Genomic DNA, 56,626 nt, shown 5'->3' with positions numbered 1-56,626 from the left:
TGGACCTCTTGACGATTGGTCCAGACCTTCCTAATCTCACCGAGCACACTGCGGTGAGCCCGCCATGACAAGGCGAGCTCAGGGCGGCGCAGGGTTTGCAGTCCACGGACCACCCCGTTTGTCCGGACCTCACCCGAGGAGCACCGTTGAGCACTGACACCCCCCGCCGGACCCGATTCAGATTCGGGGCCGGAAAAGCCACCAGATCCAGAGCCGTCGCGGGCCTCACCGCACTGCTCCTTCCGCTCGCCGCCATGGTCGGCATGGCCTCCCCGGCCGAGGCCGCGACCTCGGCCACCGCCACCTACCTCAAGAAGTCCGACTGGGGCAGCGGCTTCGAGGGCCAGTGGACGGTGAAGAACACCGGCACCACCGCCCTCAGCTCCTGGACCATCGAGTGGGACTTCCCGGCCGGCACCGCCGCCGGTTCCGCCTGGGACGCCACCGTCACCAGCTCGGGCACCCACTGGACCGCCAAGAACCTCGGCTGGAACGGCTCGGTCGCACCGGGCGCCAGCGTCTCCTTCGGCTTCAACGGCACCGGCTCCGGCTCCCCCAGCGGCTGCAAGCTGAACGGCGCCTCCTGCGACGGCGGCAGCGTCCCCGGCGACAACGCCCCCTCGGCGCCGGGCACCCCCACCGCGAGCGCCATCACGGACACCTCGGCGAAGCTGAGCTGGAGCGCGGCCACCGACGACAAGGGCGTCAAGAACTACGACGTCCTGCGGGACGGCGCCGTCGTCGCCACGGTCACCGGAACCACGTACACGAACACCGGCCTCACCGCGGGTACCGACTACTCGTACACCGTGCAGGCCCGGGACACCGCCGACCAGACCGGCCCGGCCAGCGGCGCGGTCAAGGTGCACACCACCGGCGGCGGGGGTACCGACCCCGGCACCGGCTCCAAGGTCAACCTCGGCTACTTCGCCGAGTGGGGCGTCTACGGCCGGAACTACCACGTCAAGAACCTGGACACCTCCGGTTCCGCGGCGAAGATCACGCACATCAACTACGCCTTCGGCAACGTTCAGGGCGGCAAGTGCACGATCGGTGACTCCTACGCCGACTACGACAAGGCGTACACCGCCGACCAGTCCGTCGACGGCGTCGCCGACACCTGGGACCAGCCGCTCCGCGGCAGCTTCAACCAGCTGCGCAAGCTCAAGGCGAAGTACCCGCACATCAAGGTCCTGTGGTCCTTCGGCGGCTGGACCTGGTCCGGCGGCTTCGGCCAGGCCGCACAGAACCCGGCCGCGTTCGCCCAGTCCTGCTACGACCTGGTCGAGGACCCGCGCTGGGCCGATGTCTTCGACGGCATCGACATCGACTGGGAGTACCCCAACGCCTGTGGCCTGACCTGTGACACCAGCGGCCCGGCCTCGCTGAAGGCGCTCACCTCGGCGCTGCGCACCAAGTTCGGCAGCAGCAACCTGGTGACCGCGGCCATCACGGCCGACGGTTCCGCCGGCGGCAAGATCGACCTCGCCGACTACGCGGGCGCCGCTCAGTCGCTGAACTGGTACAACGTGATGACGTACGACTTCTTCGGCGCCTGGGACGCGAAGGGCCCGACCGCCCCGCACTCCCCGCTCACCTCGTACAGCGGCATCCCTAAGGCCGGCTTCACCGCCACCGAGGCCATCGCCAAGCTGAAGGCCCAGGGCGTCCCCGCCTCGAAGCTGCTGCTCGGCATCGGCTTCTACGGCCGCGGCTGGACCGGCGTCACCCAGGACGCACCCGGCGGCACCGCCACCGGCGCGGCCCCCGGCACCTACGAGGCGGGCATCGAGGACTACAAGGTCCTCAAGAACAGCTGCCCCTCCACCGGCACCATCGCCGGTACGGCCTACGCGCACTGCGGCACCAACTGGTGGAGCTACGACACCCCGGCCACCATCGCGTCCAAGATGACCTGGGCGAAGAACCAGGGCCTGGGAGGCGCGTTCTTCTGGGAGTTCAGCGGGGACACCAGCAACGGTGAGCTCGTGAGCGCGATGAACAGCGGTCTCAAGTAGTCCCCACCGCACGGCTCATCGTGTAACCCCCGAAAAGCGCCGGGGAGACAGGTCCGCCCCCTGTCTCCCCGGTTTTCGTGTCTGCCGTACGCGGCCTCAGGCCACGTTCACCCTCCCCGGACTTCGTCCGGGAGGTGCCCCCTTCCAACGAGGCCCCTGGTCAAGCCACATTGACTCGCTGGCCGGGCGGTGCCGCCTCCAGCCAGGCGAGGAATCCGGTCAGGGCGTCCTCGCTCATCGCCAGCTCCAGGCGGGTCTCCCGGTGGAGACAGCCGAGCACGACGGCGTCGGAGAGCAGCGCGAGCTCCTCCTCGCCCTCGGGCAGCCGACGGGCGACCACCTCGATCGAGGAGCGCTCCAGCACCCGGCGCGGACGCGGGGAGTAGCTGAAGACGCGGAACCAGTCGACCTTGTCGCCGTGGTAGCGCGCGACTCCGTACACCCAGCCCTTGCCCGAGAGATCGGGCTCCGCCGGCACGTTCCATCGCAGGCTGCAGTCGAAGGTCCCGCCGGAGCGCTGAATCAGCCGCCGGCGCAGACCGAAGACGAAGAGCCCCATCAGGACCAGTGCGACGACGAGTCCGCCCACCCACAGCGCGAGGACCATCTCCACCGACCTCCTCGCGTCATCGAGTAAACGGATACCGCCCGAACTTCACCTGCACCTGCATCGCCTCAGCCGCGACACGGTCTGGAGGGGTCTCCAGCTCGGGCCGCGGCTGAGGGTAAAGCCGTTTCGCGGGGTGACTAGTGCACCGCCACCGCACGCAGTCGCACATCGGCGCGGCGCTCGGCGGCGCTGTCCGTGTCCGACTTCGCACGCTCGAACGCACGCTCGGCGCGCTCGACGTCGATCTCGTCGGCCAGCTCGGCAATCTCCGCCAGCAGCGAGAGCTTGTCGTCGGCGAACGAGATGAATCCACCGTGCACAGCGGCGACGACGGTGCCGCCTTCGCTCGTACGGATCGTCACCGGGCCCGATTCCAGCACACCCAGGAGCGGCTGGTGACCGGGCATGACGCCGATGTCGCCGGACGTGGTACGTGCGACAACGAGGGTGGCCTCGCCGGACCAGACACTGCGGTCCGCGGCGACCAGCTCGACATGCAGCTCAGCAGCCAAGGGTGGCTCCTCGGGTCACCACCCGGCGGTCATGCCGGGTGTTGGGTCAATTCTACGGGGCGTGGTGAGGGGGGCGGGACACACCCACCCCCCTCGGTGAGCCGGAGGCTCAGGAGACGCCGAGCTCCTTGGCGTTGGCCTTCAGGTCCTCGATGCCACCGCACATGAAGAACGCCTGCTCGGGGAAGTGGTCGTACTCCCCGTCACAGATCGCGTTGAACGCGGCGATCGACTCGTCGAGCGGAACGTCCGAACCGTCCAGGCCGGTGAACTGCTTGGCGGCGTGGGTGTTCTGCGACAGGAAGCGCTCGACGCGACGGGCACGGTGGACAACGAGCTTGTCCTCCTCGCCCAGCTCGTCGATACCGAGGATCGCGATGATGTCCTGGAGGTCCTTGTACTTCTGCAGGATCCCCTTGACGCGGCTGGCCGTGTCGTAGTGGTCCTGCGCGATGTAGCGCGGGTCCAGGATGCGGGACGTGGAGTCCAGCGGGTCCACGGCCGGGTAGATGCCCTTCTCGGAGATCGGACGGGAGAGAACCGTCGTCGCGTCGAGGTGGGCGAACGTGGTGGCCGGGGCCGGGTCGGTCAGGTCGTCCGCGGGGACGTAGATCGCCTGCATCGAGGTGATCGAGTGACCACGCGTCGAGGTGATGCGCTCCTGGAGCACACCCATCTCGTCGGCCAGGGTCGGCTGGTAACCCACTGCGGACGGCATGCGGCCGAGCAGCGTGGAGACCTCGGAACCGGCCTGCGTGAAGCGGAAGATGTTGTCGATGAAGAGCAGCACGTCCTGCTTCTGCACATCGCGGAAGTACTCCGCCATGGTCAGGGCGGACAGGGCCACGCGAAGACGCGTGCCCGGCGGCTCGTCCATCTGGCCGAAGACCAGCGCGGTCTTCTCCAGAACGCCCGAGTCCGTCATCTCGTCGATGAGGTCGTTGCCCTCGCGGGTGCGCTCACCGACGCCGGCGAACACCGACACACCGTCGTGCAGCTTCGCCACACGCATGATCATTTCCTGGATGAGGACCGTCTTGCCGACGCCCGCACCACCGAACAGACCGATCTTGCCGCCCTTGACGTACGGGGTCAGCAGGTCGACGACCTTCAGGCCGGTCTCGAACATCTCGGTCTTGGACTCGAGCTGGTCGAAGGCCGGGGCCTTGCGGTGGATCGGCCAGCGCTCGGTGATCTGAGCTTCGGCCTCCGGCTCGTTCAGGATCTGACCGAGGGTGTTGAACACCTTGCCCTTGGTGATGTCACCGACGGGGACGGTGATGCCCGCGCCCGTGTCGGTCACCGGGGCCTGGCGGACCAGACCGTCGGTGGGCTGCATCGAGATCGCGCGGACCACGCCGTCACCCAGGTGCTGGGCGACTTCGAGGGTCAGCGTCTTACGAGCGCCGGCCTCGGCCGGGTCGTCGACCTCGACGTGCAGGGCGTTGTAGATCTCCGGCATCGCGTCGACGGGGAACTCCACGTCGACGACCGGGCCGATGACCCGGGCGACGCGGCCCGTGGCAGCGGCCGTCTCAACTGTCGTCGTCATTACTTGTCACTCCCCGCGGACGCGTCGGCCAGCGCACCTGCACCGCCGACGATCTCGCTGATTTCCTGGGTGATTTCGGCCTGGCGGGCCGCGTTGGCAAGCCGGGAGAGGCTCTTGATCAGATCCCCGGCATTGTCGGTCGCCGACTTCATCGCGCGGCGGCGGGCGGCGTGCTCGGAAGCGGCAGCCTGCAGCAGTGCGTTGTAGATGCGGCTCTCGACGTAGCGCGGCAGAAGGGCGTCCAGGACGTCCTCCGCCGACGGCTCGAAGTCGAACAGGGGAAGGATCTCGTCCTTCTCCGTGCTCTCCTTCGCGACCTCGTCGATCGAGAGCGGCAGCATCCGGCCGTCGACCGCGTTCTGCGTCATCATCGACACGAACTCGGTGAAGACGATGTGCAGTTCGTCGACGCCGCCCTCGGCCGTGTCCTTCGTGATGGACTCGATCAGGGGCGCGGCGATCTTCTTGGCGTCCGCGTACTCCGGGCTGTCGGTGAAGCCGGTCCACGACTCCACAACCTTGCGCTCGCGGAACCCGTAGTAGGCGACACCCTTACGGCCGACGATGTACGTGTCGACCTCCTTGCCCTCGGCCGCCAGCCGCTCCCGCAGCTTCTCCGCCGCCTTGATGGCGTTGGAGGAGTAGCCGCCGGCCAGACCGCGGTCGCTCGTGAGGAGCAGGACCGCGGCCCGCACCGGGGCGTCGGCCTCGGTGGTGAGCGGGTGCTTGGTGTTGGAGCCGGTCGCCACCGCGGTCACCGCACGGGTGAGCTCGGTCGCGTACGGCATCGACGCCGTCACCTTGCGCTGCGCCTTGACGATGCGCGAGGCGGCGATCATCTCCATCGCCTTGGTGATCTTCTTGGTCGCGGTGACGGCTTGGATGCGGCGCTTGTAAACGCGAAGCTGAGCGCCCATCGATCAGCCCTCGCCCAGGAGCTTGCCGTCCGAGGTCTCGAACTGCTGCTTGAAGGCGGCGATCGCGTCGGCGACCGACTGCAGCGTGTCGTCGGACATCTTGCCGCCCTCGGCGATGCTGGTCAGGAGGTCCTTGCGCTCACGGCGCAGGTACTCCAGCAGCTCGCTCTCGAAGCGGCGGATGTCCTCGACCGGGACGTCGTCCATCTTGCCCGTGGTGCCGGCCCAGACGGAGACGACCTGCTCCTCCATCGGGAACGGGGCGTACTGCGGCTGCTTCAGCAGCTCGACCATGCGCTTACCGCGCTCCAGCGACGCCTTGGAGGCCGCGTCCAGGTCGGAACCGAAGGCGGCGAACGCCTCCAGCTCACGGAACTGGGCGAGGTCCACGCGCAGTCGGCCGGAGACCTGCTTCATGGCCTTGTGCTGGGCGGAGCCACCGACTCGGGAGACCGAGATACCGACGTTGAGCGCCGGACGCTGACCCGCGTTGAACAGGTCGGACTCCAGGAAGCACTGGCCGTCGGTGATGGAGATGACGTTGGTCGGGATGAACGCCGACACGTCGTTCGCCTTGGTCTCGACGATCGGGAGGCCCGTCATCGAACCGGCGCCCATGTCGTCGGAGAGCTTGGCGCAGCGCTCCAGCAGACGCGAGTGCAGGTAGAAGACGTCGCCCGGGTAGGCCTCGCGGCCCGGCGGACGGCGCAGCAGAAGCGACACGGCGCGGTAGGCGTCGGCCTGCTTCGAGAGGTCGTCGAAGATGATCAGAACGTGCTTGCCGTCGTACATCCAGTGCTGGCCGATGGCCGAACCGGTGTACGGCGCCAGGTACTTGAAGCCGGCCGGGTCGGACGCCGGGGCGGCGACGATGGTCGTGTACTCGAGCGCGCCGGCCTCTTCCAGGGCACCTCGCACGGAGGCGATGGTGGAGCCCTTCTGACCGATGGCGACGTAGATGCAGCGCACCTGCTTGTTCACGTCGCCCGAGCGCCAGTTGTCGCGCTGGTTGATGATCGTGTCGACGGCCAGCGCGGTCTTACCCGTCTGACGGTCGCCGATGATCAGCTGACGCTGGCCGCGGCCGATCGGCACCATGGCGTCGACGGCCTTGTAGCCGGTCTGCATCGGCTCGTGCACCGACTTGCGGACCATGACGCCAGGGGCCTGCAGCTCGAGGGCGCGGCGGCCTTCGGTCGCGATCTCGCCGAGACCGTCGATCGGGTTGCCGAGCGGGTCGACGACGCGGCCGAGGTAACCCTCGCCGACGCCGACGGAGAGCACCTCACCGGTGCGCTGCACCGGCTGGCCCTCCTCGATTCCGCTGAACTCGCCGAGGACGATCGCACCGATCTCGCGCTCTTCGAGGTTGAGGGCGAGACCGAGGGTTCCGTCCTCGAACTTCAGCAGTTCGTTCGCCATGGCGGAGGGCAGGCCCTCCACCTTCGCGATGCCGTCGCCGGCAACGCTGACCGTTCCGACCTCCTCGCGCGAGGCCGCGTCCGGCTGGTACGACTGGACAAAGTTCTCCAGTGCGTCCCGGATCTCCTCCGGCCGGATCGTGAGCTCCGCCATCTGGGTTCCCTGCTCTCCTTGTTGGGCCCGAAGTTTCTTAAGGGGGTCTGGGGGCCGACCCCCAGGAATCTTCTGCAATTTCTGCACGGCCCAACCGGGCCGCTGGTCTTGCTCTGTTCTGTTTGGTACGCCGCGCGAGGTCAGCCGGCCATGCGACGGGTCGCCTCGTCGAGGCGCTCCGCGATGCTGCCGTTGATGACCTCGTCGCCGACCCGCACCACGATCCCGCCGAGGACCTCGGGGTCCACGTCGAGGCTCAGGTGCATCTGCCGGCCGTAGATCTTCGCCAGGGCGGCGCCGAGACGCTGCTTCTGCCGGTCACTGAGCGGCACGGCCGAGGTGACGACCGCAACCACGCGGTCCCGGCGGTCCGCGGCGAGCTTGGAGAGGGATTCGAGTCCCGCTTCCAGGCTACGTCCCCGGGGCTGGGTGACAAGCCGCACCACGATGCGCTCGGTGGTGGGCCGCGCCTTGCCGCCGAGCAGGCTGCGCAGCAGCTCGCCCTTGGCGGCGGGGGTCGCGGTCCGGCTGGTGAGCGCGGAGCGCAGCTCGGCGTCCGAGGCCACGATCCGGCCGAACCGGAACAGCTCGTCCTCGACGTCGTCGAGGTCTCCGCTGCGCTGGGCGGCGGTGAGGTCGGCGGTGTTCGCCAGCTCCTCGACCGAGTCGACCAGGTCACGCGACTGCGACCAGCGCGAGCGGACCATGCCGGAGACCAGGTCGACGGCTTCGCCGCCCACCTGACCGCCCAGCAGGCGTCCCGCCAGCTCGGCCCTGGCCTCGCCGGCCTGCGCCGGGTCGGTCAGGACCCGGCGCAGCGACACCTCGCGGTGCAGCAGCGACGTGACGCCGGCCAGGTCCTCGGCGAGCTTCGCCGCGTCGACCGACGTGTTGTCGGTCAGCGCGTCGAGACGCTCGCGTGCGGCGGCCAGTGCCTCGCGGCTCGCGCTGTTCATCGGACTGCCTCGGCCTTCGCCTCGAGCTCGTCGAGGAACCGGTCGACGGTGCCGCTCTGCCGGGCGTGGTCCTCGAGGGACTCGCCGACGAGCTTGCCGGCCAGGTCGGTGGCGAGCTTGCCCACGTCCTGACGCAGCGCCGAAGCGGCGGCCTTGCGGTCGGCCTCGATCTGGGCGTGACCGGCAGCGACGATCTCCTCGCGCTGCCGCTGGCCTTCCGCCCTCATTTCCTGCAGGATCACGGCGCCCTGCTCCTGCGCGTCCTGGCGCAGACGAGCGGCTTCGTGGCGGGCCTCGGCGAGCTGAGCCTTGTACTGCTCAAGAACGCTCTGGGCCTCGGTCTGGGCCGCATCGGCCTTTTCGATACCGCCTTCGATGGCCTCGCGACGCTCTTCCAGAACCTTGTTGATGTTCGGGAGGAGCTTCTTGGCGAGGAAGCCGAAGACGATGACGAAAGCGATGAGGCCAATGACGAGCTCGGGAATCGGCGGGATGAGCGGGTTTTCCGCTTCCTCCGCGGCGAGCTGAACCAGGGGGTTCACGTCAGTGCCTTCCGTCGAATGGGCTGTTCGCGACCGGTCAGGAGGTCGGGTAGACGAACGGCATGACCAGACCGATCAGGGCGAGCGCCTCACAGAAGGCGAAGCCGAGAATCTGGTTGGCGCGGATGAGACCGGCAGCCTCGGGCTGACGGGCGAGCGCCTGGGTGCCGTTACCGAAGATGATGCCGATGCCGACGCCGGGGCCGATCGCGGCGAGGCCGTAACCGATCGAGCCGAGGTTGCCCTTGATTTCGACGCCGGCGGCGAGGGTCTGGAGAGCGGACATGCCGGTTCTTCCTTCTCTTTCAATGTCCGGTGGGGGTTGGCCACCGGGTGCTTCAGGAGGTGGGTGCTCAGTGGCCCTTGGCGAGAGCGCCCTGGACGTAGCTGCAGGCCAGCAGCACGAACACATAGGCCTGGACAGCCTGGATGAAGAGCTCGAAGGCGGTCATCACGATGACCATCACGAACGACACGCCTGCGTAGGCGAAGCCGATGCCGTTGAGCAGGTACCAGCTGGCGATCGTGAAGAGCAGCAGGAGCGTGTGTCCCGCGAACATGTTCGCGAACAGTCGGACCGCGTGCGTGAACGGCCGGACCAGCAGGTTCGAGAAGAACTCGATGGTCATCGAGAGCGGCAGAACCCCGCCGAGGCTCTTGTCGTAGCCCGTGAAGTTCTTGAAGGCTCCGACGAAGCCGTGCTTCTTGAAGGTCAGGACGACCCACAGGATGTAGACGATCCCGGCGAGAGCCGCCGGATACGAGATGATCGCCGTCACGGGGAACTGGGCAACCGGGATGATGGACCAGAGGTTCATCATCCAGATGACGAAGAACAGCGAGACCATCAGCGGGACGTACTTCTCGCCGTCCTTCTTGCCGATCGTCTCGTAGACGATGCCGCGGCGGACGAAGTCGTATCCGGCCTCGGCCACCATCTGAAGCTTGCCGGGCACCAACTTCGGCTTACGGAAGGCGGCCCAGAAGAAGCCAACGATGATGACCGAGCCGAGCAGGGCCAGCAGCATCGTCTTGTTGAAGTACAAGTTGCTGTCCGCATCGCCCCAGAGGGGCTCGAACAGGAACGAGTGCAGGCCGGGTGCCGGGAAACCACAACCGTCGAAGATGTGGCAATCGGTCTCGAAGGCGAGCACCTGTGTCGGGTCAGCACTCACCGCGGGCTCCTTCAGCGTGGCGCATAGGTACGGCAACCTCGTTGTGTCGGCGCGGCGCGCAGCCGCGGTTCGGCACTGGACTGGTGTTTCGGATGTGTGAGCGGCAGTCAGGCATGTGAGCCTCGCGATCGTGCAGGCGTCAGCTCACATGCCCGCGCCCGCAGTGCCGCAGTTGGAACCGGACGATAGCAGGGTCTCGAACCTGCACTTATTCCGCCCCTACCCTTCACGCTGCGGATCCCGGCTTCTTGGGCTTTTCGTCCTTGTCGGACTCGGGTTCCACGTAAAGGATCTTGGCCTTCATGTGCGCACGCGCCTGTGCGCCGATCCACACGAGTGTCGTCACGACCAGGGTGATCGCGAAGGCCTTCGGGTTGAACAGCGAGGTGTTCTTGAATACGGCGACGAAGATGAACAGCAGCAGGAGTTGCGCCGTGTACAGCGCGAGCCCCATCGCCTGGAAGAGGTGGGGCATGGACCTGGCGGTCCGTTGCAGGACCACCAGTCCGATTCCCATGAAGAGGATGACCACGATCGTCGCAACGATCGCGCCCAGGGCTCCCTTGCCACCGGCGACGCCAGCGCTGATCGCGGCGGCGACAGCGCCGGCGACAGCGGTGGGGACGGCGGTCTGGAGGAGAGTCCGGACGTCGTTGGACGGCATGGCGGCAGCTCCGCTTACTGGGGGTGGGCAGTGTGTCGTCATGGACGAGCGTAGGCCCGGTCCGAGTCGATGCCTCGGGGCCAAGGGACCGTGCTACTCAGGTCCTTCGGCTCTGTCACCGGGTTCGTGAACGGTATCACAAACTATTTGATGAGGTCTTTACCTGGAAAGTGTGCTTGCTGTCACACGTAAGGACTAATTGACGCATGTGGTCAAGGCAACTCAACGAGTTGTCTGGTATTGCCCCTTGGTGCCCGAATTACCGGCGCGTCGAATCGGCCTTGCGCCGATCCGCGAAACGAGAACGGGGGCCGATCGCGGTCGCCCCGTTGACGCCGGACACCCCGGCGGCGATCGGGGCCTGCGGCACGGACTCGTGCCCGTCCTGCCCCATCTGGTCACCCAGGGGCCCCTGTTGGTCCTCCAGCGCCTGCGAAGGCTCCGTACCGGCGTCCTCCCCGGCCCGCCGCTTGCGACGGCGGTAGCGCGGCGGCACGACGCGTTCCGCCCAGCGGGGGGCGCGCGGCGTGAACCGGGGCATCAGCAGCAGGATCAGCCCGAGCGCGCTCAGCCCCACGATCAGGAGCACGATCCACATCGACGTCGAGTGCACCGAGTAGCCGACCGCGCCGAAGGCGATCAGGGCCGACCAGAAGTACATGATCAGCACCGACCGGCTGTGCGAATGCCCGATCTCCAGCAGCCGGTGGTGCAGGTGTCCGCGGTCCGCGGCGAACGGCGACTGTCCGTTCCACGTACGCCGCACGATCGCCAGCACCAGGTCCGCGGCCGGGATCGCGATGATCGTCAGCGGCAGGAGCAGCGGGATGAAGACCGGCAGCATCGCGTGGGTCGCCTGCCGTTCGCTTCCCGCGAAGAGCTTCATCGCGTCCGGGTCGACCTGCCCGGTGACCGAGATCGCGCCGGCGGCGAGGACCAGGCCGATCAGCATCGACCCGGAGTCCCCCATGAAGATCCGCGCGGGATGCATGTTGTGCGGCAGGAAGCCGAGGCACATGCCCATCAGGATCGCAGTGAAGAGCGTCGCGGGGGCGGCCGCCTCGATCCCGTACCCGTACCAGAGCCGGTAGGTGTAGAGGAAGAGCGCGGCCGAGGCGATGCACACCATGCCGGCCGCCAGGCCGTCCAGGCCGTCGACGAAGTTGACCGCGTTGATGGTGATGACGACGAGCGCGACGGTCAGCAGCGTGCCCTGCCACTGGGTGAGCGGGACCGTGCCGACGCCCGGGATCGGCAGCCACAGGATCGTGAGGCCCTGGAGCACCATGACCGCCGCGGCGATCATCTGTCCGCCCAGCTTGATCAGGGCGTCGATCTCGAACTTGTCGTCCAGGACGCCGATCAGCCAGATCAGGGCCGCCCCGGAGAGCAGGGCCCGCGGTTCGTTGGAGAGCTCGAAGACGCCGTCGAGGTTGGACAGGTGATCGGCGACGATCAGCCCGGCGCAGAGCCCGCCGAACATGGCGATGCCACCGAGCCTCGGTGTCGGTTCGCGGTGGACGTCACGCGCACGGATCGCGGGCATCGCCCCGACCGCGATGGCGAACTTACGCACCGGGCCGGTGAGCAGATACGTCACCGCGGCCGTGACACAGAGCGTCAGCAAGTAATCACGCACGGGCTGCCCCATAAATGTCGCCGGCCATCTCAGCCCACACCTTAGCCCGACCGGCACATGGGGGTGGAAGCAGCGGCGGGGCCGGGTGGGCGCAGCCGCGGGGCGGGGCGTCGTGGCGACGCGGAGCGTTGCCTGCCGACGACATCGTCGAGGGGGTGCGTGCCCGGCCCCACGACGCCGCCCCCCTGTACCGGTCGGGCTCTACGAGGTCGGCCTCATGGTGGAGGACGCGGCGCTTCCCGGGTCGGTTGCACGGGCCGCCACCGTCGCGGGCACCGGGGCCCCGCTCAGCCCGGGTACGGCGGGTGCTGCGCCGCCATCTCCCGTACCTCCGTGAGGAGATCGCCGCCCTCCCCGCGCACCGCGGACCCGAACAGCACCGCCAGGCGGGCCATGTCGGGCTCGTCCATGCCCTGGGTGGTGACGGCCGCGGTGCCGAGCCTGATGCCCCGGGCGTCGCCGTACGGAAGCGCGCAGGTGTCCAGCACCAGGCCGGCGGCGGCCAGCCGCGCGCGTGCGGTGGGCCCGTCGACGCCCAGCGGGGCCGGGTCCGCGACGATCAGGTGGGTGTCCGTGCCGCCGGTGGTGACGTCGAAGCCCTCCGCCTCCAGGCCGGCGGCCAGCACCCGGGCGTGCGCCACCACCTGGTGGGCGTACGCGGCGAAGGCCGGCGCGGCCGCCTCGCCGAACGCGACGGCCTTCGCCGCCACCGTGTGCATCTGGGCGCCGCCCTGGGTGAAGGGGAACACCGCCCGGTCGATCCGCTCCGCCAGTTCCGCGCCGCACAGGATCATGCCGCCGCGCGGCCCCCGCAGCACCTTGTGCGTGGTGGCGCAGACCACGTCCGCGTACGGCACGGGACTCGGCGCCGCTCCCCCGGCGATCAGTCCCATCGGGTGCGCGGAGTCGGCGATGAGGTACGCGCCCACCTCGTCGCAGATCTCCCGGAACAGCTCGTGGTCGGGGTGGCGGGGGTAGGAGATCGAACCGCTGACGATCGCCTTGGGCCGGTGCGTGCGGGCCAGGGTGCGGACCTGGTCGTAGTCGATCAGCCCGCTCTCGGAGTCCACCCCGTAGCCGATGAACTCGAACCAGCGGCCGGAGAAGTTGGCGGGCGAACCGTGCGTGAGGTGGCCGCCGTACGGGAGTCCCATCGCGAGCACGGTGTCACCGGGGCGCAGCAGCGCCGCGTACGCCGCGAGGACCGCCGAGGAGCCGGAGTGCGGCTGCACATTGGCGTGTTCGGCGCCGAAGAGCGAGGTGGCGCGGCGGATGGCGATGCGTTCGGCGGCGTCCGCCTGCTCGCAGCCGCCGTGGTGGCGGGCGCCGGGGTATCCCTCGGCGTACTTGTTGGCGAGCGGGGAGCCGAGGGCGGCCAGGACCGCGGGCGAGGTGAAGTTCTCCGCCGCGGTCAGCTGGAGCGTCCCGGACTGCCGGTGGAGCTCCCCCACCAGCACATCGGCGATCTCCGGGTCCTCCCGGAGCAGCGCGTCGAAGTCATGCGGCAGGGCGGCGACGGCGGAGGGTGCGGCAGCGGTGGTGACCGGCATCGGGGGCTCCGGGCCTGGGGAGGGGTGGCGTCAGCTCCAATGTAGGCCCGTGGCGGGTCCGCGGCGCGCTGTCGTGGGCCGTGACGCACCCGTCCGGGCGTGGTCCTCCCCGTACGGCCGTCGGCGCGGCACGGACGGCCCTCGGGCGTCAGCCGTTCAGTGCGGCGCCGATACGCCCGTCAGCGCGGTGACGACCGGGTCCAGGGCCTGGTTGATCTCGTCGCCGATGGACCGGAAGAACGTGATGGGGGCGCCGTACGGGTCGTAGACCTCGTCGGCTTCGACGGTCGGGGCCAGCAGCCAGCCGCGCAGCGCGGCGGCGGCCCGGACCAGCGCGCGGGCGCGCTCGACGACGCCCTCGTCGCTCGCGTCGGGCAGCGTGGCGGGGTCTATCGCCCGGACCAGCCGGGTGAACTCCTTGAGCGTGAAGGTGCGCAGTCCGGCCGAGTGGCCCATCGAGATCACCTGGGCCCGGTGGTCGCGGGTGGCGGTGAGCACCAGGTCGGCGCGGATCACGTGCTCGTCGAGCAGCTCGCGGCCCACGAATCCGGTGGCGTCGGCACCGAAGTCGGCGAGCACCACCTCCGCGTTGGCCTCCATCGGGGCGCCTTCGTGTCCCCAGGTGCCCGCGCTCTCCACGATCAGCCCGCCCAGGAGCGGGTCGCCCAGGCGGTCCACGAGGGCATGGCGCGTCAGCCGCTCGGTGATCGGTGAGCGGCAGACGTTGCCGGTGCTGACGTGGAGGATGCGGAAGGTGTCGGTCTGCCCCGCTATGCCACGCCCCTCAGGGGCGGTCAATTGGCCACCTCGAGGTCGGGTACCACCTTGCGCAGCTCCTCCGCGGAGAGCGCGCCGGCGCGCAGCAGGACCGGCACCTTGCCGGTGACGTCGACGATCGAGGACGGGACGATGCCCGGGGTGGGGCCGCCGTCGAGGTACACGGACACGGAGTCGCCGAGCATCTCCTGGGCGGCGTCGCAGTCCTCGGGCGAGGGGTGTCCGGTGAGGTTGGCGCTGGACACGGCCATCGGGCCGACCTCGGTGAGCAGTTCGATGGCCACCGGGTGCAGCGGCATCCGGATGGCGACGGTGCCGCGGGTGTCGCCGAGGTCCCACTGGAGCGACGGCTGGTGCTTGGCGACGAGCGTGAGCGCGCCCGGCCAGAAGGCGTCCACCAGCTCCCACGCCTGCTCCGAGAAGTCCGTCACCAGGCCGTGCAGGGTGTTCGGCGAGCCGATGAGGACGGGCGTCGGCATGTTGCGGCCGCGGCCCTTGGCCTCCAGGAGGTCGACGACGCCCTCGGAACTGAAGGCGTCCGCACCGATCCCGTACACGGTGTCGGTGGGCAGCACGACCAGTTCGCCGCGGCGGACGGCGGACGCGGCCTCGCGCAGACCCGTCGTACGGTCCGTGGCGTCGTTGCAGTCGTATCGCCGTGCCATCAGCCGGCCTCCTCAAGCATGTACGGGTAGGGGTGGATTCCGCCGGTCACGGCATGGCCTTGCGGGCCGTGGCGAACCGGGGACGCCTGTTGAGGTCGGGGTGGTCGGCCGCGTCGGCCCAGCCCCGCTCCTCGGTGAAGATCCACGGCACCTGGCCGCCCTGGGTGTCCGCGTGCTCGATGACGACGAGGCCGCCGGGGCGCAGCAGACGGTGGGCGGTGCGCTCGATGCCGCGGATGGTGTCGAGGCCGTCCTCGCCCGAGAAGAGAGCCATCTCGGGGTCGTGGTCGCGGGCCTCGGGAGCCACGTACTCCCACTCGGTGAGCGGGATGTACGGCGGGTTGGAGATGACCAGGTCGACCTGGCCGTCGAGCTCGGGAAGGGCCGTCAGGGCGTCGCCGCGGTGCACGGTGACCCTGGACCCCTCGGCGTTCTTCCTGGTCCATTTGAGGGCGTCCTCGGACAGCTCCACGGCGTGCACGCGCGAGCGCGGCACCTCCTGGGCCATGGCGAGGGCGATGGCGCCCGATCCCGTGCAGAGGTCGACGATCAGCGGCTCGACGACGTCCATCGCGCGGACCGCGTCTATCGCCCAGCCGACGACCGATTCGGTCTCCGGCCGGGGCACGAAGACGCCGGGTCCGACCTGGAGCTCCAGGTAGCGGAAGAAGGCGCGGCCGGTGATGTGCTGGAGCGGTTCGCGGGCCTCGCGCCGGGCGATCGTCTCCCAGTAGCGGGCGTCGAAATCGGTGTCCGGCACGTTGTGCAGCTCGCCCCGCTTGACGCCGTGCACGAACGCGGCGAGTTCCTCCGCGTCGAATCGCGGTGAAGGGACACCGGCGTCGGCCAGCCGCTGGGTGGCCTGGGCCACCTCGGCGAGCAGCAGGTTCATCGCGGTTCTCCGTACGGGTTCACGAGCGGGGCGGGGCGGCGGGGCGGGACTTACGCGGCGGCGAGCTTGGCTGCGGAGTCGGCGTCGACACAGGCCTGGATCACAGCGTCCAGATCCCCGTCGAGCACCTGGTCCAAGTTGTACGCCTTGAAGCCGACGCGGTGGTCCGAGATCCGGTTTTCCGGGAAGTTGTACGTACGGATCTTCTCGGACCGGTCGACCGTTCGCACCTGGCTGCGGCGTACGTCGGACGCTTCCTGCTCGGCGGCTTCCTGGGCCGCGGCGAGAAGCCTCGACCGCAGGATACGCATGGCCTGCTCCTTGTTCTGGAGCTGGCTCTTCTCGTTCTGGCAGGAGGCGACGACGCCGGTGGGCAGGTGCGTGATGCGGACCGCGGAGTCGGTGGTGTTGACGGACTGGCCGCCGGGGCCGGAGGAGCGGTAGACGTCGATCCGGAGGTCGTTGGCGTGGATCTCCACGTCGACCTCCTCGGCCTCGGGCGTGACGAGCACACCGGCGGCGGAGGTGTGGATGCGGCCCTGGGACTCGGTGGAGGGCACGCGCTGCACGCGGTGCACGCCGCCCTCGTACTTCATCCGGGCCCAGACGCCCTGGCCGGGCTCGGTGGCACCGTTGCCGCCCTTGGTCTTCACGGCGACCTGGACGTCCTTGTAACCGCCGAGCTCGGACTCGGTGGAGTCGATGATCTCGGTCTTCCAGCCGACGCGCTCGGCGTAGCGCAGGTACATGCGCAGCAGATCGCCGGCGAACAGAGCCGACTCGTCGCCACCCGCACCCGCCTTGATCTCCAGGAGCACGTCCTTGTCGTCGCTGGGGTCCCGGGGCACGAGCAGGAGGCGGAGCCGCTCGGTGAGCTCCTCGCGCTGCTTTTCCAGGTCCTTGACCTCGGCGGCGAAGTCGGGGTCGTCGGCGGCGAACTCGCGGGCGGTCTCGATGTCGTCGCCGGTCTGCTTCCAGGAGCGGTACGTGGCGACGATCGGGGTCAGCTCGGCGTAGCGCTTGTTGAGCTTGCGCGCGTTGGCCTGGTCGGCGTGGACCGACGGGTCCGCGAGCTTCTTCTCGAGATCGGACTGTTCGCCGATCAGTTCCTCGACCGCCTCGAACATCTTCGGGCTCCTGGTTCCTACGCTCATCATGCCTGCCGGCCGGCGGATGCCTGCCGGGCGGGATACGGGCCTGCCGTCGTCCCGGCCGGAAAAAAACGCCGGTCCCGGCGCCCCCGGGAAGAGGGCGCCAAGGACCGGCGCAGTGGCTCGCTACTTGCTGGCGGAGCCGGCGGCCTTGCCGAAGCGGGCCTCGAAGCGGGCCACGCGGCCACCGGTGTCGAGGATCTTCTGCTTGCCCGTGTAGAACGGGTGGCACTCGGAGCAGACGTCGGCACGGATGGCGCCGTTGTCCAGGGTCGACCGGGTGGTGAACGACGCGCCACAGGTGCAGCTGACCTGCGTCTCGACGTACTGGGGGTGAATGTCGCGCTTCAAGGGTTTCTCCTAGGTTCGGGAGGGCGCCGGGTCGTACGCGCGGATTGCGCGTCCGTGAACCGGGGCCGACGTACCAGTCTGCCAGGACTGGCCGTATCTCCCAAAACGGGGGTCGGGCGCCCACTATTCCCGGGCGCCCCGGGTCACGGCCTGCGGGGAGGCCGTTACTGCACGATCTGCCCGGCGTCGCCCTTGTCGCCCGCCGACTTCTCGGTGGCGGAGGCGGGGATCGGCCGGTCGTGGAGCAGGGCCGTCCACACCTGCTTGCCGGCCTTCTCCTGCGGAACCACGCGGTTCGGGTCGGCGGGGTCGTACTCGACGGGCAGGGTCACCATGTGGACGTCGTCCGAACCGAGCCCCTTGAGGCCGCTCGCGAAGGACGCGAGCTCCTTGACCGAGCCGAGGTCGGAGTCCGTGGTGATGGCCTTGGTCGCGGTGTCCGCGATGCCGTACAGCTTGGTGCCGTTGAGGATGCCCACGCTCTTGGCCTGTTCCATCAGCGCCTTGATGAAGGCCTGCTGGAGCTGGATGCGGCCGAGGTCGCTCCCGTCACCGACGCTCTTGCGGGTGCGGACGAGGCCGAGGGACTGCTCCCCGTCGAGGGTGTGGGTGCCCGGTTCGAGGTTCAGATGGCTCTTGGGGTCGTTGATCGCCTGCTTGGTGGTGATCTCCACCCCGCCGAGCTTGTCGACCAGCTTCTTGAATCCGGTGAAGTCGACCTCGATGTAGTGGTCCATGCGGATCCCGGACATCGACTCGACGGTCTTGACCGCGCAGGCCGGTCCGCCGACCTCGTACGCCGTGTTGAACATCGCGCGCTGCTGTCCCGCGACGGGCTGTCCGCTCTCGTCACCGGTGCATTCGGGCCGGGTGATGAGGGTGTCGCGCGGGATGGAGACGACGCTGGCGGTCTTGTGGCCCTTGTTGACGTGCACGACCATCGCCGTGTCCGAGCGGGCACCGCCCTGGTCCTCGCCGTACTCCGCGTTCGCGCCGGAGCGGGAGTCGGAACCGAGCACGAGGATGTCCTCGGAGCCGTTGTCGACGTTCTCGGGGCGGTTCTTGCCGAGGGCGTTGTTGATGTCGACGGCCTTGAGATTGCCGTTGAGGTGGAAGTACGCGTAGCCGAGCCCGGATCCGCCGACGACGACGAGGCCGGCCAGACTCCACGCGGCTATGACGGTCGCCCTGCGGCGGCGGGACGGCTTCCTCCGGCGTTTGCCGGTGGCCCGTATTCGGCTGCTGCTCCCGCTCTGGTCGCTCATCCGTCTCCTCGTTCCTCGACTGCTCCCGACTACCCCCTGCAGTGGTGTGCGGGTCCGTATGCCGCTTTGTCGCCCGGACGCCAGGCGTGGTGTCGCTCTTGGTTACGACGCGGCGGCGACAAGAAGGGTTGCACAGGGACCCGTGGCCTCCGGGTAAACCCGGAGCCGGTCCGCCCATCGCGGGAACAACCGGTGACCTGCCGCTCACCTGCGGTTTCTTGCCTGATACAGGCAATGCGGCGGCGCTGTCCGTCGCCACCGCCGTGTGGCGAAGGTCTCGGGGGCGCCGGGGGCACAGCGGCCGGGCTACGGCACAGGGCCGCCCCCGGCACCGAAGTGACGGGGGCGGCCCTGTGTACTGCCGACGGGCTACGACTAGTCGTTGTTGCCCGGAGCCGGCGTCGTCTTCTGGATCTGGAGCAGGAACTCCGCGTTGGACTGGGTCTTCTTCATCCGGTCCAGGAGGAGCTCGATCGCCTGCTGCTGGTCCAGGGCGTGGAGCACCCGTCGCAGCTTCCAGGTGATCGCCAACTCGTCGCTGCCGAGCAGGATTTCTTCCTTACGGGTGCTGGACGCGTCGACGTCCACCGCGGGGAAGATGCGCTTGTCGGAGAGCTTGCGGTCGAGCTTGAGCTCCATGTTGCCGGTGCCCTTGAACTCCTCGAAGATCACCTCGTCCATGCGCGAGCCGGTCTCGACGAGCGCGGTGGCGAGGATCGTCAGCGAGCCGCCGTCCTCGATGTTGCGCGCCGCACCGAAGAACCGCTTCGGCGGGTAGAGCGCGGTCGAGTCGACACCACCGGACAGGATGCGTCCGGAGGCCGGGGCCGCGAGGTTGTACGCGCGTCCCAGACGGGTGATCGAGTCCAGCAGGACGACCACGTCGTGACCCAGCTCGACGAGACGCTTGGCGCGCTCGATGGCCAGCTCGGCGACGGTGGTGTGGTCCTCGGCGGGACGGTCGAAGGTCGAGGAGATGACCTCGCCCTTCACCGACCGCTGCATGTCGGTGACCTCTTCCGGACGCTCGTCGACCAGGACGACCATCAGGTGGCACTCGGGGCTGTTGACCGTGATCGCGTTGGCGATCGCCTGGAGGATCATGGTCTTACCGGTCTTCGGCGGGGCCACGATCAGGCCTCGCTGGCCCTTGCCGATGGGGGCGACCAGGTCGATGATCCGCGTCGTCAGGACGTTGGAGTCGGTCTCCAGACGGAGCCGGTCCTGCGGGTAGAGCGGCGTCAGCTTCTGGAACTCCGGGCGGCCGCGGCCGGTTTCGGGCGCCATGCCGTTGACCGAGTCGAGGCGCACCAGCGCGTTGAACTTCTCGCGGCGCTCGCCGTCCTTGGGCTGGCGCACGGCGCCGGTGACGTGGTCACCCTTGCGCAGGCCGTTCTTGCGGACCTGGGCGAGCGAGACGTACACGTCGTTCGGACCCGGCAGGTAGCCGGAGGTCCGGATGAACGCGTAGTTGTCGAGGATGTCCAGGATGCCCGCGACGGGGATCAGGACGTCGTCGTCGGTGACCGGCGGCGCGTCGCTCGCGAAGTCGTCACGGCCACGACGGCCGCGGCGGTCGCGGTAGCGGCCCCGGCGGCCACGACGGCCGCCCTCGTCGTCGAAGTCGTCCTGCGGTCCGCCGCCGCCCTGCTGGCCCTGGCTCTGCCCCTGGCCGCCCTGGCCGCCGCCCTGACCGCCCTGGCCGCCCTGACGCTGGCGCTGGCCGCCCTGGCCGCCGCCCTGCTCATCGCCCTTGCCGCGACGGTCGCGCTGACGCTCACGGCGCTCGCCGCGTTCGCCCCGCTCACCGCGCTGGCCGCGGTCCTGGCGGTCGCCGCGACGGCCCTCGGCGTTGTCCGCCGCCGCTTCGGCCTTGGACTCGGAACGGTCCTCGGCGGGAGCCTCGCGCTTCGGCTCGTCCTGCGTGCGGTCCTTGGCCTGCGCCTTGGTGTCCGGCTTGCTGTCCGGGCTGCCCGCCTGCGCGGTCGCACGGCGACGACGACGCTCGCCCGTGGGCTGGTCGTCGCTGGCCGGCTGGCCGGGAATGTCGATCTGCTGCTGTGCCGCGGCCTTCTCGGCGGGTGCGGCGGCCGGGGTGTCGTCCCCGGCGCCGGTGCGCGCCTTGGAGGTGGCCCGGCGCTTCGGCTTGGCCTCCGCCTCTTCGGCGGGGGCCGAGGCGGCCTTGGCCTTGGGCGCGGAGCCGCCGGCCTGGGTCTCCTTGATGACCTCGATCAGCTGGCTCTTGCGCATCCGCGCAGTGCCCTTGATACCGAGGCCGGACGCGACCTGCTGCAGCTCGGCCAGGACCATGCCGTCAAGGCCGGTGCCGGAGCGGCGGCGCCGTGCGGTGGTGCCAGTGGCAGCACCTTCGGCGGGCGCGGCGCTGTCGACGCTCTTGTCGGCAGTCACGCCCATCAGATCGGTGGTGTCGCTCACGAAGGGTCCTTCCCTGGAGCGGACGTCGGCCTTCTGGCTCGGCGACCGGTTGTGCTGTCCGACTGCGGTCTTCGGTGCGGACCGTGCCGGGGCGGTGGTCCGCCGGATAGGTACGGCGGAGAGATGAAGGTGTGCTGGGGCCCGGCGCGAGCATCCCCCTGCTCGGCCCACTCCTGGACAAGCGAGGGGTGTCGTGCCGGTTCCGGAGCGTGCTCGAAACTGCTCAGGCAGGCTGCTCAGGCAGTTGGGGAGGCTCCCGGAAGAAAAGGTGGTCCCGGAAAGGGACACGAAGCAACGCGCCACATAGACGTCGATTGCAGACTTGAGGTTAACACTACCGGCTCCAACAAACATTCCCCCTCTCACTCACCGGCAATCACTTCTCGGCTACGGAGCGAGCGGCAGCACGCTCGCACCCTGGGCGTCGAGAGCGAGCCGGTTGGCCGCCCATCCCTCGCCCGCCAGCCGCGCGACCTTGTCGGCCGCACCGTCCTCGGCCAGCGCCAGCACGGTCGGCCCGGCTCCGGAGATCACCGCGGGCACGCCGTCGGCGCGCAGCCGGTTGACGAGTTCCACGCTCTGCGGCATCGCCGGTGCGCGGTACTCCTGGTGGAGCCGGTCCTCGGTGGCCGTGAGCAGCAGCTCGGGGCGCCTGGTCAGGGCCTCGACGAGGAGCGCGGCACGGCCGGCGTTGAAGGCGGCGTCGACGTGCGGGACGGTCCGGGGCAGCAGTCCGCGGGCGGTCTCGGTGAGCACCGGCTTGCCGGGAACGAAAACCACCGGAACGATGGAATCTGCGGGATCCATCCTGATGGCGCGCGCCGATCCCCCGTCCATCCACGCGAGCGTGAAGCCTCCGAGCAGGCAGGCGGCGACGTTGTCCGGATGGCCCTCGATCTCGGTGGCGAGCTCCAGCAGGGCCGCGTCGTCGAGGCGGGCGTCACCGCCGGTCGTCACGGCTCGGGCGGCGACGATCCCGGCGCAGATGGCGGCGGAGGAGGAACCGAGGCCGCGGCCGTGCGGAATGCGGTTGGCGCAGACGATCTCCAGCCCGCGGGGCTGACCGCCGAGCAGGTCGAAGGCCGTGCGCAGGGACCGTACGAGCAGGTGCTTCTCGTCGCGGGGCAGCGTGTCCGCGCCCTCGCCGGCGATGTCGATGTGCAGCCCGGAGTCGGCGACCCGGACGACCACGTCGTCGTACAGGCCCAGCGACAGGCCGAGGGCGTCGAAACCCGGGCCCAGGTTGGCGCTGGTTGCGGGGACGCGCACCCGTACGGCGGCGGCTCGGAAGGCGGGACCGGCCATCGCTCTGACGACTCTCCTTGTGAGGCGGCGGGGAATTCGAGGAGCTGCGGGGTATTTCGGGACCGTTCGCGGCTCTTCGGGTTCTGCTCTGTGCGGCTCTTCGGGTTCTGCTGGGGCTCGGGGATATTCGGGGTCTGCGGTTCTGTGGGGATTCTTCGGGGCGAATGCGGCGGCGGGTGTGGCCTGACCCCGGAAATCAACCGACGGCCGCAACGGCCCGAGCACCCCGGCTTATGCGGCGGGGGCGGGTTGGGTACAGCTTATCGAAGGAAGGTTCTGTCGCGACATAGGGCGCACAGGAGGCGCACGATGCGTGTCGCACACCCCCGATGCGCTCGCCGCCCCGAAAAGGGGCGTTTGAGGCGCCTTTCCGACGAACCGTTACGCCCGGCCGCCGGTCGGACCGTTGCCACGGCCGCACCCGGGATCCGTCGTCCGGACCGGGGGTGCGGCCGCGCTGCGGCGGGTGGTGTTACGCGAGGCCCAGCTTCTCGGCGGCGGCGACCGCGTCGACCGGGACGGTGACCGGCTGGGGGGCGCCGGCGACGGCCCAGTCCGGGTCCTTGAGCCCGTTGCCGGTGACCGTGCAGACGATCTTCTGGCCGGGGTCGACCTTGCCCTCTTCGGCGGCCTTGAGCAGACCGGCGACGGACGCGGCCGAGGCGGGCTCCACGAAGACGCCCTCCTGGGAGGCCAACAGGCGGTAGGCCGACAGGATCTGGCGGTCCGTCACCTCGTCGATGAAGCCGCCCGACTCGTCCCGCGCGGCCAGGGCGTACTGCCAGGAGGCCGGATTGCCGATCCGGATCGCGGTGGCGATGGTCGACGGGTCCTTGACGATCTCGCCGCGCACGATGGGCGCGGAACCGGAGGCCTGGAAACCCCACATCCGCGGCTTGTGCGTGGACAGGCCGTCGCCGGCGTACTCCGTGTACCCCTTCCAGTACGCGGTGATGTTGCCCGCGTTGCCGACCGGGAGGACATGGATGTCCGGGGCGTCGCCGAGCGCGTCGACGATCTCGAAGGCGGCGGTCTTCTGGCCCTCGATACGGACCGGGTTGACCGAATTGACCAGCGCCACCGGGTAGTTGTCCGAGAGCTGGCGGGCCAGCGTCAGGCAGTCGTCGAAGTTGCCGTCGACCTGGAGGATCTTGGCGCCGTGGACGAGCGCCTGGCCCATCTTGCCGAGCGCGATCTTGCCCTGCGGTACGAGGACGGCGCAGACCATTCCGGCCCGCACCGCGTACGCGGCGGCGGAGGCGGAGGTGTTGCCGGTGGAGGCGCAGATGACGGCCTGCGCACCCTCCTCCTTGGCCCGGGTGATGGCCATGGTCATGCCGCGGTCCTTGAAGGACCCGGTGGGGTTGGCGCCCTCGACCTTGAGGTGCACCTCGCAGCCCGTGCGCTCGGAGAGGACCTGAGCGGGAACGAGCGGCGTACCGCCCTCACGGAGCGTGACGACGGGCGTCGTGCTCGTGACCGGGAGACGGTCCCGGTACTCCTCGATGATGCCGCGCCACTGGTGGGTGCCCTTGGTGGTCATGGGTCCTTACTCCCCTTCAACACGCATGATGCTGGCGACACCGCGCACGGTGTCGAGCTTGCGCAGCGCCTCGACGGTCCCGGAAAGGGCGGCGTCGGGCGCGCGGTGGGTGACGACGACGAGGGATGCCTCGCCCCCGCCGTCCTGTCGGCTCTGCTGGCGGACCGTATCGATCGATACGCCCTGTTCGGCGAAGACCGTCGCGACCTGGGCGAGTACGCCAGGCTTGTCGGCCACGTCGAGGCTGATGTGGTACCGCGTGACGACATCGCCCATGGGGCTCACCGGCAGACGCGTGTACGCGGACTCGCCGGGGCCGGGGGCCTCGTTGAGTTTGTTGCGGCAGACCGCGACGAGGTCGCCGAGGACCGCCGAGGCGGTCGGTGCGCCACCGGCGCCGGGACCGTAGAACATCAGCTGCCCGGCCGCCTCGGCCTCGACGAACACCGCGTTGTACGCCTCGCGGACGGAGGCCAGCGGGTGGCTGAGCGGGATCATCGCGGGGTGCACGCGGGCCGTGACGGACTGCCCGTCGGCGGCCCGCTCGCAGATGGCGAGGAGCTTGACGGTGCAGCCCATGCGGCGGGCGGAGGCGATGTCCGCGGCGGTGACCTCGGTGATGCCCTCTCGGTGCACGTCGCCGATCTTCACCCGGGTGTGGAAGGCGATTCCGGCGAGGATCGCGGCCTTCGCGGCGGCGTCGAAGCCCTCGACGTCGGCGGTCGGGTCGGCCTCCGCGTATCCGAGGGCGGTGGCCTCGTCGAGCGCCTCGGAGTAGCCGGCGCCACTGGTGTCCATCTTGTCGAGGATGAAGTTCGTGGTGCCGTTGACGATGCCCAGGACCCGGTTGACCTTGTCACCGGCGAGGGACTCGCGCAGCGGCCGGACGAGCGGGATGGCACCGGCCACGGCGGCCTCGTAGTAGAGGTCCCGGCCGTGCTGCTCGGCGGTGGCGTGCAGGGCCGCGCCGTCCTCGGCGAGCAGCGCCTTGTTGGCGGAGACGACGCTCGCGCCGTGCTCGAAAGCGGTGGTGATGAGCGTGCGGGCGGGCTCGATGCCCCCGATGACCTCGATGACGACGTCGATGTCGCCCCGTTTGACCAGGGCGGTCGCATCGGTGGTGATCAGTGCGGGGTCGATGCCCTCGCGCACCTTGGAGGGCCGGCGCACGGCGACACCGGCGAGCTCCACCGGTGCGCCGATGCGCGCGGCGAGGTCGTCGGCGTGCGTCGTCATGATGCGGGCCACCTCTGAGCCGACGACTCCACAGCCCAGCAGCGCCACCTTCAGCGGACGCGTACGCATCATCCGACCTCGTTTCCTTTACATCTGATGTGTGAACCAGTCTCACTCACCGGACGGGGGTTTCCGCCACCCGTCCGGATCCTGAGATGTTTAGCGGGTTCCCGGGGGGTGCCCCGGGAAATACGGCATCAGCCGACGTCCAGACGCAGAAGATCTTCCTCCGTTTCGCGCCGGACGATGACCCGGGCCTGTCCGTCGCGCACCGCGACGACGGGCGGACGCAGGGCGTGGTTGTAGTTGCTCGCCATGGAGCGGCAGTACGCACCGGTGGCGGGCACGGCGATCAGGTCGCCGGGGGCCAGGTCGGACGGCAGGAACGCGTCCTTGACCACGATGTCGCCGCTCTCGCAGTGCTTGCCGACGACGCGGACGAGCATCGGTTCGGCGTCCGAGCTGCGCGAGACGAGGGCGACGCTGTACTCGGCGTCGTACAGCGCGGTGCGGATGTTGTCCGACATGCCGCCGTCGACGCTGACGTACGTACGCAGCCCCTCCAGGGGCTTGATGGTGCCGACCTCGTACAGCGTGAAGGCCGTGGGTCCGACGATGGCGCGGCCGGGCTCGACGGAGATGCGGGGGGTGGCGAGCCCGTTGGCCTCGCACTCGCGGGTCACGATGTCGCCGAGCGCCTTGGCGATCTCGTGCGGTTCGCGCGGGTCGTCCTCGGAGGTGTACGCGATGCCGAGGCCGCCTCCGAGGTCGATCTCGGGGAGTTCGACGCCGTGCTCGTCGCGCACCTCGGCCAGCAGCTGCACCACGCGCCGGGCGGAGACCTCGAAGCCGGCCATGTCGAAGATCTGCGAGCCGATGTGGGAGTGGATGCCGATGAGTTCGAGCCCGTCGAGGGTGAGCGCCCGGCGGACGGCCTCGGCGGCCTGCCCGTCGGCCAGGGCGATGCCGAACTTCTGGTCCTCGTGCGCGGTGGCGATGAACTCGTGGGTGTGCGCCTCGACGCCGACGGTCACCCGGATCTGGACGCGCTGGCGCTTGCCGAGCCGCTGCGCGGTGTGGGCGACGCGGACGATCTCCTGGAACGAGTCGAGCACGATCCGGCCGACCCCGGCCGTGATGGCCCGCTCGATCTCGTCGACGGTCTTGTTGTTGCCGTGGAAGGCGATGCGCTCGGCGGGCATTCCGGCGTCGAGTGCGGTGGTCAGCTCGCCGCCGGAGCAGACGTCGAGGTTCAGCCCCTCCTCCTGGAGCCAGCGCACGACCGCGCGGGAGAGGAAGGCCTTGCCGGCGTAGAAGACGTCGGCGCCGGGTCCGAACGCGTCGGACCAGGCGCGGCAGCGGGCCCGGAAGTCGGACTCGTCGAGGAAGTAGGCCGGAGTGCCGAACTCCTCGGCCAGCCGGGCGACTTCGATCCCGCCGACGGTCAGGGCGCCGTGCTCGTCCCGGGTGACCGTGCGGGCCCAGACCTTCTCGTCGAGGACGTTGAGGTCCTCGGCGGGGGCGGTGTAGTGGCCCTCCGACATGACGTCGGCGTGACGGGGACCGGCGGGGTGTGCGGATCGGCTCATCGTGTTGCTCTGCTCTCTCGGGTCTCTCAGAGGTATGTGGGTGCGCTGATACCGAGCAGGGACAGGCCGCCGGCCAGCACCGTCCCGGCGGCCTCGGCGAGGGCCAGCCGGGAGCGGTGGGCGGCCGAGGGTTTCTCGTCCCCGACGGGAAGCGGTGAGGCGGCGTCGTGGAAGTCGAGGAAGGCGTGCGCGACCGCTTCGAGGTGCCGGGCGAGCCGGTCGGGGGCGCCGTGACGCGCGGCGGCGGCGAGCACGGCGGGGTGGTCGGCGAGGAGGTCGAGGAGCGCGTGTGCGGGCGCACCGGGCGTGTCGCGGAGGGTCCCCGCGGTGTCGCCGGCGGCCTCGTCGCGGGCGCCGGTGCATCCGAGAAGCGCCGCGCCGCGGGTCAGCGCGTGGACGCGGGCGTGGGCGTAGCGGACCAGGAAGAGCGCGTTGCCCTCGGCCTGGAGGAGGAGTTCGTCGCCGAGGGGGGCGCGGTCGTGGCCGGCGGGCCGCAGGAGCCCCCATCGGGTGGCGTCGGGTCCGAGCCGGTCGAGCAGCTCGCCGGCCGGGGCGCCGGCGGGGACGGGCCGTATCCGCGTCGGGGCCGAGGCCGGGGAGGGCGGTCCTTCGGTGTCGGCGGCGATCCCCAGCCGCACCCAGTCCGGGTCGGGCTCCTCGTCGCAGCTGATGCGCACGAGCGCGCCCTGCGCCCGTACGAGCCTGCCCACCGCGTCCGCGGTGACGGCGGCCCGGACCTCGCGGGGGTGGCTGAAATGCGACGATGTCCCGGCGAGGGCGTCCCCGTACCCGTACCGCGGCCCCTGCTCCCGCACCCGGTCCACGAGCGAGCGGTGCGCGTCGGCCGTGGCGTCGAGCGTGAAGTTCAGGAATCCGGGCCCGGTGATCTCCACCCGTCCGATCCCGGGCGCCCCGGCCACCCGCTCCCGAAGGATCTCGGCCACTTCCCGCGCGGTCAGCGCGGCGGGCCCCGCCAGTTGGAGGGCGACGGCGCTGGCGTAGTCGCCGCGTCCGCCGGGTCGTGTCCTCTCCACTCGCACGCGCGCGGGCACGGGCGCGCGCAGGACGTGCTCGTCCACGGCGCTGCGCACGGCGTGCAGCACGGTCGCGGAGAGATCGGCGGGGGTCACGGGACAAGCGTAGGGGAGGAAGGGGGGCCCTTCGCGACCGCGTTTCGCCATCCGGTCAGCCGGTGGCTCTCTCCGCCCGCCCGGCCCCCTGCCTGCCGTCGAGCGCCGGCGGCCGCCCGCGCTCCATCAACTGCCGTACGACTCGCACCAGCTCGCTGGGCTCGAAGGGCTTGGCGAGGAACGCGTCGACGCCTGCCGCGACACCGTTGTCCACCTCGTACGGCGTGCAGGCGCTGATGATCGCCACGGGCAGATGCCGGGTACGTGGATCGGAGCGCAGTCTGGTGGCCGTCTGCAGCCCGTCCAGCCGGGGCATCACGACGTCGAGCGTGATCACGTCGGGGCTGACCCGATGCACCAGATCCAGACACTCGACACCATCGGCCGCGGTCACGACCTCGAAGCCCTCCAGCTCGAGATTGACCCTGATCAACTGCCGGATGACCTTGTTGTCGTCGACAACAAGCACGCGGCCGCACGCCCCTGACACCCTTCGAGAGTAGGTGGGCCGGAGTGGCTGCGTCCGGGTTTTGCCCACTTCCGCCCCCGGACGGGTGCAGCGAGGGGTGGCCGGAAGTGCGTGCGAGCGGCCGGGGCGGGGTCCGCGCCGTCCCGGCGACGGCGCGGAAATACCTGTTCACGGGCACCCGGCGGAAGCTGGTAGTGTTTCACCCGTCGCAGAGCAACACGGCGATTCGCCCCCGTAGCTCAGGGGATAGAGCATCGGCCTCCGGAGCCGGGTGCGCAGGTTCGAATCCTGCCGGGGGCACTTCGCAGGAAGTGCCGAAAAGACCTTCTGATCAGTGGCAACACTGAACAGGGGGTCTTTTTCATGCGCGCCGAGGGCTGCGCGGGCGGGCAGCCGGCACGTCTCGCCCCGGAGCGGCGCCCTTTCGTTCCCGGGCGGCGCTTCTCGATCCGGAGCGGTACGAGCCGTCCGCGCGCCGGAGCGCACCCTGGTCCGCCGGGCCGTCGGGCCGTCGGGCCGTCGGGCCGGATGCCGGATCGGGGTCTCCCTTCAGCCGGCTCCCCGCCGGCTTCGCCCGGTGCGTGCCCGCATCTCCACCGGTCCGGCTGCGGCGTCGCCGTCGCCGCACGGAGACCTTTGCGCCGCAACCGCGCGGTCGCGGTCACCGGGGCACATCCGCAACTGACAGCACGTCTCCATACGCGGGCCGCAGCGTCCTCCTTCGGCAGGGGAATTCCGGACATCCCGAGCCCCGATCCTCCACCCCACTTGTACGGGCGCCCCTGTTCCGGAGTGAGATATTCCCACCCTGGCTCCGATCCGCCACCCAGGGAATGTCTGGAGCAATAGCGTCACTTCACCTGAACCTCTTCATTTCCGACCTGCCGGATCATGGTGTCGACGACGGTGCGATTACATCGTTCCACGCACACACATGGACGAAGGGCCCTTCGCCGGCCGGTGGTCGCGCACACGGGCGTCGCCCCCGAGCCACCTCACCAGGCTCCCCGGATACTCCGCCCAAGAGTTTCCCGGGCCGCATCGTGCCCGATCCGGATATCCGGAATGATTTATTCCCGCCCGTGCCGCGCCCGGCATCCAGGTCACCCTTGACGCAATAACGTCACTTCGCCGACAGCTCTTTACTTCCGGTCGGCCGGATGATTGAGTCCCCGATGGCGTGAGTGCATCCATCAGCACACGCACATTGCGCGAATTCGGAAAATATTCTCTTTTCCCTGTGTTCCTTCACGGCATCCAATTGCGAAGCTGTCTGGCTGCCCGAAAAATACTGGCGGCGGGGAGCAGGAAAACGGCTGCGCCCGCCCGCCTCAGGTCCGAGAGGCTCGACATGTTCAAGAACGCGTTCACTCGCACGCTCCTGGCGGGAGCCGGCGCGGCCACGCTGGTACTGGGTCTGTCCGGTACCGCCAGCGCCGCGGACGCCACCCTCTTCTGGAGCATCCCGAACGACGCCGCTCGCGGATACATGCAGCACATAGACAACGGCGACACCTTCAAGGTCTGTGACACCCTCCCCGACGGCTACGGCATGACCGGCATCCTTGAGGAGTACACGGGCGGCAAGTGGGTCGAGAGGGGCAAGGAGGACGACGGCGGCGACAGCGGCTGCGACAGCTTCGGTTACAACGTGCTGACCGGTCACAAGTACCAGATGATCCTCTGGTGGAACGGCGACCCCTACGGTGTGGTGAAGTCGATCTCCGAGTAGGACCCGACAGAGCCGGAGGTCCCCGTTCCGGTCGAGTGACGCCCACGCACCCGGGCGCCGCTCGGCCCCGCGCCTCCGGAAAGCCAGGGCCCGTGCGGTCCCGCACGACGTGCAGGTCAGACCGACATGACCTGCACGTCGTACTGCGGGATCCAGCGGTTCCGGGTGACCAGCGCCAGCCTCTCGGCCTGCGCCTGCGCGATCAGGATCCGGTCGAAGGGATCGGTGTGCACCATCGGCAGGCGTCCCGCCCGCACACCGTGCGCGGCCGTGATGGGAAGTTCCCTGAACCGGAGATCCCGTACCTGTTCGGCCAGGTCTCCCGGGCCTTCGAAGCCGCCGAGGAACTGCTTGACGGTGATCTCCCAGGGAGACACCGCGCTGACGTACACAGCCGGTTCGGTCTCCAGGAGTTCCTTGACCGAGGCGGACAGCCGAGGCGAGTCGGCGATCCACCACATCACCACGGGTGTGTCGAGCAGAAGCCGCATCAGCGCATCCCCAGGGCGTCGGTCACACAGGCGTGCGCGTAGTCGAAGTCGGCCGGGATGCGCATACGGCCCCGGAGCGAGCCCCGGCCCGGACGCCGCACGTGCGGCCGTGGCGGCAGCACCCTCTCCACCGGCCGGCCCGCCTTACCGATCACGACCAGTTGCCCGCCGACCACCTGCATCAACGTGCCCGCGAATCGCGGCTCGGGGTCATGCGTCCGGCGCCGGAGCAACCTCTCCCACAGCGCCCTCACGATGCACCCGCCCGACCGGTCGGGCCCGTCGTTCGCACGGTCAGCGACTCGGCGGCGTGCAGGCGTAACGCAGGGCCTCCGTCATCCAGGACGATGACGACCGCCAGCCCTCCCGACGCGTACCGTTCGCTCCGGACCGCGCGGACCGTGCGCCAACCGCCCCATACGCGTACGCACTGGCCGGGCTGGACGGATACCGCCGCGATCTGCGCCTCGGCGGGCCCGGTGGCGGCCCCGGGGGCCAGCAGTTCCGCCCAGACCGTCTTGCCGATCCCGGCCCGGCGTTCGTCCACGCCCCAGCGATGGGCCAGGGCCTCGACGAGCAGAAGCCCGCGCCCATCCCTGTCCAGCTCGCCGGGCCGCCGCACCTCCGGCCGACCCGCACCCGCATCGCTGACCTCCAGCCGCAGGAGTTCGCCCCTCCCCCGGCACTCGATGCGTACGCCCACCATCCGGTCCCCGGGGACGGGCACCCTCACCGCGTTGGTCACGAGCTCGGAGAGCACCAACTCCCCGTCGCCGGATACCGATTGATCGGCCCGCCACTCTCCCAGCTTGGCGCGGAGCGCGGCTCTCGCACTGGGGACGCTACTGCGGCAGCGGGAGAGCCTGAAGTCGACTTCGCGGATGACGAGATGCTCTGCCATGGAATTCCCTGAAGGTCGTCGTTTCCGAAGCAAGTGCCAGCCGTTCGCTCGGCGTTGGACTGCTCAACGCGTTCAGAGTGCCCGTACACTTCGTACTCGCGCAACGTTGAATGGTTCGCAGATGCCCAATTCACCCGTTCGGGCATCCTGAACGCGAAAACCTCGCGCGACTGGTAGGGAGTGACGTATGCCATCCGTGAAACCATCGACTGTCCTGGGCCGCCAACTCGGCGACGAACTACGCCGCTTCCGTGAGGGGGCCGGGCTCTCCACGGCCGAGGCAGCAGAAGTTCTCGACTGCACCAAGGGCAAGATCAGCCGCATCGAGAACGGACATGTCCCTGTCCGCACACCCGATCTGGTCGCCCTGATTCACGCGTACGACGTGTCGGATCCGGAGGCTCGCGACCGCCTCGCATCACTGGCCCGCACTGCTAACCGTCGCCGCCGTGAGGGCTGGTGGCACCAGTACGGCTCGGTGCTCGGCGACACATATCGCGACTACATCGAGATGGAGACGATCTGCGACGGCATCAGGACGTTTCAGGTCCAGCTGATCCCGGGGCTGCTTCAGACACCGGAGTACGGAAGGGCGGTAACCGTCGCTTCCCGCGCCTGGCAGACCGCAGAGGAGATCGATCAGTTCGTGCAGGTGCGACTGGCCCGGCAGGAACGGCTGGCCGGTGACGATCCTCTGGACTTCTGGGCCGTGCTCGCGGAGGGCGTTCTGCACCAGCAGGTCGGAGGACGGGCCGTCATGCACGATCAACTGGAGCACTTGGCCAACCTGGCCGAGCAACCCAACATCACTGTGCAAGTGCTGCCGTTCTCCCGCGGAGCACACCCAGGTATGTTCGGTCCGTACCTGCTGCTGAGCTTTCCGCGGGTGTCAGCGCTCGATCTCGTACTGACGGAGACCCCAACCGGCAACATCTGGATGGAACGGGAGTCCGACGTCGCTCGCTATCGCGACCTCTTCGACGACGCTCGAACCTCGGCGTTGCCACCGACGGAATCGCTCAGCGTGATCCGACGCATCGCCAAGGAGCACAGACCATGACTCAAGACCGCCTCCCTCAGCCCGAACTTGCGGGAACGGCTTGGCGCGTCAGCAGCTACAGCGGAGGCCAGGGCGAGTGCGTCGAGGTGGGGCACCACGTACCCCACCTCGTCCCCGTCCGCGACAGCAAGCGTCCCGCCGGCCCCGTGATCGCCTTCGGCGCCGACGCCTGGCGCGCGTTCGTCGCCGACCTGGGCTGAGCAGACCCCGTCAGCTCACGCCACCGGCAGCCCCGGTGCCGGGTAGCCGTCCATGAGGGCCTTCACCTCGCCGCGGACCGCCGTGACGGTGGACTCGTCGCCGGTGCGGGCCGCGCCGACCACCCGGTCGATCCAGCCCGCGACGGTGGCCATCTCCGAGGCGGGGACTCCGCGTGAGGTCAGGGCCGGGGTGCCGATCCTGATGCCCGACGGGTCGAAGGGCTTCCGGGTGTCGTACGGGACGGTGTTGTAGTTGACGACGATGCCGGCGCGGTCCAGGGCCTTGGCCGCGGTCTTGCCGGGGACGTCCTTGCCCGTGAGGTCGATCAGCAGCAGGTGGTTGTCGGTGCCGCCGGAGACGAGATCGAAGCCGCGGGCCGCCAGTTCCTCGCCCAGGGCGCGGGCGTTGGCCACGACGTCGTGGGCGTAGGTGCGGAAGTCCGGCGTGGCGGCTTCGCGCAGGGCCACGCCGATGGCCGCCGTGGTCTGGTTGTGCGGGCCGCCCTGGAGGCCGGGGAAGACGGCGCGGTCGAGGGCGCGGGCGTGTTCGGCCCGGCTCAGCAGCATCGCGCCGCGCGGTCCGCGCAGGGTCTTGTGGGTGGTGGTGGAGACGACGTCCACGTGCGGCGCGGGTGAGGGGTGCGCGCCGCCGGCGATCAGGCCCGCGATGTGGGCGATGTCCGCGACCAGGACCGCGCCGACCTCTCGGGCGATCTCGGCGAAGCCGGCGAAGTCGATTTCGCGCGGGACGGCCGTGCCGCCGCAGAAGATCAGCTTGGGGCGTTCGGCGAGGGCCAGGTCGCGGACCTCGTCCAGGTCGACGCGGCCGGTGTCGCGCCGCACCCCGTACTGCACGCCGTTGAACCAGGTGCCGGTGGCGGAGACGCCCCAGCCGTGGGTGAGGTGGCCGCCCATCGGGAGCGACATGCCGAGGACGGTGTCGCCGGGCTTGAGGAAGGCCAGGTAGACGGCGAGGTTGGCCGGTGAGCCGGAGTACGGCTGGACGTTGGCGTGGTCCATGCCGAAGAGCGCCTTGGCCCGTTCGACGGTGAGGGTCTCGACCTGGTCGATGATCTGCTGGCCCTCGTAGTACCGCTTGCCGGGGTAGCCCTCGGAGTACTTGTTCTGGAGCACGGTGCCGGATGCTTCGAGCACGGCCGCGGAGACGTAGTTCTCGCTGGGGATCAGGCGGACGGTGTCGGCCTGGAGCTGTTCCTCGGCGGCCACCAGCGCGGCGAGTTCCGGGTCGGCTGTCGCCAGCGCGGAGTGGCGGGGGTGCGAGGGTACGGATGCGGTCACGGGATCCTCCCGGGTCGGCCGCGGTGCTGCGGCGTGGACCCGGATGCCCAGGCGGACGGCTCTCCGGAGATGACGCCCCGGGCGGGCCCGGGGTGTGCCGCTCCCTCGTGGTCGATTCCACTGAGCACCCCTGCTGAGGGGCGCGCGCCAGTTGCAGCGTCTCGTACTTTACTGCGCCGCGCCTGCCGTGGCCCGGTATTCCGTCCGGAACGGGAAGCGGCGCCGCGGAAGGCGGCGTTCCGAGCCGCGCGGATCTATCGGGAGCCATCGGACGATAGCGACCCGACTCCCGCCAATGTGCTGCGAACCCCCCTCCGCAGAAGACCCCTTGGCCGATTCTTGGTCATTGCATGCCCCCTACATGAGGTGTTCCTCGCCAGAGTGGCGCATTACATGTGCACTTCATTCGGCGCATGCTCCACACGCGAGACCCACATCGCAGGGGGTTACTTTGAGAATCAGCCGCGCCCGACGACGCGCCGGGCTGAGCATGGCAGCGACACTGCCGCTGCTCGCCGGTGCGCTCGCCCTCGGGATACCCAACGCCAGCGCGGATTCCGCGCCGGGCGGCCGGGACGCGCTGCAGGGCACCAAACCGGCCTGGGCCACCGCCACGGCCGACCGGGGAGCGACGGCCGACAGCGGAAAGGTCGCCGTCCGGGTCCACCTCGCCGGGCGGGACGCGAAGGGGCTGGCCGCCTACGCGGCCGCCGTCTCCGACCCGCAGTCGCCGTCGTACGGGAAGTACCTGAGCGCCGCACAGGCGCAGGCGCGGTTCGGGGCCACCCAGGACCAGATCGACCGGGTGAGCAGGTGGCTGGAGGCCGGCGGGCTGACCGTGACCGGCGCCAACCAGCACTACGTCTCGGCCACCGGTGACGTCACCCGGGCCGAGAAGGCGTTCAGCACGCAGCTGCACAACTACCGCAAGGGCAGCCGCACCTACCGCGCCCCCGCCTCCACCGCCTCCGTGCCGGCCGCGCTGAGCGATGCCGTGCTCGCCGTCTCGGGTCTGGACAACGCGCCGCACAGGTCGAGCCACGACGAGGTACTGCCGCCGCCGGACGCGGTGTTCCGCAACTCGGGGCCGTTCTCCTCGTACTTCGGGTCGAAGACCGCCTCCACCCTGCCGAGCGCGTACGGGGCGAAGGTGCCGTACGCGGTCAAGGGATACACCGGCAAGCAGCTGCGCGCCGCGTACGGGGCCGGCGGCTACACCGGCGAGGGAGTGACCGTCGCGATCACCGACGCGTACGCCTCTCCCACCATCGCGCAGGACGCCGCCGAGTACGCGAAGCGCAACGGCGACGCGCCCTACCGGCGCGGTCAGCTGAGCCAGGTGCTGCCGGACGACTACACGAAGACCGAGGAGTGCGGGGCCTCCGGCTGGTACGGCGAGGAGACCCTCGACGTCGAGGCCGTGCACGCGGTCGCGCCGGACGCCGGCATCGTCTACGTGGGCGGCGCGTCCTGCTACGACAACGACCTGCTGGACTCGTTGAACAAGGTCGTCGACTCCCGGCTCGCGGACATCGTCTCCAACTCGTGGGGCGACGTCGAGGCCAACCAGACCCCCGACCTGGCGCTCGCCTACGACCAGGTGTTCAAGATGGGCGCGGTCGAGGGCATCGGCTTCTACTTCTCCTCCGGCGACGACGGCGACAACGTCGCCTCCACCGGCACCAAGCAGATCGACGTCCCCTCCAACTCCGCCTGGGTGACCTCGGTCGGCGGTACGTCACTGGCCGTCGGCAAGCAGGACACGTACCAGTGGGAGACCGGCTGGGGCACGACGAACGCGCCCCTGGCGGCGGACGGCAAGAGCTGGACGGGCTTCCCCGGTGCCTACACCTCGGGCGCGGGCGGCGGCACCAGCTCCACCGTGAAGCAGCCGTTCTACCAGCGCGGCATCGTGCCGGACTCGCTGGCGAAGGCGAACGGGAAGACCCGGATGCGTACGGCTCCGGACATCGCGGCCGTCGCGGACCCGAACACCGGCTTCCTGGTGGGCCAGACCCAGACGCTGCCGGACGGATCGCTGGGCTACGACGAGTACCGCATCGGCGGTACGTCGCTGGCGGCGCCGGTCATCGCCGGTGTCCAGGCCCTCGCGCAGCAGGCGCAGCGCGGGCGCCCGATCGGGTTCGCCAACCCGGCGATCTACGCCCGCTACCACACGAAGGCGTACCACGACGTGACGGACCACCCGCTGGGTGCCGGTCATGGACTCGCGGTCGCCCGGGTGGACTTCGTCAACGGCTACGACGCGGCGGACGGCCTGCGGACCTCGGTGCGCAGCCTGGGCAAGGACGCCTCGCTGTCTGCGGTGCGGGGGTACGACGACGTGACGGGTGTCGGCACGCCGGCCCCCGGCTATGTGAGCTCGTTCCGCAGGCACTGAGTCCGCGGAACGGATCGGGGGGCGGGCCGGCCGTCACGGGGCATACAGCCTCGTGACGGCCGGCCCGTTCACGTGCGGGGGCCGTCACGGCCGACTCGTTCACGTTCGCAGGGGGGCTGTGACGACCTTGCCGACTGCTATAGGCGGAGGGCCGTGACGGCCACGCCGACTGCTTCAGGCCGAGGCCCGCGACGGCTGGCTCGTCGGCGTGGGAGCCCGTGACAGGCGGCTGTTCCACGCGTGAGCCTCGACGGCCGGCTCGTTCACTCAGGCGGCCCCGACTGCCTCACGCGGAGGCCCGTTTGCGCGGGGCGGTCTTCGTGCCGCTCCTCTTCTTGGCCGTCGTCTTCTTCGACGCCGTGGTCTTGGAGGCACCCGCCCCGGCCGTGGTCTTCTTCGCGCCGGACCGGCTGCCGGACGCACTCTTCTTCGCCGCGGGCTTGCCCGTACTCGCCGTGGACTTCTTCGCTCCGGAGGACTTGGGCGAGGAGGCGGACTTCCGCGTCCCGCCGGAGCCCGATCCGGACGAGGTGCGCGACACCGACTTGCCGGTGGGGGTCTTGCGGGTGGTGGAGCCCGACGGCTTGCGGCCGGAGATCGAGGTGACCTTCGCGACCTCCTCCTCGCCTTCCTCGTCCGCCGCTTCGTCCGACCCGCCCTCACCGCGGGCCTCCTTCGCGGCCCGGACGCTGTTCTCCAGGGCCGCGAGCAGGTCGATCACCTTCCCGCCGCCGGAACCGCCGGCCTCGGGGGCCTCCAGGACCTCCCCGGAGGCCTTGGCCGCGATGAGCTCCTCGACCGCCTCGCGGTAGTCGTCGTGCAGCGAGTCCATGTCGACCTCGCCGAGCGTGTCCATCAAGGCGTCCGCCAGGTCGAGTTCGGCGTCCCGGACCGAGACGTCGCTCTCCGGGGCGACGCCTTCGGGAGCCCTGATCTCGTCCGGCCAGAGCAGCCCGTGCATCGCGATCACGTCGTCGACCACGCGCAGCATCCCCAGGCGCTCCCGCCCGCGCAGCGCGTACTTGGCGAGGGCGACCTTCCGGCTCCGCTTCAGGGCCTCGCGCAGCAGGGTGTAGGGCTTGGCCGCCGGCACCCCGTTCGCGGAGAGGTAGTACGCGGCGTCCATCTGGAGCGGGTCGATGGAGTCGGCCGGCACGAAGGCGACGATCTCGATCGTCTTGGCGGTCGGCAGCGGCAGCGAGCCGAGGTCCTCGTCGGTGATCGGGATCAGCGAGCCGTCGGCGTCCTCGTACGCCTTGCCGATGTCGGCGGCGGTCAGTTCCTCGCCGTCCAGTTCGCACACCTTGCGGTAGCGGATGCGGCCGCCGTCGGTGACGTGGACCTGCCGGAAGGAGATCGAGTGGTTCTCGGTGGCGTTGACCAGCTTGATCGGGATGCTGACCAGCCCGAAGGAGATGGCGCCGTTCCATATGGACCTCACCGGTCACCCCTTACATCCGTTACGCCCGTGTTCATCCGTGTTTCGTGTGATTCTTATCGTATGACGCCGATCACAGTGGTGGAGGGGCGGCGGGTATCGCTCAGCAACCTGGACAAGGTGCTGTATCCGGCCACCGGCACCACCAAGGGCGAGGTGCTGCACTATTACGCGGCCACGGCGGCCGAGGCCCTGCTGGCGCATCTGCGGGACCGGCCTCTTTCCTTCCTGCGCTATCCGGACGGTCCGGGCGGGCAGCTGTTCTTCACCAAGAACCCGCCGCCCGGTACGCCGTCCTGGGTACACACCGCTCCCGTGCCGCACCACGAGAAGGAGCAGGCCAGGCAGGTCGTCGTCCAGGACCTGGCCTCGCTGATGTGGGCGGCCAACCTGGTGGTGGAGTTCCACACCCCGCAGTGGCGGGCCGACGCTCCGGGGCTGGCCGACCGCATGGTGTTCGATCTGGATCCCGGAGCACCCGCGACGGTCGTGGAGTGCTGCGCGGTCGCCCTCTGGCTGCGGGAGCGGCTGGCCGCGGACGGACTGGAGGCGTACGGGAAGACGTCCGGTTCCAAGGGGCTGCATCTGCTCGTCCCTCTGGAGCCCACCGCCTCCGAGCGGGTGTCGGCGTACGCGAAGGCGCTGGCCGTCCAGGCGGAGCGGGAGCTTCCTGATCTGGTGGTGCACCGGATGCGGCGGGCGCTGCGGCCGGGCAAGGTGTTCGTCGACTTCAGCCAGAACGCGGCGGCGAAGACGACCGCCACCCCCTACACCCTGCGCGCACGGGCCGAGCCGTCCGTGTCCGCGCCGGTCACCTGGACGGAGATCGAGGAATGCCGCAGGCCGGGGGATCTGGTCTTCCTGGCCGGCGACATGGCACAGCGGCTGGCGCGGTACGGCGATCTGCTCGCACCGCTCACCGAGCCGGACCGGGGACGGCCGATTCCGGACACCGCATAGGGCCGCTGTGGCCTGGACATACCGCAACCCCGCAGGCGTTGTCATGTTCAAGGGCAAAAGGCGGGATGGGGCGGGCGGATTGTCCGAGCGGTGGTGCACACTCTGCGCAGACACTGCTTCGTGGGAAACCGTGGGGAGGCGATGGCGTGTTCGCGGGGATCGACGAGGTCGACTGGGCCTCGATGGAGCATGCCTACGGGCCTGCCGATGATGTGCCGGGACTGCTCCAGGGCCTGGCGTCCGCCGATCCGTCGCAGCGCGAGGCCGCGCTGGACGGCATGTACGGGGCCGTGCACCACCAGGGTGATGTCTACGCCTGCACGCTCGCCTGCATCCCTTTCCTCTTCGAGCTGGTCGTCGATCCTGCGGTCCCGGACCGCGGGGGCATCGTCGAGCTGCTGACCAGCATCGGCGGCATCGACATCGACGAGGAGGACATCTGCGGGGCCGAGGACGAGGCCGAGGGCGCGGCGAACTACGCGATGGCGGCCGCCGCCGTCAGTGCGGGCGCCGGGGTCTTCTTCGCGCTGATGGCCGACGAGGACCCGGGGGTGCGGGTCTCCGCCCCGCTCGCGCTGGCCACCCTGCACGGCAGTCCGGCCCGTGTCCTGGCGCTGTTGCGCGAGCGTCTGGCGGTGGAACCGGATGACGAGGTGCGGCTCGCCCTGGTCGAGGCCGCGGGGCGGGTGGCGCTGCGCCACAGCCCGCTGACCGGGCGGATCGCCGACTGGCTGAGCCGGCTGGCCGCCGAGGCGAATCCTCCGGGGCTGCGGCTGGCGGCCCTCGCCCAGCTGGCCCGGTGCGCGCCCGAGGCACTGCCGGGCGACGTGGTGCGGGTGGTGGCGGGCCTGTTGCGGCAGCTGCGCTCGGCCCCCGGGACCCCCGAGACTCCCGAGATCCCCGAGGCTCCTGACCTCCCCGAGGTCCCCGAGACCCTCAAGGTCCCCGGGTGTCTGGGGGCCGCGCCAGGCACGGAAGCCCCGGAGATCCCCGGGACCCCGGGCGCCCCGGAGGCCCCCGATCCGGCGTGCCGGACGATCGGGGTGCACGGCGATCTCGATCCCGCCGCCGTGGAGGGCGCGCCCGTGACCCTGGTGGGGCAGGTGCGGGCCCTGCCGGCCGAGGGGCGGACCGGGCGCACCGCGCCCTGGACGGCCGATCTGCTGCGCACCCTGCACGTGGGCCTCGACGACCGGGTCGCCGACCGGACGGCGCTGCTGACGGATCAGCTGTGCAGCCCCGATCCGGGGCAGCGCATCGACGCCGTCCGGATGAGCAGCGGGCTGATCCGGGCCTGGCGCGGTTCCTACGAGGAGCTCGTGCGGCTCGTGGGTGAGCAGCTCGCCTCGCAGGAGCCGAAGCTGGCCGAGGCCGCCTCGCACGTCCTGGAGGAGCTCTTCGGTCTGGCCGCACCGGCCGCGGACGCGCTGGCGGCCCGGGTCGCGGCGGATCCGGGCGCCTGGGTGAAGGAATGGGCGAGCGGGCCGCCGGGACTCGGCAGCGCGGTGAAGGCCCTGGCCCGGCTGGGTGACGCACGCGTGGTGCCCGCGCTGGCGGCGGCGCTGGAGCGGCCCGAGGTGCCGCACGACGTGGGATTCGCCATCGGGTATCTGGGACCCGCCGCCGCTCCGCTGGCCGGTGTGCTGCGCCGCCGGCTGAGCGAGGTCGGGCTGGACGAGGAGGCGTACGACCGGGCGAGTCCGCTGCTCGCCGGGCTGACCGCGCTCCGGGACGGCGAGGCGGCGCCTGACGTGCTGCGGATTCTGCGCGGGGCGCCGGAGTACCGGGGCGAGTGGCTGCGTACGGCGGCGCTGCGGGCGCTCGGCTCGTTCGGGCCCGCGGCGCACTGCGCGGTCCCGGAGCTGCGGGCGCTGATACGCCGCCCCGGGACGGCGGGGGCCACGGAGGCGGCCGAGGCCCTCTGGGCGGTCGACGGGGACGCCGGGGCGGTGCTGCCGGTCCTGATCGAGGGGCTCCAGGCGGAGCACGCGCGCGAACGGCGGGCGGCGGCGAGCGCGCTGGGCAGGCTCGGCGCCCACGCGGCGGTGACGGCGCCGCGGCTGCGGGCGCTGCTCCAGCACGAGGAGATCTGGCTGCGGGTGGACGCGGCGATCGCTCTGTGGGAGGTTTCCGGACGGGCCGAGGAGTCCGTTCCGGTACTCCTCGCGGCCTGGGAGAAGAACCGCCATGTCAGGGTTCGGGTGGCCGAATGCCTGGCGCGGACGGGGGCTGCTGGTGCAGGGTCGGACGCGGCGCACGTGCTGCGCGCCGAGCTCGCCTCCGTTCGCCGTCACAACGCGATGGACGGCGGATACGGCAGCCACGACACATACGAGGACGAAAAGCTGCTGGCGCTCTGCCGCCGGGCGCTCCTGGGGAATACGGGGAAGGGACCCACGACATGATCATTTTCGGTACGCGAGGCTATCTCTACCAACTGGCGGTCCTGACTCTGGTCTGCGGCTGGTGCGGGAATCCGGCCGCGCACACCCTCCGCAAGCGGGTGACGAAGTTCACGCTGTTCTTCGTGCCGCTGTTCCCCTTCTCCACGAAGTACGCCACCCAGTGCACCTTCTGCGGCGGTGAGCAGAAGATCCCCAAGGAGCAGGCCGACCAGCTGCTCGCCCAGCACGTGGCCGCACAGGGCGAGAACCCCTTCGGCCCGTCCTCGCAGCAGCCGGGATACGCTCCGGGCGCGCAGGGCCAGGGGCAGGGCCAGAACCCGTATCAGCAGTAAATACGCATAAGGGACTTCCTTCCGAATAAGGTCTACGGAGCCGGGGCCGTGCGCACGCACGTGCGGTCCGGCCCGGCCGGCTGTCGGAATGGGAGGAAGACATGCGTCCGCAGTACCGGACGGGACGCCGCACGGCTGCCGCCGTCGCGGCCCTCACCGGCGCCGCGCTGCTGGCCGGCTGCGGCACCGGCGGCGAGCTGAAGAGCGCCGGACAGGCCCCTGCCGCCATCGGACCCGCCCGTCTGTGGCCCGAGCTGCCGCGCGCCTCCGCCGCCCCGTACGACTACGGCGAGGGCGAGACCGCCCGTATCCCCGGGATCACCGTCCCGGGCGGCGACGTGCACCGGCTGGACCCGGTGGAAGTGGTGCGGGCGGGGCTGAAAGCCCGTCCGGACCGGTCCAGCGGCACGGACACGCTCCCGGCCGCGACCGTACGGCGGATCAACGCCTGCCGGACCGCGCCCGCGTCCTGCCCGGTGCTGAAGCCGTACTTCCGCGACCTGACGGGCGACGGCCGGGACGAGATGGTCCTCGGTATCCAGCTGGCCGACCGCCAGCTCTCCGTACGCGTCTACATGCCGGACCCCGGTGGGCTCACCCGGATCATGTCGACCTCGGACGCCGTGATCAGCGTGGAGCTGGCCGGCCGGGACCTGATCATGCGGGCGCCGTCGGCCATCACGGGGTACGAGTACCGCACGGCCTGGTCCTGGGACGACCAGCAGCGCGCCATGCTGCCCACACAGGACGAGATCCTGCGGATGACCCCGCGCGCCGACCCCGGCCGCCGGCCCACCGGGAGCGCCCGGCCGACCATCGGGGCGACCCCGGCACCCGGCACCCCGGCCCCCACCGCCGCACCCTCGGCGGCCGTCACCGCGGAGCGCCGGTGAGAGGCCGGCGGACCGGCGCGTCCCGGGCCCGCCGTCCCCGGCGGCGGCCGCGCCTGCCCGCCTGGACCGCGACGCTCACCTGGAAGTCCGCGGTCTTCATCACCGTGATGTGCTGCGTGCTCGCCGCGCTCCTGGGCGTGCTGGTGCACACCGCCGTCACCCGTCAGACGGTCGGCCACGCCCGGGAGAAGGCACTGGCCCGGCTGGAGAACGTCACCGACGCCTACGCGGCGGGCGGGGCCCTGCCCCCGCGTTCCGGCATCGACCCGCCCGGGCTGCCCGAGCCGCTGCGCGCCCTGGCGGCGGGCGGCGAGCGCGGCACCATGGTCGCCGACCACCGCGGCCGCCCCACGATGTGGGCCGCGGCCCCGGCCGACGGGCACGCCCTGGCGACGCAGATCGACTACAGCCAGAACGCCCGCACCATCAACGGCCTGGACGGGGCGATCGTCGGCTCCTCGCTGCTCGCGATCGGCGCCACCTTGCTCGTCGGCGCGTTCGCCGTCACCCGGGTCACCCGCCGCCTGCACCAGACCGCCCGGGTGGCCCGCCGTATCGGCGCGGGCGATCTGGACGCCCGGGTCAACGACCCCCGCACGGCCGACCCCTCGCGCCGGCAGGACGAGGTGGCGATCGTCGCCGGAGCGCTGGACACCATGGCCTCGACGCTCCAGCGCAAGCTCGTCGCCGAGCAGCGCTTCACCGCCGATGTGGCGCACGAGCTGCGCACCCCGCTGACCGGGCTGTCGGCCGCCGCCGAACTGCTGCCGCCGGGCCGCCCGTCGGAGCTGGTGCAGGACCGGGTCCGGGCGATGCGCGCGCTGACGGAGGACCTGCTGGAGATCTCCCGGCTCGACGCCCGTACCGAACAGGTCGATCTCGACGTGCACGAACTGGCGCCGCTCGCCGAGCGGGTGGCGCAAGCCTCCGGCCCCGGCACCGAGGTCGCCGTGAGCGGACCGCCGGTGCGGGTCGAGACCGACAAGCGGCGCCTCGAACGGGTGCTCGGCAATCTGATCGGCAACGCGCACCGGCACGGCCGCCCGCCGGTGGTGCTGACGGTCGACGGGCCGGTGGTGACCGTACGCGACCACGGCGACGGCTTCCCGGACTATCTGCTCGCGGGCGGCCCGCAGCGCTTCCGCACGGAGGGCGGCACCAAGGGGCACGGCCTGGGGCTGACCATCGCCGTCGGGCAGGCGGAGGTGATGGGCGCCGGGCTGACCTTCGAGAACGCTCCGGACGGCGGGGCGGTGGCCCGGCTGACGCTGCCGGAGTACGTGCGCCTGGACCACGACGAGGAGCCGCCGCACTCCCCCGCCGGGACCTGACGGCCGGGACGACGCCCGGACCCACGAACTCCCACACCATGACATAAGGGAAATACCACCCACCTCTTGCTACGTTGCCTGGCATGACCGCAACGACGGTGGACGCACCCCCGCCCGAGCTGCGCCTGCCCAAGCGGCGCGGCGTGGAACTCTCGCTCCTCATCGGGGCCGTCCTCATCTCCGTCTACGGCTACGCCGCCGTCGGGCTGGCCCACGACGACGCGGTCCCGCCCGACGTCGCCGGATACGGCGGCGGACTCGGGCTGCTCGCCCTGCTCGCCCATCTCGCCGTCCGCTTCCGCGCTCCGTACGCCGATCCGCTGCTGCTGCCCATCGCCGTCCTGCTCAACGGCGTGGGCCTGGTGCTGATCTACCGGCTCGACCTGGAGACGCCGAGCGACCAGGCGGCGCCCACCCAGCTGATCTGGTCCACGCTCGGTGTCGCCTTCTTCATCGCGGTGGTGGTGTTCCTGCGGGACCACCGGGTCCTCCAGCGCTACGCCTATCTCTCGGTCGCCGCGGCTCTCGTCCTGATGATCGTGCCGATCTTCTTCCCCGCGGTGAACGGCGCCAAGATCTGGATCCGGGTCGGCGGATTCTCCTTCCAGCCGGGCGAGTTCGCCAAGATCCTGCTCGCCGTGTTCTTCGCCGCCTATCTCGCGGCGAACCACAACGCCCTCGCGTACACCGGCCGCAGGATCTGGAAACTGCAGCTCCCCACGGGCCGGGTGCTCGGCCCGATCGTGGCGATCTGGCTGATCAGCGTCGGCGTCCTGGTCCTGGAGCGCGATCTGGGCACCTCGCTGCTGTTCTTCGGCCTGTTCGTGATCCTGCTGTACGTGGCGACCGGCCGGACCGGCTGGATCGCCGTCGGGCTGCTGCTGGCCGCCGTCGGCGCGTTCGTCGTCGGCTCGTTCGAACCGCATGTGCACAGCCGGGTGCAGGACTGGCTCGACCCGTTCGCCTCCATCGACGCCGGCCGGGGCCCCGGGCAGCTCGCCCAGTCGCTGTTCGCCTTCGCGGCGGGCGGGATGCTCGGCACCGGCCTGGGGCTCGGCCACTCCATCCTGATCGGCTTCGCCGCCAAGTCCGACTTCATCCTGGCGACGGCCGGCGAGGAGCTGGGCCTGACCGGACTGACCGCGCTCTTCATGCTGTACGCCCTGCTGGTGGCGCGCGGCTACCGGGCCGGGCTCGCCCTGCGCGACGCGTTCGGCCGGCTGCTCGCGATCGGCCTCGCCTCGATCCTGGCGCTCCAGGTGTTCGTGATCGCGGGCGGGGTGATGGGGCTGATCCCGCTGACCGGCATGGCGATGCCGTTCCTCGCGCAGGGAGGTTCGTCGGTGGTCACCAACTGGATCATCGTGGCGCTATTGATCCGGCTCAGCGACGTGGCCCGCAGACCCCACCCCGACGACGTGGAGACCGGCGTCGTCGCAACGGCCCCGGAGGACTAGGGCGTGTTGTGAAAGTCCCGTCGACCGCCCAGGAGGCCAGGAGGCCAGGACATGATCCGCTACATCCGCCGCGCCGCGGCGTTCTGCCTGCTGCTGCTCGTGGCACTGCTCGTGAACGCGGCCCGCGTCCAGGTCTTCGAGGCCGACGAGCTCGACGACAACCCCGCCAACCGCCGTACCACCATCGACCGTTACGACCAGCCGCGCGGCAACATCCTGGTCGGCGGCCGGTCCGTCACCGGCTCGAAGGACACCGGCGAGCAGCTCGCGTACGAACGCACCTACCGCGACGGCCCGCTGTACGCGCCGGTGACGGGGTACGCCTCGCAGACGTACGGCACCACACTGATCGAGAACGCCGAGGACGCGGTCCTCTCCGGCACCGACCCCATGCTCGCCCCGCTGCCGTTCTGGAACGAGATCACCCGTGACCGGCAGCCGGGCGGCGATGTCGTCACCACGATCAAGGACTCCATGCAGCGCGCCGCCTACGAGGGACTCGGCGGCCGCCGGGGCGCGGTGGCGGCCGTCGAGCCGACGACCGGCAAGATCCTGGCGCTGGTCTCGACCCCGTCGTACGACCCCGGTCAGCTCTCCGGCACCGGTTCGTCGGTCACCGACTCCTGGCGCGAGCTCAACGCGTCCACGAGCCAGCCGATGCTGAACCGGGCGATCAGGCAGACGTATCCGCCCGGCTCCACGTTCAAGATCGTGACGGCGGCGGCGGCCCTGGACGCCGAGGTCGTCACCGATCCGGACGCCGAGACCGACACCCCGAGCCCCTATGTGCTGCCCGGCACCTCGACCACACTGCCCAACGAGGCGAGCGGCTGCGAGCAGGCGTCACTGGCCGAGGCGATCCGGGTCTCGTGCAACACCGTGATGGCGCACCTCGGGGTGCAGGTCGGGCTGGACGGCATGGTGGAGGCGGTCGGGAAGTTCGGCTTCAACGACACGGGGCTGAAGATCCCGTCCGGGGTGGCGAAGAGCAACTTCGACACGGAGATGAGCGACGACCAGCTGGCCCTGTCCTCCATCGGCCAGTTCGACACGACGGCGACCCCGCTCCAGATGGCGATGGTGGCCTCGGCGGTGGCCAACGGCGGCGACCTCATGTACCCGCACCTGGTGGACCGCACGACCACGCACAGCGGCTCCACCGTCCGCACCACCGGGTCGCGTTCCTACCACCGGGCGATGAATCCGATGACGGCGACGCGGCTGCGGCAGATGATGATCGACGTGGTGCAGGACGGAACCGGCACCAACGCGGCCATCGACGGGGCGACGGTCGGCGGCAAGACCGGCACGGCCCAGCACGGCATCGACAACTCCGGTACGCCGTATGCCTGGTTCATCTCCTGGGCGCAGGCGGAGGGGTCGGCGAGACCGGCGGTCGCCGTCGCCGTGGTCGTCGAGGACGCGGCCGCCGACCGGGCCGACATCAGCGGCGGCGGAAGCGCCGCGCCGATCGCCCGTTCCGTCATGGAGGCCGCGCTGGAAGACTGAGCCGGCGGGTTCCGCAGAGGCGGTCCCGGGGAGGGCCAGGGGTGTGGCCCGGGGAGGCCGATCCGGTGACGGACTTCAGGGATGCGGCCGCCGCCGAGGCGCTGGCCGCGATCGAGCGCGAGGATCCGCGGCTCTGCGCCTTCCTCGACGTGTGGCGCCACGAAGCCCTCGCCCGGCTGCCGGCGGCGTCCGGGCTCCCCCTGGCCGGGCTGCCGTTCGCGGTGAAGGGCCCCACCGGGATCCGCTCGTACGCCGCCCGGCGGCTCATCGCGGCCGGTGGCGTCCCCGTCGGCTCGACCTCCGTGCCCGGCCCCGGCACGTACTGGAAGACCTGGGGACTGGGCGCCCACGGGCGCACCGTCAACCCGTGGCGGCCGGACCGGACTCCGGGCGGCTCGTCGGCGGGCTCGGCGGTGGCGGTCGCGGCGGGGCTGGTGGAGCTGGCGACCGGCAGCGACGGGGCAGGGTCCGTGCGCATCCCGGCCGCCTGGTGCGGGGTGTTCGGGCTGAAGACGACCAACGGGCTGCTGCCCTCCCCCGACCGTTCCGGCCTCGCCTCGGCCGGGGTCCTGACCCGGACGGCCGCGCAGGCACGGACCTTTCTGCGCCACGTGCTGGACGACGGCTCCTACGGGCCGGAGACGGCCGGACCGCCCCTGCGCGCCGCCTACAGCCCGGACCTGGGATTCGCGGACGTCGACCCGGAGGTGGCGGCGGTGGTGCAAAGGGCGGTGAGGAAACTGGTCGCGGCGGGCGTGGTGCGGCTCGCGGACGGCGGCTGCGACCTGCTGGACCCGGGCGCGGCCTGGCTTGCCGTGCGGAACGGGGAGGTCCCGCCGCACCTCGGGGAGGTCCGGCGGGAGAACGACCGCAGGCTGGACGCCTTCTTCGCGGGCGCGGCGCTGCTCCTCACGCCCGTCACGCCCAACCGCCCGCACGGCCACGGCGGTCCGGGCGAGCTCTATTCCACCGCGCTGACCTGGGCGTTCAATCTGAGCGGACATCCGGCGGCGAGCGTGCCCGCCGGATTCACCCCGGACGGCTGCCCGGTCGGGCTCCATCTGGTGGCACGCCGCGGCGCGGACGCCTCGCTGCTCGCCATGGCCTGTGCGGTGGAGGAGGCGCTGGGGCCCCTGCGGCCGTGACGGCCGGTGCCCCGGAGCCGGAGCCCGGTCAGCCGGCTTCGGTGGCGGCTATCGGCTTGCGCGACTCGGCCCTGACCTTCGCGGTGTCCAGCGCGGCCTTTTCGAGGTCGACCTTCTCCGGGGCCTGGAGCGCGGTCTCGGCGGTGACGACGGCGACGAAGGACGCGGTGTTGTCGTCGCCCCACGCGCACATGGGGAGGGTGCTGCTGACGGCGCCCTCCTTCGACCGCACGACCTGGCAGGAGACCGTGATCCCGTACCCCTCGGGGGTGAACTCCCTGGCGGGTACGGCGATGGTCATGCCCTCGTTCTGGGTCGCTCCCTCCAGGATCTTGTCCCGGGTGAGCCCGGGCTTCTTGATACGGCCCCACATGCCGGAGACGACCAGCGTGCCACCACTCGCGGAGGAGTACAGGGCGACGACGGCCTTCGCGTCGCGGATGCTCGGGTCGTAGGTCTCCTCGATGTCCTTCCCGTCGGTCGACGAGGAGTCCTTGGTCAGCGTGTACTCGTCGTCCAGCAGCTTCTTCGGCACGGTCAGCCGGTATTCGGCCGCCGGAAAGCCCCCGCCGGAGGCGAGCCCGCCCTCGTCCATCTCGTCCGCCAGCCGCGCGATACCGAACGCGAGCCCGCCCGCCACTACCAGGACGCCGACGGTGATCCCCGCGATCAGCCCGGTGCGCTTCCTCCTCGGCGGCGGCATCCCGGGGAACCCGGGACCGCCCGGTCCCGGCACACCCCAGGGCTGAGGTGTCTGCGGATACCCGTAGGGCACCTGGCCCGGCACCGGCTGCTGCGCGTAGGGGTTCTGCTGGGGCTGCGGCGGCCCGTACGGGCCCTGCGGCGCTCCGTAGGGGCCCTGCGGGGGCTGGGGCGGCGGCGTGGTCATGGCGCCCAAGTTACGTCATGCACACGAACACCGTTTCGATCCGCCCGGGCGGTGACCGGACACCCCATCAGCTCAGCGGCTCGCGGCGTCGCAGCCACTCGGCCGGCACCCCCTCGACCCCGGTGACCGCGCCGACGACCCCGCCGGTGATCGCGCACGTGGTGTCGACGTCCCCGAGCCCCTCGGCGGTGGCCCAGAGGGCCGCTTCCAGGTCGTCGGGGTGGCGGGCCGCGGTCCACAGGGCGAACGGCACGGTGTCGTCGGAGCGGATGCGCTGCCCGTTGCCGAGCAGGTCCGCGGCCTGCCACGGCTCGGTGCCGAACGGCACGTCCACGGCCCGCAGCAGTCCGTCCCGCACCTCCCCCGCGGGGGTCCGCCCGGCGACCCGGGCCAGCGTGAACTCGCCGCGCACCGCCAGCGCCGCCGCCACCGCGACCGCCACCGCGCCGGCGATCCCCTCCGGGTGGGCGTGGGTGACCTCCGCCTGCAGCGCGGCCTGTTCGGCCGCGTGGCCGACGTCCCGGTGGAAGCGCGCCCCGAGCGGGGCGACCCGCATCGCGGCGCCGTTGCCGAGACTTCCGCCCTCGAACAGCTCGGGAGCCAGCGTCCGCCAGCCGGCCGGGGACGTCAGCAGCTCGGGCAGCAGGAGGTGCATGCCGTGGCCGTACCCGCGTGCCGGATCGGACTCGAAGGCGAGCGCGAAATACAGCGCGAGCCGGTCCTGCTCGACGTGCCCGTGGTCGTCGAGCACCCGCTGCAGCGCACGAGCCAGGGCGGTGTCGTCGGTCCAGTGCCAGACGGGCTCGTGCGGTGTGCGACGCGCCCTGATCTCGTTGTACGCCTGGCGGGGCTTCCGGAACAGCGGGAACCACCGCTCGCCGAACGCGTCCCCGAGCGCGAGGCCTTCGAGACTGCGGCGTGCGGCGGCGGGGTCCGGGACAACACTGGTGGTGGCCATGGCCCCATCCTTCTGCCGCGCGCCCGGGGCCGTACACCTGTTTTCGGCCTCGCCGCGACCCGCCGCGGCCTCATGTGATCCTTGCGCCATGAACGATCGACCCGGCCTTTCCGTCGTACGGCCTCCCGCGCACACGCTCTCGGCCGTGCACGGGCTGTCGGCCCTGCTCGCCGACTACCACTTGAAGACCGAGTCCGAGAAGGGCCTGCCCGTCGCGGACGTGGCCGCGCTGCCCGCCCGGTACCGGGCGGAGGCCGAGGATCCGGACCGCGCGTTCGCCGACGCCGTCGTGCTCGTCGCGCAGGACGGGGGCACCGCCAGGGGCTGCATCGTGGTCACCGCCCCCGTGGACGGGCGCGTGGAGATCAAGCGGCTGTGGACGGATCCCGGGTTCCGCGGCCGGGGCGTCGCCTCGGCCCTGCTCGACGCCGCGCTCGCGCACGCCGCGCGGGGAGGGGCCCGCACCGTGCGCCTGTCGGTGTGGCAGTGGCGCACCGGAGCCGTCTCGCTCTACGAACGGTTCGGCTTCGCCGTCACCGCGCCGTGGGACGAGCGGGCGGGACTGGTCTGCATGGAGCGGGCGGCCCCAACCCCCTGTACAGAGCAGGCCCGTTCGTAGATCGTTGCTGCCGTGACAGAAACGGACGGCCCGAAGAACTGGCCGGGCAGCATCAGCGCACTCACCCTGTTCACCGAGGACCTGGCGGAGACCAAGCGGTTCTACCAGGAGGTCTTCGGACTGCCGGTGACGTACGAGGACGACAACTCGGCCGTGTTCACCTTCGGCAACACCCTCATCAACCTGCTGCGGGCCACCGCCGCGCACAGCCTGATCGCACCGGCGGACGTCGCCGTCCCTGAGGCCGGCGCCCGGATGCAGCTCACGCTTCCCGTGGACGACGTGGACGCCATGTGCAAGGTGCTGGCCGATCGCGGTGTGACGCTGCTCAACGGGCCGGTGGACCGGCCCTGGGGCATCCGTACCGCCAGCTTCCGCGACCCGGGCGGCCACGTCTGGGAGATCGCCCGATGACCGAGGCCGAGGCCGGAGCGGGGACCCCGGCCCCCGGCGCGGAGATCCGGGCCCTCCTGTCGTCCCTGGACGGGCAGCGCCGTCATGTCCTCGGCATCCTGGAGGGGCTCGATGACGAGGCCCTGCGGCTTCCCGTCCTGCCGTCCGGGTGGAGCTGCCTGGGGCTCGTCCGGCATCTGGCGCTCGACGTCGAACGGTTCTGGTTCCGTGCCGTGTTCGCCGGGGACGAGGCCGAGATCGCCGCCCTGGACGAGACCGGCGACGCCTGGCAGGTGCCGTCCGGCGCGGACGCCGCCGAGGTGCTCGACCTGTACCGCACGCAGACGCGCCTCGCTGACGCCGTCGTCACCGCGGCCACGGCCGGCGCCCCCTTGGCCTGGTGGCCCCACGAGCAGTTCGGCGCACCGCATCTGCACACGCTGCGGGATGTCGTGCTGCACGTCATCACGGAGACCGCGTGCCACGCCGGTCACCTCGACGCCGCACGCGAGCTCCTCGACGGCCGGCGGTGGCTGGTCCTGACGTAGCCCGTACCGGATGGGCCGCCGGCCGGCTCCCTCACTTCCCGGGGTCGCGCCAAGCCCTGCGAAGCAGTGCCCAGTCGACTGACCGGACCCGTTGGTAGACGCCCGGTCAACAAGTCGCGCACGGGGGATTGACGGCCTTGCTGACAGGTAGTCTCATAAAGGGTGACCGCCGGTAACCCATGGGAGGGTGCGTCCAGTCATGACGACCGCGACCGAACGCGATGTGCAGGTGCTCCGCGACGCACTCGGCCCGCTCCGCGACCGCGAGCAGATCGCCGAACGGCTCCTGGAAGCCTCCGCCAAGCACTCCTTCGACCCGGACAAGGAGCTCGACTGGGACGCGGCGGCCGAGGACGGCAAGTGGTTCTGGCCGCCCGAGCTGGTCTCCCTCTACGACACCCCGATGTGGAAGCGGATGTCGCTGGAGCAGCAGCAGGACCTGGCCCGGCACGAGTCCGCCTCACTGGCCTCGCTCGGCATCTGGTTCGAGATCATCCTCATGCAGCTGCTGGTCCGCCACATCTACGACAAGCCCGTGGTCAGCAACCACGTCCGCTACGCGCTCACCGAGATAGCCGACGAGTGCCGGCACTCCATGATGTTCGGCCGCATGATCACCTACGGCGCGGCGCCCTGCTACCCCGTGCCGCGCCGCTACCACAATCTGGCCCGGGTGCTGAAGACCGTCTCCACGACACCGGGTTCGTTCGCGGCGACACTGCTCGGCGAGGAGATCCTCGACTGGATGCAGCGCCTGACCTTCCCCGACGAGCGCGTCCAGACCCTGGTGCGCGGCGTGACCCGTATCCATGTGGTCGAGGAGGCGCGGCACGTCCGGTACGCCCGCGAGGAGTTGCGCCGCCAGATGGTGACCGCCCCGCGCTGGGAGCGCGAGCTCACCCGGGTCAGCTGCGGGCAGGCGGCCCGCGTCTTCTCCGTCTGCTTCGTCAACCCGCAGGTGTACGAGAACGTCGGCCTGGACCGGCAGGAGGCCGTGGCCCAGGTACGGGCGAGCGGGCACCGGGCGGAGGTCATGCAGTCGGGCGCCAAGCGGCTGACGGACTTCTTCGACGACATCGGGGTCCTCAACGGCGTGGGACGCAGGCTGTGGAAGAGCTCGGGCCTGCTGGCCTGAGGGCGCCGGCATCCCGCGAGCCCCGCCCGGATCGGGCCGGGCTCGCGGGGTCCGCGCCGATCCGCACGCACGACCCTGACGGCCCGGTGTGCGAGACGGAGCGGGCTCCCGAAGACGTGCGACTCCGCCCCCGGCGTCGGCGTCGGCCGACGACGCTCCGCGTCGCCTCCCTCCTCCGCGTCGGACGCGAAGCCGCATGACGCCGCTCGCCGAACCCCTCTCTCTCGCACACCGGGTCGTTAGGCTGCTCCTATGACCCCTGCCGCAGCCGCGCCGCCGACCCGTGCGTACCGAAGGCTCAGCGTCGAGGAGCGGCGCACCCAGCTCCTCGGTGCGGCACTCACCCTGTTCGCGCACCGGGCCCCCGACGAGGTCTCGCTCGACGAGGTCGCGACGGTGGCCGGAGTCTCGCGTCCGCTGGTCTACCGCTACTTCCCCGGCGGGCGGCAGCAGTTGTACGAGGCGGCCCTCAGGTCCGCCGCGGAGGCGCTGATCCTGTGCTTCGCCGAACCGGCCGCGGGCCCGCCCACCGAGCGGGTGACACGGGTCCTCGACCGCTACCTCGCCTTCGTCGACGAACACGACGCCGGCTTCAGCGCGCTGCTGCGCGGCGGCAGCGTCGCCGAGACGTCCCGGACGAGCACGATCGTCGACGAGGTACGGCGGGCGGCGGCCGAGCAGATCCTGCTGCATCTGGGCCGGGGCACGGACAGCGAACCCGCGCCCCGGATGCGGATGATGGTGCGGACCTGGATCGCGGCGGTCGAGGCGGCCTCGCTGATCTGGCTGGACGAGGGGAAGCAGCCGGCCGCGTCCGATCTGCGCGACTGGCTCGTCGACCAGTTCATCGGGCTCCTCGCCGTCACGGCGGCCACGGACCCGGAGACCGCGTCGGCGGTGGCCGAACTGCTGCCGCTGGAGACCGCGGCCGGCCCGGCCGGCCGGCTGGCGGACCGGCTGGCGCCGCTGCTGGGCGCGGCCGGGCATCTGCTGCCGCCCGGCTGATCGGTCAGACTGGGGCGGTGAGAAGCGAGAACACCCCCTTCACCGGAGGCCCGCTGGACGGGCGGGTCCTGCCCGTCCTCGTCGGCGCGACCGGCCACCCGCCCAAGTGGTACGAGGTCCCGGTCCCGGCCGGCGACGGCGGACCCGCCACCGTGTACGCGTACCGCAGGGTCCCCGCCGGACACACCAAGCGGCTGGGCATCCAGCGGGGCTGGATGTACGAGTACGCCCCGGACGGCCGTGACCGCCACAGCCCCAAGTGGCCCTGGTCGAAGCCGCGCTGAGGACGCTCGTCACCACCCCCGGCGGCCGGGACCCGCGGACCCTCTAAGATCGACGGTCTGGTCCGAGGGACGGTCACAAGGGGGTGCGCCATGGAGGCGCTGCGTCAGGACGATCCACACCGCTTCGGCCCGTACACCGTGCTGGCACGGTTCCGTGAGACGGCCGCCGCGGTCCAGTACCTCGCGCACGGATCGGCTCCGGACGACCTCGTCGTGATCACCGCGGCCCGGCCGGCGCTGGCCGCGCTGCCCGCGTTCCGGCGGCGCTTCCAGGCGGAGTCACGGACCGCGGACCGCCTGGCCGGCGGCTGGGTGGCGGCACGGCTCGACACGCCTGCCGATGGTGCCGGGGACGACGACCGGCTCTGGACGGCCTCGGCGTACGTGCCGGCGCTGACCCTCGCCGAGGCGGTCGACATCGCCGGACCGCTTCCCGAGCGTGTCGTGCGGATACTGGGCGCGGGCATCGCCGAAACGCTCTCCCGGGTCCACGCGACCGGCGCCGTGCTGCAGGGTCTCGCCCCCAGGACCGTGCTGCTGGCCGAGGACGGGCCGCGGCTCACCGCCTTCGGGCCCCTGGGCGCGGCGGCCGACGCCGAGGCGCGGCCGGGCGGCCAGCTCTCCGTGCGGCTCGGCTATCTGACTCCGGAGCAGGTCGCCGGCCAGGAGGCCGGGCCGGCATCGGATCTCTTCGTCCTCGGCCTGCTGCTCGCGTACGCGGCGACGGGCAGCACCCCGCTGGCGGACGGCCCGGCCGCCGAGGCCGCCGACCGGATCGCACGCAGCGCGCCCCACCTGGACGCGGTGCCGGACGAGTTGCGTGAGCTGGTCGCCAAGTGTCTGGCGAAGGATCCCGCCGACCGTCCGACCGCGGGCGCGGTGGCGGCGGAGCTGGCGCTGGAAGGTGCGGCCGGACTCGCGAAGGGCGGCTGGCTGCCCGGGCCGCTGGCGGCCGCCGTGGCCGACCAGGGCGCCCGGGTACGGATGCTGGAAGCCGCGCCTCCCGCTGTTGAGGCGGCGGCGGTGGCGGACGCCCCCGAAGTGCGCGACGCCGTCCCCGCCGCCGTCGAGGACACGCCGCCCCAGGCCGCTCCCGCGCTCCCGCCCGCCCCGCCCGCCCCGCTCGCTCCCGGTCGCGACACCCGGACCGCTCAGTTCGGGGTCATCGACCACCAGGCCCCGCGCCCCGACCGGGTCACCACCCAGCTCTCCCTGCCGCACGAGCCGCCGGGGCAGCCTGCGGGCGTCCCCGCCGCACCCGCGGCCCCGCACCCGCAGGCATCGCCCGCCCCCGCACCGCCGGCCCCCTTCCCCGCCGCCGCTCCCCCGGCCGCCGCGAGGCCCACTGCCCCGAAGCCCCCCTCCGCCGACCGGCGGACCCTGCTGATCGGGTCCGCCGCCGGGGTGGCCGGCCTGCTGGTCGGGGGCGGCGGCGTGCTCGCGCTCACGTCGGGTGACGACGGCGAGCCCACGGTCGACGCGAAGCCCGCCCCCGGCCCCAGCCGGCCGGTGGTCGCCGGGCTGCCTCCGCAGCCGCGCTGGATCTACACCCACCCGGCGGCCGAGCCCGCCCCCCTCACCGCCGCCCTGTGGAACGAACGGATGCTGGTCCTGACCGGCGAGACCCAGGCGTCCGCCGTCGATCTGAGCACCGGGCGCCGGCTCTGGGAGAGCCCGGACGCCGCCGAGGGCCAGGCCGCCCTGCCGGCGGGCAAGGAGTTCGTCTTCGTCGCCGGCCCGTCCGAATTCCTGTGGCTGTCCGCAAAGGACGGCCGGGTCGCCCACCGGGTGGCGTACGCCGACGGGTTCGCGGACGCTCCGCACCTGTCGGTGCAGCGGCTCGTCGGATCGTCGGGTCCGGAGCTCTGGTTCACCGGCTCCCACCAGGTGACCGTCAAGGCCCCCAAGCCCAAGAAGGGCAAGAAGCGCGGCAAGGACAAGAAGGTCGTCACGTCGTATCTGTTCGGGTACGACATCGAGCAGCGCAAGGAGCTGTGGCGGACGCCCGTGCCCACCGGCCGGGGCCCGGCCGCGCCCGTGTACCAGTTGACGGCGGTCCGGCCGGACGCCGTCGTCGTACGGCAGGACCGGCTGACGCTCACCCCCGCCGAGGTGAAGGCCGCCAAGGGCAAGGCCCGCTTCCGCAGCTTCGACCGGAAGACCGGGAAGCTCCAGTGGACCAAGGCGTTCGGCACGGTCGCCCCCGACGCGGCGGCCGTGGGAGACGCGGACGGAGTGCTGTACGCGGCGGTCGGCGCCGATCTGCGCGCCTTCGAGACGCCGGACGGCAAGCCGAAGTGGACGCTGAACGGCACCCCGGACTCCGTCTTCGGGACCCCGGTCGAGGCCGGCGCGGTGCTGCACACCACCAGCCGCAACCAGGAAGTGGGCGTGGCCGACCGGGAGACCGGAAAGCTGCGCTGGCGCCGCTCCACGGAGGCGGTGGCCAACGGATCGGCCCCCGCGGTCACGGTCAGCGGCTCGGGCGGCACGCTGCTCGCGGCGGGCGCCGGGCAGGTGACCGCGTTCTCCGCGGCCGACGGGCGGCGGCTCTGGAAGTTCCAGGACATCGGGGCCCAGGACCCGGAGGGGGAGAAGGTCACCGCCTCCTACCAGGTGCTGTCCTTCGGCAGAACCGCGATCGTCCGGCGCGGGGGCGTGGTCTACGCGTTCCCGGTCGACTGACCGGGCCGGCGGCGGCCCCACGGGCCGCCCCGCCGCC

At 71.0% G+C, this 56,626-nt stretch carries 52 protein-coding genes and 1 tRNA gene; 21 read left to right on the top strand and 32 right to left on the bottom strand.

Going from position 1 to position 56,626, the window contains the following annotated elements:
* Positions 1-146: 146 nt before the first annotated feature.
* The gene (locus ACGFZA_RS04805; protein ID WP_393677122.1) at positions 147-2,018 is read left to right on the top strand and encodes a glycosyl hydrolase family 18 protein; all 1,872 of its coding nucleotides are present in this window, start codon (positions 147-149) and stop codon (positions 2,016-2,018) included.
* A 160-nt stretch (positions 2,019-2,178) separates the two neighbouring features.
* Here ACGFZA_RS04805 and ACGFZA_RS04800 read toward each other — a convergent pair whose 3' ends face one another.
* The 25 genes from ACGFZA_RS04800 to ACGFZA_RS04680 form a co-directional block, all read right to left on the bottom strand.
* Positions 2,179-2,625 (bottom strand): DUF2550 domain-containing protein, encoded by a 447-nt coding sequence (locus tag ACGFZA_RS04800; protein WP_385276343.1) that lies wholly within the window; start codon positions 2,623-2,625, stop codon positions 2,179-2,181.
* Between the two features lie 140 nt (positions 2,626-2,765).
* Positions 2,766-3,140, bottom strand: a complete 375-nt coding sequence (locus ACGFZA_RS04795) for a F0F1 ATP synthase subunit epsilon (RefSeq protein ID WP_148020742.1) — start codon at positions 3,138-3,140, stop codon at positions 2,766-2,768.
* A gap of 109 nt (positions 3,141-3,249) precedes the next feature.
* Positions 3,250-4,692: a F0F1 ATP synthase subunit beta gene (gene atpD / locus ACGFZA_RS04790; protein WP_136328753.1), complete on the bottom strand. Its 1,443-nt coding sequence runs from the start codon at positions 4,690-4,692 to the stop codon at positions 3,250-3,252.
* Positions 4,692-5,609 (bottom strand): F0F1 ATP synthase subunit gamma, encoded by a 918-nt coding sequence (locus ACGFZA_RS04785; RefSeq protein ID WP_385276043.1) that lies wholly within the window; start codon positions 5,607-5,609, stop codon positions 4,692-4,694. Before ACGFZA_RS04785 ends, atpD begins: the two co-directional genes overlap by 1 nt.
* A 3-nt stretch (positions 5,610-5,612) precedes the next feature.
* On the bottom strand, positions 5,613-7,184 hold the full coding sequence (gene atpA, locus ACGFZA_RS04780; protein WP_385276046.1) for a F0F1 ATP synthase subunit alpha: 1,572 nt from the start codon (positions 7,182-7,184) through the stop codon (positions 5,613-5,615).
* Between the two features lie 140 nt (positions 7,185-7,324).
* The gene (locus ACGFZA_RS04775) at positions 7,325-8,140 is read right to left on the bottom strand and encodes a F0F1 ATP synthase subunit delta (RefSeq protein ID WP_385276049.1); all 816 of its coding nucleotides are present in this window, start codon (positions 8,138-8,140) and stop codon (positions 7,325-7,327) included.
* Positions 8,137-8,682 (bottom strand): F0F1 ATP synthase subunit B, encoded by a 546-nt coding sequence (locus ACGFZA_RS04770; protein ID WP_385276052.1) that lies wholly within the window; start codon positions 8,680-8,682, stop codon positions 8,137-8,139. Before ACGFZA_RS04770 ends, ACGFZA_RS04775 begins: the two co-directional genes overlap by 4 nt.
* 37 nt (positions 8,683-8,719) lie before the next feature.
* Entirely contained in the window at positions 8,720-8,968 is a 249-nt protein-coding gene (gene atpE / locus ACGFZA_RS04765) for an ATP synthase F0 subunit C (protein WP_018102636.1), read from the bottom strand.
* Between the two features lie 67 nt (positions 8,969-9,035).
* Entirely contained in the window at positions 9,036-9,857 is an 822-nt protein-coding gene (gene atpB / locus ACGFZA_RS04760) for a F0F1 ATP synthase subunit A (RefSeq protein ID WP_148020738.1), read from the bottom strand.
* A 226-nt stretch (positions 9,858-10,083) separates the two neighbouring features.
* Entirely contained in the window at positions 10,084-10,521 is a 438-nt protein-coding gene (locus ACGFZA_RS04755; protein WP_327708806.1) for a hypothetical protein, read from the bottom strand.
* A gap of 259 nt (positions 10,522-10,780) precedes the next feature.
* Positions 10,781-12,172, bottom strand: a complete 1,392-nt coding sequence (locus ACGFZA_RS04750; RefSeq protein WP_385276057.1) for an MraY family glycosyltransferase — start codon at positions 12,170-12,172, stop codon at positions 10,781-10,783.
* A gap of 275 nt (positions 12,173-12,447) precedes the next feature.
* Positions 12,448-13,710, bottom strand: a complete 1,263-nt coding sequence (gene glyA, locus ACGFZA_RS04745) for a serine hydroxymethyltransferase (protein WP_393677116.1) — start codon at positions 13,708-13,710, stop codon at positions 12,448-12,450.
* Positions 13,711-13,866: 156 nt separating this feature from the next.
* Positions 13,867-14,508, bottom strand: a complete 642-nt coding sequence (locus ACGFZA_RS04740) for a protein-tyrosine-phosphatase (RefSeq protein ID WP_393677114.1) — start codon at positions 14,506-14,508, stop codon at positions 13,867-13,869.
* Complete coding sequence (locus tag ACGFZA_RS04735; RefSeq protein ID WP_148020733.1) at positions 14,505-15,152, bottom strand: L-threonylcarbamoyladenylate synthase; 648 nt, start codon at positions 15,150-15,152, stop codon at positions 14,505-14,507. Before ACGFZA_RS04735 ends, ACGFZA_RS04740 begins: the two co-directional genes overlap by 4 nt.
* Positions 15,153-15,198: 46 nt before the next feature.
* Positions 15,199-16,044: a peptide chain release factor N(5)-glutamine methyltransferase gene (gene prmC / locus ACGFZA_RS04730; RefSeq protein ID WP_352122168.1), complete on the bottom strand. Its 846-nt coding sequence runs from the start codon at positions 16,042-16,044 to the stop codon at positions 15,199-15,201.
* A 50-nt stretch (positions 16,045-16,094) separates the two neighbouring features.
* Positions 16,095-17,171 (bottom strand): peptide chain release factor 1, encoded by a 1,077-nt coding sequence (gene prfA / locus ACGFZA_RS04725; RefSeq protein WP_385276064.1) that lies wholly within the window; start codon positions 17,169-17,171, stop codon positions 16,095-16,097.
* Between the two features lie 150 nt (positions 17,172-17,321).
* Positions 17,322-17,546 carry a 50S ribosomal protein L31 gene (gene rpmE, locus ACGFZA_RS04720; protein ID WP_326657941.1) on the bottom strand — a complete coding sequence of 75 codons (225 nt, stop codon included), beginning with the start codon at positions 17,544-17,546 and terminating at the stop codon, positions 17,322-17,324.
* 164 nt (positions 17,547-17,710) lie between these two features.
* Positions 17,711-18,811 (bottom strand): LCP family protein, encoded by a 1,101-nt coding sequence (locus ACGFZA_RS04715; protein WP_393677109.1) that lies wholly within the window; start codon positions 18,809-18,811, stop codon positions 17,711-17,713.
* Positions 18,812-19,186: 375 nt separating this feature from the next.
* Positions 19,187-21,247: a transcription termination factor Rho gene (gene rho, locus ACGFZA_RS04710; RefSeq protein WP_393677107.1), complete on the bottom strand. Its 2,061-nt coding sequence runs from the start codon at positions 21,245-21,247 to the stop codon at positions 19,187-19,189.
* A 387-nt stretch (positions 21,248-21,634) separates the two neighbouring features.
* Positions 21,635-22,552: a homoserine kinase gene (gene thrB, locus ACGFZA_RS04705; RefSeq protein WP_326657944.1), complete on the bottom strand. Its 918-nt coding sequence runs from the start codon at positions 22,550-22,552 to the stop codon at positions 21,635-21,637.
* Positions 22,553-23,024: 472 nt separating this feature from the next.
* Positions 23,025-24,095: a threonine synthase gene (gene thrC, locus ACGFZA_RS04700; RefSeq protein WP_385276074.1), complete on the bottom strand. Its 1,071-nt coding sequence runs from the start codon at positions 24,093-24,095 to the stop codon at positions 23,025-23,027.
* 6 nt (positions 24,096-24,101) lie between these two features.
* Entirely contained in the window at positions 24,102-25,403 is a 1,302-nt protein-coding gene (locus tag ACGFZA_RS04695) for a homoserine dehydrogenase (RefSeq protein ID WP_385276077.1), read from the bottom strand.
* 125 nt (positions 25,404-25,528) lie between these two features.
* Entirely contained in the window at positions 25,529-26,920 is a 1,392-nt protein-coding gene (gene lysA / locus ACGFZA_RS04690) for a diaminopimelate decarboxylase (protein WP_393677104.1), read from the bottom strand.
* A gap of 26 nt (positions 26,921-26,946) precedes the next feature.
* Complete coding sequence (gene nrtL / locus ACGFZA_RS04685) at positions 26,947-28,050, bottom strand: ArgS-related anticodon-binding protein NrtL (protein WP_393677102.1); 1,104 nt, start codon at positions 28,048-28,050, stop codon at positions 26,947-26,949.
* A 55-nt stretch (positions 28,051-28,105) separates the two neighbouring features.
* Positions 28,106-28,588, bottom strand: coding sequence for a response regulator (locus tag ACGFZA_RS04680; protein WP_385276086.1), 483 nt, complete (start codon positions 28,586-28,588; stop codon positions 28,106-28,108).
* A gap of 159 nt (positions 28,589-28,747) precedes the next feature.
* Between ACGFZA_RS04680 and ACGFZA_RS04675 the strand changes: the two genes are divergently transcribed.
* Positions 28,748-28,819, top strand: a tRNA-Arg gene (locus ACGFZA_RS04675).
* Positions 28,820-29,870: 1,051 nt separating this feature from the next.
* On the top strand, positions 29,871-30,251 hold the full coding sequence (locus tag ACGFZA_RS04670; protein ID WP_385276089.1) for a hypothetical protein: 381 nt from the start codon (positions 29,871-29,873) through the stop codon (positions 30,249-30,251).
* 116 nt (positions 30,252-30,367) lie between these two features.
* On the opposite strand, the gene ACGFZA_RS04665 is transcribed toward ACGFZA_RS04670, so the two are convergent.
* From ACGFZA_RS04665 to ACGFZA_RS04655, 3 genes are all read right to left on the bottom strand, one after another.
* Entirely contained in the window at positions 30,368-30,742 is a 375-nt protein-coding gene (locus tag ACGFZA_RS04665; RefSeq protein ID WP_385276092.1) for a type II toxin-antitoxin system VapC family toxin, read from the bottom strand.
* Positions 30,742-30,918, bottom strand: coding sequence for a hypothetical protein (locus ACGFZA_RS04660; RefSeq protein WP_393677098.1), 177 nt, complete (start codon positions 30,916-30,918; stop codon positions 30,742-30,744). The genes ACGFZA_RS04665 and ACGFZA_RS04660 overlap by 1 nt, the downstream gene beginning before the upstream one ends.
* Before the next feature lie 74 nt (positions 30,919-30,992).
* On the bottom strand, positions 30,993-31,643 hold the full coding sequence (locus ACGFZA_RS04655; RefSeq protein WP_393677096.1) for an ATP-binding protein: 651 nt from the start codon (positions 31,641-31,643) through the stop codon (positions 30,993-30,995).
* Between the two features lie 187 nt (positions 31,644-31,830).
* Here ACGFZA_RS04655 and ACGFZA_RS04650 point away from each other — a divergent pair, with 187 nt between their 5' ends.
* Both ACGFZA_RS04650 and ACGFZA_RS04645 read left to right on the top strand, forming a co-directional pair.
* Positions 31,831-32,703 (top strand): helix-turn-helix domain-containing protein, encoded by an 873-nt coding sequence (locus ACGFZA_RS04650; RefSeq protein ID WP_385276101.1) that lies wholly within the window; start codon positions 31,831-31,833, stop codon positions 32,701-32,703.
* Positions 32,700-32,903 carry a DUF397 domain-containing protein gene (locus ACGFZA_RS04645; protein ID WP_385276104.1) on the top strand — a complete coding sequence of 68 codons (204 nt, stop codon included), beginning with the start codon at positions 32,700-32,702 and terminating at the stop codon, positions 32,901-32,903. Before ACGFZA_RS04650 ends, ACGFZA_RS04645 begins: the two co-directional genes overlap by 4 nt.
* A 15-nt stretch (positions 32,904-32,918) precedes the next feature.
* Here ACGFZA_RS04645 and glyA (ACGFZA_RS04640) read toward each other — a convergent pair whose 3' ends face one another.
* Positions 32,919-34,202: a serine hydroxymethyltransferase gene (glyA, locus tag ACGFZA_RS04640; RefSeq protein ID WP_393677093.1), complete on the bottom strand. Its 1,284-nt coding sequence runs from the start codon at positions 34,200-34,202 to the stop codon at positions 32,919-32,921.
* A gap of 490 nt (positions 34,203-34,692) precedes the next feature.
* On the opposite strand from glyA (ACGFZA_RS04640), the gene ACGFZA_RS04635 reads away from it, so the two are divergent.
* The gene (locus tag ACGFZA_RS04635; protein WP_393677091.1) at positions 34,693-36,603 is read left to right on the top strand and encodes a protease pro-enzyme activation domain-containing protein; all 1,911 of its coding nucleotides are present in this window, start codon (positions 34,693-34,695) and stop codon (positions 36,601-36,603) included.
* Positions 36,604-36,889: 286 nt separating this feature from the next.
* Here ACGFZA_RS04635 and ACGFZA_RS04630 read toward each other — a convergent pair whose 3' ends face one another.
* Positions 36,890-38,044, bottom strand: a complete 1,155-nt coding sequence (locus tag ACGFZA_RS04630; RefSeq protein ID WP_385276113.1) for a Ku protein — start codon at positions 38,042-38,044, stop codon at positions 36,890-36,892.
* Between the two features lie 60 nt (positions 38,045-38,104).
* Here ACGFZA_RS04630 and ligD point away from each other — a divergent pair, with 60 nt between their 5' ends.
* The 8 genes from ligD to ACGFZA_RS04590 all read left to right on the top strand — a co-directional run bounded on the left by ligD (position 38,105) and on the right by ACGFZA_RS04590 (position 48,073).
* Complete coding sequence (gene ligD / locus ACGFZA_RS04625) at positions 38,105-39,001, top strand: non-homologous end-joining DNA ligase (RefSeq protein ID WP_393677089.1); 897 nt, start codon at positions 38,105-38,107, stop codon at positions 38,999-39,001.
* Positions 39,002-39,147: 146 nt separating this feature from the next.
* Positions 39,148-41,406 (top strand): PBS lyase, encoded by a 2,259-nt coding sequence (locus ACGFZA_RS04620; protein WP_393677087.1) that lies wholly within the window; start codon positions 39,148-39,150, stop codon positions 41,404-41,406.
* Entirely contained in the window at positions 41,403-41,738 is a 336-nt protein-coding gene (locus ACGFZA_RS04615; protein ID WP_393677085.1) for a zinc-ribbon domain-containing protein, read from the top strand. Before ACGFZA_RS04620 ends, ACGFZA_RS04615 begins: the two co-directional genes overlap by 4 nt.
* A 101-nt stretch (positions 41,739-41,839) precedes the next feature.
* Positions 41,840-42,631: a hypothetical protein gene (locus ACGFZA_RS04610; protein ID WP_385276124.1), complete on the top strand. Its 792-nt coding sequence runs from the start codon at positions 41,840-41,842 to the stop codon at positions 42,629-42,631.
* Positions 42,628-43,962 (top strand): ATP-binding protein, encoded by a 1,335-nt coding sequence (locus ACGFZA_RS04605; RefSeq protein ID WP_393677082.1) that lies wholly within the window; start codon positions 42,628-42,630, stop codon positions 43,960-43,962. The genes ACGFZA_RS04610 and ACGFZA_RS04605 overlap by 4 nt, the downstream gene beginning before the upstream one ends.
* Before the next feature lie 83 nt (positions 43,963-44,045).
* Positions 44,046-45,419: an FtsW/RodA/SpoVE family cell cycle protein gene (locus ACGFZA_RS04600; RefSeq protein WP_385276130.1), complete on the top strand. Its 1,374-nt coding sequence runs from the start codon at positions 44,046-44,048 to the stop codon at positions 45,417-45,419.
* A 51-nt stretch (positions 45,420-45,470) separates the two neighbouring features.
* Entirely contained in the window at positions 45,471-46,928 is a 1,458-nt protein-coding gene (locus ACGFZA_RS04595) for a peptidoglycan D,D-transpeptidase FtsI family protein (protein WP_393677080.1), read from the top strand.
* A gap of 65 nt (positions 46,929-46,993) precedes the next feature.
* Complete coding sequence (locus tag ACGFZA_RS04590; protein ID WP_393677078.1) at positions 46,994-48,073, top strand: amidase family protein; 1,080 nt, start codon at positions 46,994-46,996, stop codon at positions 48,071-48,073.
* Positions 48,074-48,101: 28 nt separating this feature from the next.
* On the opposite strand, the gene ACGFZA_RS04585 is transcribed toward ACGFZA_RS04590, so the two are convergent.
* A complete protein-coding gene (locus ACGFZA_RS04585) occupies positions 48,102-48,962 on the bottom strand; it encodes a hypothetical protein (protein WP_393677076.1) in 861 nt (286 codons plus the stop codon).
* 67 nt (positions 48,963-49,029) lie between these two features.
* Complete coding sequence (locus tag ACGFZA_RS04580; protein ID WP_393677074.1) at positions 49,030-49,920, bottom strand: ADP-ribosylglycohydrolase family protein; 891 nt, start codon at positions 49,918-49,920, stop codon at positions 49,030-49,032.
* A gap of 88 nt (positions 49,921-50,008) precedes the next feature.
* Here ACGFZA_RS04580 and ACGFZA_RS04575 point away from each other — a divergent pair, with 88 nt between their 5' ends.
* From ACGFZA_RS04575 to ACGFZA_RS04545, 7 genes are all read left to right on the top strand, one after another.
* Positions 50,009-50,539, top strand: a complete 531-nt coding sequence (locus ACGFZA_RS04575; protein ID WP_393677072.1) for a GNAT family N-acetyltransferase — start codon at positions 50,009-50,011, stop codon at positions 50,537-50,539.
* A gap of 12 nt (positions 50,540-50,551) precedes the next feature.
* Positions 50,552-50,953 (top strand): VOC family protein, encoded by a 402-nt coding sequence (locus ACGFZA_RS04570; protein ID WP_385276148.1) that lies wholly within the window; start codon positions 50,552-50,554, stop codon positions 50,951-50,953.
* Positions 50,950-51,480: a DUF664 domain-containing protein gene (locus ACGFZA_RS04565; RefSeq protein WP_393677070.1), complete on the top strand. Its 531-nt coding sequence runs from the start codon at positions 50,950-50,952 to the stop codon at positions 51,478-51,480. Before ACGFZA_RS04570 ends, ACGFZA_RS04565 begins: the two co-directional genes overlap by 4 nt.
* 199 nt (positions 51,481-51,679) lie before the next feature.
* Complete coding sequence (locus ACGFZA_RS04560) at positions 51,680-52,615, top strand: diiron oxygenase (RefSeq protein ID WP_385276154.1); 936 nt, start codon at positions 51,680-51,682, stop codon at positions 52,613-52,615.
* Positions 52,616-52,867: 252 nt separating this feature from the next.
* Entirely contained in the window at positions 52,868-53,620 is a 753-nt protein-coding gene (locus tag ACGFZA_RS04555) for a TetR/AcrR family transcriptional regulator (RefSeq protein ID WP_385276157.1), read from the top strand.
* A 17-nt stretch (positions 53,621-53,637) separates the two neighbouring features.
* Complete coding sequence (locus ACGFZA_RS04550; protein WP_385276160.1) at positions 53,638-53,904, top strand: hypothetical protein; 267 nt, start codon at positions 53,638-53,640, stop codon at positions 53,902-53,904.
* Between the two features lie 90 nt (positions 53,905-53,994).
* Positions 53,995-56,589 (top strand): PQQ-binding-like beta-propeller repeat protein, encoded by a 2,595-nt coding sequence (locus ACGFZA_RS04545; RefSeq protein ID WP_393677067.1) that lies wholly within the window; start codon positions 53,995-53,997, stop codon positions 56,587-56,589.
* The last annotated feature ends 37 nt before the right edge of the window (positions 56,590-56,626 follow it).

Origin of the sequence: Streptomyces sp. NPDC048211 (assembly GCF_043202315.1) — a bacterium.
Classification (GTDB): Bacteria; Actinomycetota; Actinomycetes; order Streptomycetales; family Streptomycetaceae; genus Streptomyces.
This window is presented reverse-complemented; position numbering and strand designations above follow the sequence as displayed.

What these genes read in the sequence shown, in the direction of transcription:
- ACGFZA_RS04735 (WP_148020733.1), bottom strand. Translation starts at nt 15,152, where the DNA reads ATGGCACGGCGATACGACTGCAACGACGCCACGGACCGTACGACGGGT.
- ACGFZA_RS04560 (WP_385276154.1), top strand. Translation starts at nt 51,680, where the DNA reads ATGACGACCGCGACCGAACGCGATGTGCAGGTGCTCCGCGACGCACTC.
- glyA (WP_393677116.1), bottom strand. Translation starts at nt 13,710, where the DNA reads ATGCCGGTCACCACCGCTGCCGCACCCTCCGCCGTCGCCGCCCTGCCG.
- ACGFZA_RS04580 (WP_393677074.1), bottom strand. Translation starts at nt 49,920, where the DNA reads ATGGCCACCACCAGTGTTGTCCCGGACCCCGCCGCCGCACGCCGCAGT.
- ACGFZA_RS04600 (WP_385276130.1), top strand. Translation starts at nt 44,046, where the DNA reads ATGACCGCAACGACGGTGGACGCACCCCCGCCCGAGCTGCGCCTGCCC.
- ACGFZA_RS04670 (WP_385276089.1), top strand. Translation starts at nt 29,871, where the DNA reads ATGTTCAAGAACGCGTTCACTCGCACGCTCCTGGCGGGAGCCGGCGCG.
- ACGFZA_RS04665 (WP_385276092.1), bottom strand. Translation starts at nt 30,742, where the DNA reads ATGCGGCTTCTGCTCGACACACCCGTGGTGATGTGGTGGATCGCCGAC.
- thrB (WP_326657944.1), bottom strand. Translation starts at nt 22,552, where the DNA reads ATGGCCGGTCCCGCCTTCCGAGCCGCCGCCGTACGGGTGCGCGTCCCC.
- ACGFZA_RS04595 (WP_393677080.1), top strand. Translation starts at nt 45,471, where the DNA reads ATGATCCGCTACATCCGCCGCGCCGCGGCGTTCTGCCTGCTGCTGCTC.
- ACGFZA_RS04545 (WP_393677067.1), top strand. Translation starts at nt 53,995, where the DNA reads ATGGAGGCGCTGCGTCAGGACGATCCACACCGCTTCGGCCCGTACACC.
- ACGFZA_RS04645 (WP_385276104.1), top strand. Translation starts at nt 32,700, where the DNA reads ATGACTCAAGACCGCCTCCCTCAGCCCGAACTTGCGGGAACGGCTTGG.
- ACGFZA_RS04650 (WP_385276101.1), top strand. Translation starts at nt 31,831, where the DNA reads ATGCCATCCGTGAAACCATCGACTGTCCTGGGCCGCCAACTCGGCGAC.
- prmC (WP_352122168.1), bottom strand. Translation starts at nt 16,044, where the DNA reads ATGAACCTGCTGCTCGCCGAGGTGGCCCAGGCCACCCAGCGGCTGGCC.
- ACGFZA_RS04565 (WP_393677070.1), top strand. Translation starts at nt 50,950, where the DNA reads ATGACCGAGGCCGAGGCCGGAGCGGGGACCCCGGCCCCCGGCGCGGAG.
- ACGFZA_RS04775 (WP_385276049.1), bottom strand. Translation starts at nt 8,140, where the DNA reads ATGAACAGCGCGAGCCGCGAGGCACTGGCCGCCGCACGCGAGCGTCTC.
- ACGFZA_RS04655 (WP_393677096.1), bottom strand. Translation starts at nt 31,643, where the DNA reads ATGGCAGAGCATCTCGTCATCCGCGAAGTCGACTTCAGGCTCTCCCGC.
- ACGFZA_RS04610 (WP_385276124.1), top strand. Translation starts at nt 41,840, where the DNA reads ATGCGTCCGCAGTACCGGACGGGACGCCGCACGGCTGCCGCCGTCGCG.
- atpE (WP_018102636.1), bottom strand. Translation starts at nt 8,968, where the DNA reads ATGTCCGCTCTCCAGACCCTCGCCGCCGGCGTCGAAATCAAGGGCAAC.
- ACGFZA_RS04800 (WP_385276343.1), bottom strand. Translation starts at nt 2,625, where the DNA reads ATGGTCCTCGCGCTGTGGGTGGGCGGACTCGTCGTCGCACTGGTCCTG.
- atpD (WP_136328753.1), bottom strand. Translation starts at nt 4,692, where the DNA reads ATGACGACGACAGTTGAGACGGCCGCTGCCACGGGCCGCGTCGCCCGG.
- ACGFZA_RS04585 (WP_393677076.1), bottom strand. Translation starts at nt 48,962, where the DNA reads ATGACCACGCCGCCGCCCCAGCCCCCGCAGGGCCCCTACGGAGCGCCG.
- thrC (WP_385276074.1), bottom strand. Translation starts at nt 24,095, where the DNA reads ATGACCACCAAGGGCACCCACCAGTGGCGCGGCATCATCGAGGAGTAC.
- ligD (WP_393677089.1), top strand. Translation starts at nt 38,105, where the DNA reads ATGACGCCGATCACAGTGGTGGAGGGGCGGCGGGTATCGCTCAGCAAC.
- ACGFZA_RS04755 (WP_327708806.1), bottom strand. Translation starts at nt 10,521, where the DNA reads ATGCCGTCCAACGACGTCCGGACTCTCCTCCAGACCGCCGTCCCCACC.
- ACGFZA_RS04555 (WP_385276157.1), top strand. Translation starts at nt 52,868, where the DNA reads ATGACCCCTGCCGCAGCCGCGCCGCCGACCCGTGCGTACCGAAGGCTC.
- lysA (WP_393677104.1), bottom strand. Translation starts at nt 26,920, where the DNA reads ATGAGCCGATCCGCACACCCCGCCGGTCCCCGTCACGCCGACGTCATG.
- ACGFZA_RS04750 (WP_385276057.1), bottom strand. Translation starts at nt 12,172, where the DNA reads ATGGGGCAGCCCGTGCGTGATTACTTGCTGACGCTCTGTGTCACGGCC.
- ACGFZA_RS04695 (WP_385276077.1), bottom strand. Translation starts at nt 25,403, where the DNA reads ATGATGCGTACGCGTCCGCTGAAGGTGGCGCTGCTGGGCTGTGGAGTC.
- atpA (WP_385276046.1), bottom strand. Translation starts at nt 7,184, where the DNA reads ATGGCGGAGCTCACGATCCGGCCGGAGGAGATCCGGGACGCACTGGAG.
- ACGFZA_RS04635 (WP_393677091.1), top strand. Translation starts at nt 34,693, where the DNA reads ATGGCAGCGACACTGCCGCTGCTCGCCGGTGCGCTCGCCCTCGGGATA.
- ACGFZA_RS04575 (WP_393677072.1), top strand. Translation starts at nt 50,009, where the DNA reads ATGAACGATCGACCCGGCCTTTCCGTCGTACGGCCTCCCGCGCACACG.
- ACGFZA_RS04715 (WP_393677109.1), bottom strand. Translation starts at nt 18,811, where the DNA reads ATGAGCGACCAGAGCGGGAGCAGCAGCCGAATACGGGCCACCGGCAAA.
- ACGFZA_RS04785 (WP_385276043.1), bottom strand. Translation starts at nt 5,609, where the DNA reads ATGGGCGCTCAGCTTCGCGTTTACAAGCGCCGCATCCAAGCCGTCACC.
- prfA (WP_385276064.1), bottom strand. Translation starts at nt 17,171, where the DNA reads ATGTTCGAGGCGGTCGAGGAACTGATCGGCGAACAGTCCGATCTCGAG.
- ACGFZA_RS04615 (WP_393677085.1), top strand. Translation starts at nt 41,403, where the DNA reads ATGATCATTTTCGGTACGCGAGGCTATCTCTACCAACTGGCGGTCCTG.